Source organism: Mycoplasmopsis mucosicanis, assembly GCF_006546935.1.
GTDB lineage: Bacteria > Bacillota_I > Bacilli_A > Mycoplasmatales > Metamycoplasmataceae > Mycoplasmopsis > Mycoplasmopsis mucosicanis.
Genome location: NZ_SMDN01000002.1, coordinates 1 through 57671, shown reverse-complemented (window position 1 = coordinate 57671; position 57671 = coordinate 1). Strand labels below are relative to the sequence as shown.

Annotated in this window: 46 protein-coding genes and 2 pseudogenes; 14 read left to right on the top strand and 34 right to left on the bottom strand. The window is 29.4% G+C overall.

Translation table 4 applies throughout. The annotated features are described in order from the left end of the window. Positions 1–90: 90 nt before the first annotated feature. Both E1I18_RS00715 and E1I18_RS00710 read right to left on the bottom strand, forming a co-directional pair. Positions 91–1164: a hypothetical protein gene (locus tag E1I18_RS00715; protein WP_141483694.1), complete on the bottom strand. Its 1074-nt coding sequence runs from the start codon at positions 1162–1164 to the stop codon at positions 91–93. A gap of 582 nt (positions 1165–1746) precedes the next feature. Further along, positions 1747–1932, bottom strand: coding sequence for a hypothetical protein (locus E1I18_RS00710; RefSeq protein WP_141483693.1), 186 nt, complete (start codon positions 1930–1932; stop codon positions 1747–1749). Positions 1933–2239: 307 nt separating this feature from the next. On the opposite strand from E1I18_RS00710, the gene E1I18_RS00705 reads away from it, so the two are divergent. Then, a complete protein-coding gene (locus E1I18_RS00705; RefSeq protein ID WP_141483692.1) occupies positions 2240–3133 on the top strand; it encodes a hypothetical protein in 894 nt (297 codons plus the stop codon). Positions 3134–3242: 109 nt separating this feature from the next. Here the strand turns inward: E1I18_RS00705 and E1I18_RS00700 are convergent, their stop codons facing one another. Both E1I18_RS00700 and E1I18_RS00695 read right to left on the bottom strand, forming a co-directional pair. Continuing rightward, complete coding sequence (locus tag E1I18_RS00700; RefSeq protein ID WP_141483691.1) at positions 3243–5903, bottom strand: hypothetical protein; 2661 nt, start codon at positions 5901–5903, stop codon at positions 3243–3245. 394 nt (positions 5904–6297) lie between these two features. Further along, a complete protein-coding gene (locus E1I18_RS00695) occupies positions 6298–6579 on the bottom strand; it encodes a hypothetical protein (protein WP_141483690.1) in 282 nt (93 codons plus the stop codon). On the opposite strand from E1I18_RS00695, the gene E1I18_RS03820 reads away from it, so the two are divergent. The 3 genes from E1I18_RS03820 (at position 6565) to E1I18_RS00680 (ending at position 10430) form a co-directional block, all read left to right on the top strand. Beyond that, a complete protein-coding gene (locus tag E1I18_RS03820) occupies positions 6565–6975 on the top strand; it encodes an ATP-binding cassette domain-containing protein (protein WP_141483689.1) in 411 nt (136 codons plus the stop codon). The genes E1I18_RS00695 and E1I18_RS03820 overlap by 15 nt on opposite strands. 214 nt (positions 6976–7189) lie before the next feature. Then, positions 7190–8089, top strand: coding sequence for an MAG4940 family membrane protein (locus E1I18_RS00685; RefSeq protein WP_141483688.1), 900 nt, complete (start codon positions 7190–7192; stop codon positions 8087–8089). A 1-nt stretch (position 8090) separates the two neighbouring features. Beyond that, positions 8091–10430: an MSC_0775 family lipoprotein gene (locus tag E1I18_RS00680; RefSeq protein ID WP_141483687.1), complete on the top strand. Its 2340-nt coding sequence runs from the start codon at positions 8091–8093 to the stop codon at positions 10428–10430. Positions 10431–10523: 93 nt separating this feature from the next. Here the strand turns inward: E1I18_RS00680 and hisS are convergent, their stop codons facing one another. From hisS to recO, 7 genes and pseudogenes are all read right to left on the bottom strand, one after another. Next, entirely contained in the window at positions 10524–11840 is a 1317-nt protein-coding gene (gene hisS, locus E1I18_RS00675) for a histidine--tRNA ligase (protein ID WP_141483686.1), read from the bottom strand. A 287-nt stretch (positions 11841–12127) separates the two neighbouring features. Further along, on the bottom strand, positions 12128–12556 hold the full coding sequence (gene msrB / locus E1I18_RS03840; RefSeq protein ID WP_408634124.1) for a peptide-methionine (R)-S-oxide reductase MsrB: 429 nt from the start codon (positions 12554–12556) through the stop codon (positions 12128–12130). A gap of 60 nt (positions 12557–12616) precedes the next feature. Next, positions 12617–13057, bottom strand: a pseudogene (msrA, locus tag E1I18_RS03835) (peptide-methionine (S)-S-oxide reductase MsrA); the annotation flags it as partial. A 277-nt stretch (positions 13058–13334) separates the two neighbouring features. Then, a complete protein-coding gene (locus E1I18_RS00665) occupies positions 13335–14531 on the bottom strand; it encodes a phosphopentomutase (protein WP_141483684.1) in 1197 nt (398 codons plus the stop codon). 2 nt (positions 14532–14533) lie between these two features. Further along, positions 14534–15520, bottom strand: a complete 987-nt coding sequence (locus tag E1I18_RS00660; RefSeq protein ID WP_318024677.1) for a DHH family phosphoesterase — start codon at positions 15518–15520, stop codon at positions 14534–14536. After that, positions 15520–16488: a DHH family phosphoesterase gene (locus E1I18_RS00655; RefSeq protein ID WP_141483683.1), complete on the bottom strand. Its 969-nt coding sequence runs from the start codon at positions 16486–16488 to the stop codon at positions 15520–15522. The genes E1I18_RS00660 and E1I18_RS00655 overlap by 1 nt, the downstream gene beginning before the upstream one ends. A 142-nt stretch (positions 16489–16630) precedes the next feature. Next, on the bottom strand, positions 16631–17314 hold the full coding sequence (gene recO, locus E1I18_RS00650; protein WP_170218482.1) for a DNA repair protein RecO: 684 nt from the start codon (positions 17312–17314) through the stop codon (positions 16631–16633). Between the two features lie 75 nt (positions 17315–17389). Between recO and E1I18_RS00645 the strand changes: the two genes are divergently transcribed. The 5 genes from E1I18_RS00645 to E1I18_RS00625 are packed head-to-tail and all read left to right on the top strand — an operon-like array spanning position 17390 to position 24028. Then, positions 17390–17686 carry a hypothetical protein gene (locus tag E1I18_RS00645; RefSeq protein ID WP_141483681.1) on the top strand — a complete coding sequence of 99 codons (297 nt, stop codon included), beginning with the start codon at positions 17390–17392 and terminating at the stop codon, positions 17684–17686. Further along, positions 17679–19304, top strand: coding sequence for a DAK2 domain-containing protein (locus tag E1I18_RS00640; RefSeq protein ID WP_141483680.1), 1626 nt, complete (start codon positions 17679–17681; stop codon positions 19302–19304). The genes E1I18_RS00645 and E1I18_RS00640 overlap by 8 nt, the downstream gene beginning before the upstream one ends. After that, the gene (plsX, locus tag E1I18_RS00635; protein WP_141483679.1) at positions 19304–20317 is read left to right on the top strand and encodes a phosphate acyltransferase PlsX; all 1014 of its coding nucleotides are present in this window, start codon (positions 19304–19306) and stop codon (positions 20315–20317) included. The genes E1I18_RS00640 and plsX overlap by 1 nt, the downstream gene beginning before the upstream one ends. Beyond that, complete coding sequence (rnc, locus tag E1I18_RS00630) at positions 20310–21029, top strand: ribonuclease III (protein ID WP_141483678.1); 720 nt, start codon at positions 20310–20312, stop codon at positions 21027–21029. Before plsX ends, rnc begins: the two co-directional genes overlap by 8 nt. After that, positions 21029–24028 carry an AAA family ATPase gene (locus E1I18_RS00625; RefSeq protein ID WP_141483677.1) on the top strand — a complete coding sequence of 1000 codons (3000 nt, stop codon included), beginning with the start codon at positions 21029–21031 and terminating at the stop codon, positions 24026–24028. The genes rnc and E1I18_RS00625 overlap by 1 nt, the downstream gene beginning before the upstream one ends. A gap of 79 nt (positions 24029–24107) precedes the next feature. On the opposite strand, the gene E1I18_RS00620 is transcribed toward E1I18_RS00625, so the two are convergent. From E1I18_RS00620 to gyrA, 18 genes are all read right to left on the bottom strand, one after another. Continuing rightward, complete coding sequence (locus E1I18_RS00620; protein WP_141483676.1) at positions 24108–25322, bottom strand: YitT family protein; 1215 nt, start codon at positions 25320–25322, stop codon at positions 24108–24110. A gap of 94 nt (positions 25323–25416) precedes the next feature. Next, positions 25417–29799 carry an Mbov_0399 family ICE element protein gene (locus E1I18_RS00615; RefSeq protein ID WP_141483675.1) on the bottom strand — a complete coding sequence of 1461 codons (4383 nt, stop codon included), beginning with the start codon at positions 29797–29799 and terminating at the stop codon, positions 25417–25419. A gap of 110 nt (positions 29800–29909) precedes the next feature. Next, on the bottom strand, positions 29910–32642 hold the full coding sequence (locus E1I18_RS00610; RefSeq protein WP_141483674.1) for an Mbov_0397 family ICE element conjugal transfer ATPase: 2733 nt from the start codon (positions 32640–32642) through the stop codon (positions 29910–29912). 41 nt (positions 32643–32683) lie between these two features. Next, entirely contained in the window at positions 32684–33760 is a 1077-nt protein-coding gene (locus E1I18_RS00605) for an Mbov_0396 family ICE element transmembrane protein (protein ID WP_141483673.1), read from the bottom strand. A gap of 2 nt (positions 33761–33762) precedes the next feature. Next, complete coding sequence (locus E1I18_RS00600) at positions 33763–34101, bottom strand: Mbov_0395 family pilin-like conjugal transfer protein (RefSeq protein ID WP_141483672.1); 339 nt, start codon at positions 34099–34101, stop codon at positions 33763–33765. Then, on the bottom strand, positions 34101–34424 hold the full coding sequence (locus tag E1I18_RS00595; RefSeq protein WP_141483671.1) for a hypothetical protein: 324 nt from the start codon (positions 34422–34424) through the stop codon (positions 34101–34103). Before E1I18_RS00595 ends, E1I18_RS00600 begins: the two co-directional genes overlap by 1 nt. Next, positions 34424–35155 (bottom strand): DNA-processing protein DprA, encoded by a 732-nt coding sequence (locus tag E1I18_RS00590; protein ID WP_141483670.1) that lies wholly within the window; start codon positions 35153–35155, stop codon positions 34424–34426. The genes E1I18_RS00595 and E1I18_RS00590 overlap by 1 nt, the downstream gene beginning before the upstream one ends. Positions 35156–35275: 120 nt before the next feature. Then, positions 35276–35551 (bottom strand): 50S ribosomal protein L27, encoded by a 276-nt coding sequence (gene rpmA, locus E1I18_RS00585; RefSeq protein WP_141483669.1) that lies wholly within the window; start codon positions 35549–35551, stop codon positions 35276–35278. Between the two features lie 4 nt (positions 35552–35555). After that, a complete protein-coding gene (rplU, locus tag E1I18_RS00580) occupies positions 35556–35855 on the bottom strand; it encodes a 50S ribosomal protein L21 (protein WP_141483668.1) in 300 nt (99 codons plus the stop codon). 363 nt (positions 35856–36218) lie between these two features. Then, positions 36219–37484 (bottom strand): IS30 family transposase, encoded by a 1266-nt coding sequence (locus tag E1I18_RS00575; RefSeq protein WP_141483667.1) that lies wholly within the window; start codon positions 37482–37484, stop codon positions 36219–36221. 123 nt (positions 37485–37607) lie between these two features. Next, on the bottom strand, positions 37608–37871 hold the full coding sequence (locus E1I18_RS00570; RefSeq protein ID WP_141483666.1) for a hypothetical protein: 264 nt from the start codon (positions 37869–37871) through the stop codon (positions 37608–37610). 153 nt (positions 37872–38024) lie between these two features. Further along, positions 38025–38531 carry a large conductance mechanosensitive channel protein MscL gene (locus tag E1I18_RS00565; RefSeq protein ID WP_141483665.1) on the bottom strand — a complete coding sequence of 169 codons (507 nt, stop codon included), beginning with the start codon at positions 38529–38531 and terminating at the stop codon, positions 38025–38027. Between the two features lie 9 nt (positions 38532–38540). Beyond that, positions 38541–39359: a nucleotide exchange factor GrpE gene (locus E1I18_RS00560; protein ID WP_141483664.1), complete on the bottom strand. Its 819-nt coding sequence runs from the start codon at positions 39357–39359 to the stop codon at positions 38541–38543. Positions 39360–39362: 3 nt separating this feature from the next. Beyond that, the gene (hrcA, locus tag E1I18_RS00555; protein ID WP_141483663.1) at positions 39363–40370 is read right to left on the bottom strand and encodes a heat-inducible transcriptional repressor HrcA; all 1008 of its coding nucleotides are present in this window, start codon (positions 40368–40370) and stop codon (positions 39363–39365) included. A 238-nt stretch (positions 40371–40608) separates the two neighbouring features. Further along, entirely contained in the window at positions 40609–40821 is a 213-nt protein-coding gene (gene rpmE / locus E1I18_RS00550) for a 50S ribosomal protein L31 (RefSeq protein ID WP_141483662.1), read from the bottom strand. Between the two features lie 20 nt (positions 40822–40841). Then, on the bottom strand, positions 40842–41441 hold the full coding sequence (gene rpsD, locus E1I18_RS00545; RefSeq protein ID WP_141483720.1) for a 30S ribosomal protein S4: 600 nt from the start codon (positions 41439–41441) through the stop codon (positions 40842–40844). Positions 41442–41631: 190 nt separating this feature from the next. Beyond that, complete coding sequence (locus E1I18_RS00540; RefSeq protein WP_141483661.1) at positions 41632–43167, bottom strand: MAG5620 family putative phospho-sugar mutase; 1536 nt, start codon at positions 43165–43167, stop codon at positions 41632–41634. 8 nt (positions 43168–43175) lie between these two features. Continuing rightward, on the bottom strand, positions 43176–45938 hold the full coding sequence (gene gyrA, locus E1I18_RS00535) for a DNA gyrase subunit A (RefSeq protein ID WP_141483660.1): 2763 nt from the start codon (positions 45936–45938) through the stop codon (positions 43176–43178). 274 nt (positions 45939–46212) lie between these two features. Between gyrA and cypl the strand changes: the two genes are divergently transcribed. From cypl to E1I18_RS00510, 5 genes are all read left to right on the top strand, one after another. Next, positions 46213–47565: an ABC transporter thiamine pyrophosphate-binding lipoprotein p37/Cypl gene (gene cypl / locus E1I18_RS00530; protein ID WP_141483659.1), complete on the top strand. Its 1353-nt coding sequence runs from the start codon at positions 46213–46215 to the stop codon at positions 47563–47565. A gap of 6 nt (positions 47566–47571) precedes the next feature. Beyond that, entirely contained in the window at positions 47572–48321 is a 750-nt protein-coding gene (locus E1I18_RS00525) for a phosphonate ABC transporter ATP-binding protein (RefSeq protein ID WP_141483658.1), read from the top strand. Then, complete coding sequence (locus tag E1I18_RS00520; RefSeq protein ID WP_141483657.1) at positions 48285–50051, top strand: ABC transporter permease subunit; 1767 nt, start codon at positions 48285–48287, stop codon at positions 50049–50051. Before E1I18_RS00525 ends, E1I18_RS00520 begins: the two co-directional genes overlap by 37 nt. A 72-nt stretch (positions 50052–50123) precedes the next feature. Beyond that, on the top strand, positions 50124–51527 hold the full coding sequence (gltX, locus tag E1I18_RS00515; protein WP_141483656.1) for a glutamate--tRNA ligase: 1404 nt from the start codon (positions 50124–50126) through the stop codon (positions 51525–51527). Beyond that, on the top strand, positions 51518–51922 hold the full coding sequence (locus E1I18_RS00510; protein WP_141483655.1) for a hypothetical protein: 405 nt from the start codon (positions 51518–51520) through the stop codon (positions 51920–51922). Before gltX ends, E1I18_RS00510 begins: the two co-directional genes overlap by 10 nt. 224 nt (positions 51923–52146) lie before the next feature. On the opposite strand, the gene metK is transcribed toward E1I18_RS00510, so the two are convergent. From metK to E1I18_RS00485, 5 genes and pseudogenes are all read right to left on the bottom strand, one after another. Then, on the bottom strand, positions 52147–53289 hold the full coding sequence (metK, locus tag E1I18_RS00505) for a methionine adenosyltransferase (protein WP_141483654.1): 1143 nt from the start codon (positions 53287–53289) through the stop codon (positions 52147–52149). 236 nt (positions 53290–53525) lie between these two features. After that, complete coding sequence (locus E1I18_RS00500) at positions 53526–55088, bottom strand: IdeS/Mac family cysteine endopeptidase (RefSeq protein WP_141483653.1); 1563 nt, start codon at positions 55086–55088, stop codon at positions 53526–53528. A 165-nt stretch (positions 55089–55253) separates the two neighbouring features. Next, positions 55254–55739 (bottom strand): hypothetical protein, encoded by a 486-nt coding sequence (locus E1I18_RS00495; protein WP_141483652.1) that lies wholly within the window; start codon positions 55737–55739, stop codon positions 55254–55256. 90 nt (positions 55740–55829) lie between these two features. Continuing rightward, positions 55830–56243: a hypothetical protein gene (locus tag E1I18_RS00490; RefSeq protein WP_141483651.1), complete on the bottom strand. Its 414-nt coding sequence runs from the start codon at positions 56241–56243 to the stop codon at positions 55830–55832. Between the two features lie 358 nt (positions 56244–56601). Beyond that, positions 56602–57671 (bottom strand): annotated as a pseudogene (locus tag E1I18_RS00485) (hypothetical protein); the annotation flags it as partial.

The window sequence follows — 57671 nt, the reverse complement described above, 5'->3', positions numbered from 1 at the left end:
AATTGTGTTGCATGATGTAAAACAAAACATCCTAATCAAGGATGTTTTGTGATTTTTAATCTTATTTATAAACTTAAAAATAGTAGCATTTTAAAAAATGAAGTCACTTTTTGTAGGCATTAGCAATCTAACAATTTTTCCAAGTAATGAGATTGCTAGGTTAGGATTAACCCCTTGATTGTCTAATGGTATTAATTGATCTACAATTTTAATAGCTTCATCTATTGACTTTTCGTTATATGAGTTGCCACCAAGTCCATATTTTTTAAATAGCATATTGCTTTTAATATATTCAGTTTTGTAATCTTCAAGCATTTTTTTAATAGCTTCTAATTGATTTTTATTTTTTAATTCAGGACTTATTTTTTTAGTTTGTTCTACTATTGAATTAACTTTTTCGTTTAATTTTTCTTGAATTGTTTGTTTATCAATTTTTTTGTGTTCTGATTTTGGAAAAAGTAAGTCAATTGATCTTAAGGTAACTAATTTTGAGATCTCGTCTAATATTTGTATTCTAGCATTCAAAAGTTGTGGATTTTCTTTTGATTTTTCGCTTAGTTCAATGAGTAAATTAGTTTTTTTGACCACATCTTCAAGAATTTCGTTTGAATAAAAGATATTTTTAATCCCAAATTCATTAAATACTTCATTTAATTTTTGATGTTTTTGAACTTCTTTTAGAAATGATTCAATTGTATTTTTATCTGAATTTACATTAAGATTGCCTAATTGATTACTTAAACTTTTAACTTGTTGTTCAACAGGTACTTCAGTCAATAAATCTGCTGAAGATCTAGGGAAAACACTATAGAATATTGTGCTAGCTTCGTCAAATAATTGTAGACCAAGGTTAAAATCATTGATTTTGGTAATCTCATATACTAACTTAATTACTTTAACTAGCTTATTAATTGTTTTAGGATTGTGTGATGATTCTATTTCTTTTTTAGCAATTTCAATAGTATTAATTATATCTTTGTCAATTTTGTCGTTTTCGGTTTCTGTTAATTCTGGAGTTTTTGGTTTTTGTGGTTTTTTAGGGGCCAAGGGATCTGTTCCACTCTCTTGTTTTTGATTTTTAGTATTTGCACAACTTACTGCAGCAATAGGAAGTGAAGTTATTGATGCAAAACCAAGTGAAATTAAAACATTTTTGACTTTCATATGTATTCCTCCGAACTAATTATAAAAAAAGAACAAAGCAAATACCAAAATTAAGTTGGTTTTATGTACAGCTTATCAAAGAAAATATATGGCTTTTAATAAGTTATATTAACTTTTGTGAAATATCAAACAAATTGAACGTCTTGAGACAGTTTAAAGTAATTGTGAATGTCATATCATGCTTGTTATTTAAATCACCATGAGAGATTTTGATTTTGAAACTTTCTCAACTGTTTTCGCTATCTTTTTATAGTTGAAATTGAGACATCCAATGCTATTGATAATTGTTTATTTGTTCAATTACTATGCCTTGTAATTTGTCTGTAAATTAAATCATTTTTTGCTGCATATCTCTGATTTTTTATAACAAAATTGTATTCCTTAGTTGAATTCTAACTAAGAGGTTCATTTTGTTTAATGTTCGAAATGTGAAATATTAAACAAAATGAACCCCTTGAGTTAGTTAGTTTAATTGTAAATGTATATCATGATTGTTAAAAATAACGACTGAGATTTTGTTTTTAATACCGTTATTTGATAGTTTTTTTGATCAAAGCAACATTTAGTCGCAAAACAAGAACATTAAACATATTTCAATGTTCTTGTTTTTTTGAAATGTATTGAAACAACTTTATTTGTACCAACAACCACTGCAAGCAACATTGTGAATTTATTTTGACTATTGAGTCAGCAATAACTTCAACCATCAATTTCAACAATATCGTGCTCCTGTTTTTTTGAAACTCTCTCAACTGTTTTCACTTTCATTTTATAGTTGAAATTGAGACATCTAAAACTAGTGATAATTGTTTATTTGTTCAATCGCGTTACCTTGTAAATTGTCTATAAATTAAATCATTTTTTGCTGCATATCTCTGATTTTCCATTACCAAATTGTATTCCTTATTTGAATTCTAATTAAATGGTTATTTTGTTTATTATTTGAAAAATATTTACATTTTATGAGCAAAAAAGCAATAGTTTTATTAATTTATAATATAATTCAGAATATTAATTTATATTCATTGTGATTTAATTAGACATTATTAAATTAAATGTGTTAAAGGAGATTGAAATGAAAAAGAAACTATTATTTTTAACTAGTCCATTATTAGCGGTTGCACCAATTAGTGTAGTTAGTGCTTCAGTTAGTTCCACAGATAATCAAAAATCAACTCAAGATACTAAATATGAATTTTACAAAGCTGAAGCACAAAAAATTAAAGAATATGGTGATAAATTAATAACAAAATTCAGTGAAGAAAAAACTGCTTATTTAATTAATAAATTGATTGAGTTATATAATGCTGAGCTTACAAAATTAGAGAGTTCTGAAGCAAGAAGTAAAGGTATTTATGATTTAATTAATCATCACGATATTATTTTAGAAATCTTTAACTCATTAAATAAATATGAAAATTTAGGACTAGGTAGTTTGTCTACTTTGAATAAAGGTAATACGCCTGAACATTCTTCACCTAAAGATCCAGATAAATTCAAAAGACTTGAGGCTGAAATCAAAGCTACATTAGAAAAAGCTAAAACTACAGAAGGTTTAGATCCTCGTTTTGGAGTACTTGGCGAGTATAAAAACGATCGTCTTATTATTCATGATGAAAAAGACTTGGACATAGATAAAATCAATTTATTGATGTCTTATTCGCTTCATAATGCTACCAAAACTTATACAGATAAATTATTTAACCTATATTATGAACAATTAGAACTAAATCGAAAAACAACAGAAAAAGCATTAGACGACAATAAATTACTACAAGATAGAACAAAAGAGTTAGGCGATGCTAATGTAAAAAATGAAATACTTAAAGCACGTATTGAACGTGGTAACAAAATTTGATTTATTATTAATGGTCTACAAGCATTCTCAATAATCTTATTATTAGTTGTAGTCTTAATCCTTTCTAAACACGATAAGCCCAAAGCAACTACAGAACAAAAAACCAAATAATTTCAATCTCTTTAATATGCTTATTAACAGCATTAAAGCAAACAAATAATGATCCTTTAATATAGGATCATTATTTTTTAAAACAAAAAATAAGCCTATTACATAAGGCTTATTTGTTGTTTTTGTTTCGATGTCTTCTAACTAGTGCTCAACTTAATACTCCACCACCAACAAGCGCTAAAGGAACTATAACTAAAGGAGCGACGATAGCTGCTACATTAGTTTTCTTTTTAGCTTTCTTCATTGTCTTTGTGGAAGAATCTTGTTTTTCTTGTTGTTTTTTCTTTTGTTCTTGTTCTTTTTGCTTATCTGCTTTTTGTTTTTCTTGTGCTTGGTATGCGTTTAGGGCTTGAAGTTTTAACTTTCTTAATGAACCAACATTTTGTGCATCCTTAAGCTTTTGAGCAATTTGTTGTTTTTGAGCATTATTATCATCTAATTTATCTATCTCTTTTTGAACCTCATTAGATTCTTTTTCAAATTCTTCTTTTGCTTGCTTTGTAAGCTCTTTTAAACGATCAAGGTCATCTGGATTATTATTCAACTGTTGTTTAAGATTGTCATATTGCTCAGAACCTTGCAGTTTTTCTACTGAGTCTTTAGCTTCTTGCTTAATATGAGCATTTTGCTGCTCAAAGTTTTCTTTAGTAATAATAGGGAGTAAATTATCAAGCATTTCAATATTTGTTGCATTATCTATTCTTGCTCTAAAGTCCTTTTTGTCAAAAAGTTGTTTATAAATATCTTCAACTTTTTGTTTATGGTTGTCATAAAGTTGTTCTGCTTTTTGGGCTAATACATTAAGTTTATCTGCATCTTGATTAGACTCTTGAAGCATTTTGCTAAATTCTGCATATTCATCTGAACCTAATGTACTTTGGACTGCTTTTGAAGCTCTTTTTTGTGCCTTGGCCAAGGTTTGTGCTTTTCTTTCAGCACTAATCATTAGATTTAGTTCATCAAGTTTTTGAATATTGTCTGCTGCTTCAAATAACTTATCAAAATCTTTTTTATCATCTAAACCTTTTAGATTTTCTTCAACTTCTTTTCTCTTGTTGTTATATTCACCACTTGCTAAAGTAATTAACTCATTAAGTTTGCTAATGTCATCTTTAGCATCCGTAAGTTTTTGTTTATATTCATCGTGTTTTTGCGAACCAACAGTACTTTCCACTGCTTTTTGTGCATCTTGTTTAGCTTTTGCCAAGTCTTCTGCATCTTTTATTTTTTTAGCTTCTAGTGCTATTTTTTTAAGTGCTTCGATGTCTTTAGCGTTTTTAAATTCCTCAAGTTTTTTAGTTTTTTCAGTTTCTGAATTAATTGCTTCAATTGCTTGTTGAGTTAATTTAGTTTCTTCATCATAAAGATTTTCTGCTTCTTGTTTAATTGTCTCGAGTTGGACAAGTGTTAATTCTTGCTCTTTAAGTTGAGCATCTAATTTTGCTCGTTGAGAGTCTTTTTCATCTTTAATGTTGATTTTGACACCGCTTTTATTAGCACCAAAATCTCTTCATTTTTGCTCAAACGCGTCTTTATAAGCTTTCTTTTGATTAACAGTCTTGTCGTTTTTTTCTTTTATCGCAGCAAATCTAGAATTAAAATCATTATAATCGTTAGAACCTTTTGTCTTATCAATAGAAATTTTTACTTCTTCTTGAACCTGTTTAATTTTTTCAGTAACTAAATCTGCATATACATCTCTTAAAAGTCCTACATTTCGAGCATTGTCTATTCTTTCTTTAAACTTTTTCTCTTTATCGCTATCTTTTAACTCTTCAAAAACTGCATTGACTTTTTGTTTCTCTCCAAGATAAATAGAATCAGCTTTTTCCTTTAAACTTTTCAAAAACTCATCATCGCTTGTTTCAAAAACCTGTTTAACTAATGGCTTAATTTTTTCATTATATTCAGTTGAGCCAAATGCTCTACGAGCAGAAAGCAATGCATCATGCATTAGTTTATCATGTCTATATTCTTGTTCAACCTGTTTAGCTATATCACTAACTAAATCTTCACCAGCTTTCTCTCTTATTTTTTCAAGAATTGGTAGTGAATCATCTAACGTATTTTTATATGCAGGATCAGCAGTATTAGCACCTCTTTCAACTTTAAATAACTGTAATATTAAAGCTTTTATATCCGGATTATTTTTATGTTTAATGAATAAATTAATTGCTTCAAAATGAGCTACCATCGTTCGTACTTGAAAAATGTCATTAGATTTTGAAATAAATATACCATATGTTGTACTATTTTTTAAATCATCTGTGATTTTGTCATTCGAATCGTTATGTTTGCTTTTATATTGCTCTTTTAAATAAGAACCATAATTAAAATTTACTTCTTCTCATAGTTTTATGAATAACTTTCAAAGTTCATTGTGTGTTGCAAATAAATATGAAGAATATATATTTTCAAACTCTGAACCAAGTGTCGGGATTAAATTTTCTAATTTTTCTTTATAAGGTAATTTTTCGAGTTTTTGATCATTAACCCCTATTAATTTTTTCAAAATTCTATATGCAAATGTCATATCATAATGAGTTTTAAAAGCTTCGGTGTCTCAATATAGTCCATAGCTATCTACATCATCATAATCATCATAGTTAGGACGTTCTAATGGTTTTGCACTATAAACATCACTATCATGAGCCAATATCTCCTGAGTAGTTTTTGACTGTTTGGTCTCGCTTTTACCTTGTGCACTCACAACTAATGGTGCACTAGCAATAATAGATGCATTTAATAATAGACTTAGCCTAAGCTTCATATTTTCTCCTAATTAATATATGTATTAGCATATATGTATAAATTGTGTAAGTTTGCATATTATATATTCAATGCAAATGTATATATTTTGTTTAATAATTAAGTAGACTAATAATACACAAAAAAGTAAAAAATGCAAATTTATTTCATAATTTGGCTTATTTTGCATTTTTTAAGTTCTTATGCTTTAATCTATATTAAATAATTGCTTATCTAAATCTTAATCATTTTAAACTAATCAGGATTTAGACAACTTAAAAGCGACTTCTTTGCTTTAATGAGTACTTCATGATCTAAATTCGTATATTAGACACATATATAAAAAACACGCAATATACATACGTTTGCATATTGCTTGTTTTTGAATATTTTTACTAATTAAATATATAGAATAATTATGAATCAAGATTGCTTGGTCAATAGGGTCGTCACTTATCCTTTTTGAGTTTAATTTGTTCAAAATACTGCTCAATAGATTTTGATGATATAAATCTCAATTTAAGATATCAATATAATTCATTTTTTGAGTTTATTCAGTTTTTTGGAGTTTCACCGCTGAAATTTTTGTAATAATTTTTTGTGTCAAGTTCAATATTGTCATTAATTTTAAATTCATCAGTCTTAATATCAAGAACCTTGCTCAACTCATCTAGGTCAAAAATATAATTTCTAACCACAATATTGCGAACAATATTGTAAAAACTCTGCTTATTGTATTCAAAAAGTCTCAGACAAATATCAATCTTTTTGAACCTTCAAACAATATTGAATCATCTCTAAAATTTACACAGCTTTATGATAAAGTTTTAGATAAACTTGAAGACAAAAATTTTGAGGCAGATAATCAACTTTCGCTAGGTCAAAAGCAAAGACTTTGCTTAGCCAGAACATTACACTTCAACAAAGACATTTTAATTATGGATGAAACCATTTCCAATTTAGATAAGCTTCTAGCAACAAACATCATCAATAATCTAATTAAATCTTCAATCACTTTGATTTATATTACACACCATTTTGATGAAGAATTAATGAGTAAATTTGACCAAACTATTCATATTTTGAGTAAATAAGGCAAATTTTATCTACTAAAATTCAGTCTAAAAACTGAATTTTTTTAATATATATTTCACTGCAAAAAGCACATTTGTTCATTAAAAAAACTACAAAATGGAATAAATTCCATAACTTAAATTTTTTTTATTTTTTGCAATTTAAAAAAAATCTATATAATAAAATATTTTTGGTATTAATTCACATTAATTATTACCATGAAGGAAAGGAAAAATGAGAGAAGGAACTATACTCACAAAATGATTTAATAGTCAAGTTTTTGTCACTGAATTTTCAATTGTTTTAGGCCTAGTCTTATTCGTATTTTTATGAGCCTTAACAGTAAAAATATATCAATACAAACGAGCGGCATTAATCAATTCAATAGGATTTGCACTAGCATTTTTAATTGCTACAGTGATTCCATGAGGTACTTCGCGTTTAATATATCGTGAAGGACTAGTATTTTTTATAAATCCTATTAATGTTTTAGCACAATCTATATTGCGTGCTTCAACACATATACCTAAATTCAAAATTGGTTTTGCATACCAAGGCATTTTTTTCATTATTGGTGCACAAATATTAGGTGCTCTAGTTGGTTACATATTCTTTAGCGGTCTTTTTTACATGCTAAAATCAACCAAAAAATATGAAGCACTCAATAATGCAAGTGTTATGGATTTAATAAAACTCCATGAACCTTTGCCAATTTGAAAAAATGCAATTAAAGAAGTATTCTTCATTGGTTTATTTGTAAGCACAATTACTTGACTTCCGTTTGCAAATGCTGCACAATTTGCAACTAATCCATTTTGAGTAGTATTATTTTCAACCATTATTGCATTTGCGATTATATTTATGTCAGCTCCTTTTAACGGATTTGCATTCCACTTAGCTTTTCCATTCGTCTATGTAATAGACGTCTTAGTAGAAATGATTAAAGAGCATATAAAAGCGCAAAAAAATAAAGAAGTTTTAGACATTCAAGTATGCAATCAACACAGATACAAAATTATCTATGCAACCACAAACTTATCAATAACAACCGCAATTACAATAATATTTAGTTTGGTAATCCCTATATTTATGGTTTTAATAGGGCACCACAACAAAGTCTCACATAATTTATAAAATGAGAAGAAAATTTTGAAGATTATCACTTGCTGCTACTTCAATATCATCAATAATACCTTTAGTAGTTGCAACAGCATGTAACAATAATCCAACAGATAACAAGCGTAAAGATGACCCGTCTACAGACATTAGACAAGATATTACACAAATAAATAAGGCTAAAGACTCAAATTTAATGTCAAGATTAGCCTTAGAAGCTCAAAATTTAGTGAATAATAATTACTTTGTTTACAGCGATAAAGTTGACCAAGACAACACAGATAAAGCTCAAAAATACGCCAAAACTAAAGTTGACTTCACAAAAATAGAAGATTTTGATAAATTTACAAGTAATGACTACGTTTATGACTACATCAACTTTGATAACGAAGCATTCAAAAAAGATTTAATTGAAAGCATTAAAGACCCATACTTTAAAGAAAAAATTAAGTCACAAGCTTATACTACTCAAATTGTTTATCACTCAATACGACGAAGCGATGTTGACTTTTCTAAAGTTATAATTCCAATTCGTTTCACACGTATAGTTGATGCAGAGAAAAAACTTAAAGAAGCTAGAGATGTTGAATTCCTTGTAAGTGGAATTAAAAACAGTTCAAAAGAAAACAAATATGTTGATGTTGTAAATTTAAGCAATGAAATTAAGCCAAAAATAACTAATTCTGACTTTAAAATAGATATCAACAAAGAAAAACTTTCGTATTTAGAACAATATGAACCAAATGACTTATCAATCAAAATGCTTAATGAGTTATTCAGTGTAAAACTTTCTGAAGAAAAAGAAAATGAAATTAAAGCATTAATTGAAAAATATAATCACCCTGCAACAGCCACTGCAGCTAAAGCAGGCACACAAAAAACTACACCAAAAACAACACAAAAAGCCAAACCTAAACCAAACGAATATGAATATAAATACTTTGTTGAAGGTATTAAATTCATCCCGGGAAGCCATCTAAAATATGAATTAAATATTCGTGTAGGTGTTGCTGAAAATGCTAAAGATCCTAAAAAAATAGCTGACACTGCTTTTGATACAAAAATTGCTTTTACAATTGAAGATGAAAGAGACCAACAAATTAAAGATCAACTTGTTAAGAGTGCTTTAAGAGAAGATTTGGTTATTCAACCAATTAAAAATTCAATTTACAATCTTATTTGAGAAAAATTGAATGATTATGAGATTTTTAACTACAGTAGAGGCGGTTTTGAAGTAAGCAATTTTAGTTTAACTCAAAAAACTAACAGTCGTCGTAATGCTGATGCTAAATGAAAAGTTAAATACAACGACAAAGATTATGAACTAAACAAAAACTTTGGTGTTGGAGAATTTGTTGACCTTTATGACACTGAATTTATGCTTAAAAATCAAAACCTTGTGCAATTTGTTGTTAATAAGCTAACAGAAACAGACTTACCAAAAATTAATGCAAGTATGTACAGTTTCTATGGAAATAACTTATTTACTGGTGGTTATGATGAATTAAGAGGTTTCTATGAGAAAAGCAATGATTCGCCTAGATGGTTGCATGTTGGTGAAGATTATTTAGCACCAGAAAACACAGCAATTGTTGCTCCATTCGATGGTGAACTAGTTGGTGCATATTTTGTAAAAGGTGGTGAAACATTACACGAGGGAATAGGTACAAATGTTGTTACAAGATACAAATTAGAAAACCTAAAAATAAGTCCTAGATTAAAAGAAAAATGGTTCTCAAACACAGATCATTTTTACATTGGTTATATGCACCAAAATGCGAATTTAGTATTTAATAACCCCGAATTAGTAATTGAATCAAAAGAGGTGGTTGCTGATAAAGAAAAAAGAAAAAAAACTATTGACGTTGCTAAAGGAATAACTCCTAAAACTCCAATAGCATTTAAAAAAGGACAAAAAATATCATTTGTAGGAACAACAAATAATAATGGTGGTTGAATGCCACACACTCACGTTACAATTTATAATCCAATAAATAAATATCGATTCGCAACAGGTTTCGATCATGAAAACGGTCAAAATTACGATAAACGAATTGAAAAATACAGTCCAGATGTTGATGGTTCAACGTATAAAGCATTGAGAGTTGATGGTGTTTTTAGTGTTCTAGGTAGCGACAAAAAATACAAACTAAATCCTCTTACTGCCAGTGAACTTAAAAATGGTAAAAACAAAATAATAAACGGTTCAAGACAAAGTCTTATACTGCCAATTCAACGATATGAAACAGGAGATCGAGCACGTGGTGTTGTTAACCCTAACCTTATATTCAAACTACGTGGTGAAGAATCATACTTCTTTAATGTTGAAGATTACTACGAAGTTGGTGGAATAAAATAATTTTCCCTATATACTCATAAATGAGTATATTTGGTAAATACAAACACATTAAAATAATTAAAAATCAAAAGGATTTATTCCTTTTGATTTTTGTTAATCCTCATCAATAACCTCAAGATCCTCTATTGCTTTAAGCTTATTGTCTGCTAGAAACTCAAGCAAATCAATAAAACCTTCTTCGGTTAAATTAAAATACATTTTGTCATTATTTAGTGTGTTTTTAACTAAATAAAGATCATTTTTTTGTTCAACAAGATCATCAAATATAACAAACTTAGCTGAAAGTTTTTTAGCTTTATCAAAGATCTTTTTACTTTTTGAAATATCTTTAAGAAACTCTATTTTAACTCCATAATAACGCAATTCATTGCTTAAATTAAATAAAGGTAGCAAATGAGTTTCGTTTGTTGAAGCTACTAAAATATCAACAACTTCAACATCATCATTAGTTATTTCTACATTTTCATCCATCATAATTTCAGCTATGCGGTCAATTCCAAAACCTCAACCTGAAGAACTTAATAAAGGACCACCAAGTTCATTTATTAATTTAGAATATCTGCCACCACCTATAAGCGTTGATTGAGACCCTGATTTTTGAGAATTTGAAACAAATTCATAAACAACTTCATCATAGTAATCAAGACCACGTACAAGTGAATAATCAATCTGATATTTGATATCAGATTGGTCTAATATTTTGAGTAATTGCTCAAAATATTGTTGACTTGAAACTGATAAAAACTTGTTAATTTTAGGTGCTTTTTTAACAAATTCTTTTTGTGAATCAACTTTGTCATCTAGTATGCGTAGCACATTATTTTCAAGTCTTGATTGCGAATCTTCGCTTAATTGATCTTTATATTGTGCAAAATATCTTTTAAGTTCATCTTGATATTTTGCACGCGATTCATTGTCGCCAATAGAATTAATTTTAAGAGTGGTTTTAACACCTAGAACTTCAAGGATATTATGAGCAAGAATGATTAGTTCTGCATCAGCAAAAACGTTTGCTTCACCAATCGATTCAACACCTGCTTGATAAAATTGTCTTTGACGACCTTTTTGTGGTTGCTCATATCGAAACATTTGACCAAAATAAGCAAATTTAGGTGTTTTTAGGGTTGCGTATCATTTATTCTCGATTAATGCACGTACAAAACCTGCAGTGCCTTCAGGTCTTAAAGCAATATCTCTTTGTCCCTTATCCTTGAATTCATACATTTCTTTTTTGACAATATCACTACCAGCTACAGATCTTTTATATAGTTGAGATTGCTCAATAATTGGTGTGTCTATTAGGCTAAAATTATAGTTTTTGGTGAATTTAACAAATACACTGCGAATGTATTCGTGCAAATTCATTTCAGCAGGGCCTAAATCTCTTGTTCCTTTAATTCTATTTATCATTATGACTCCTTATAATTTTAATATTATACATTAATTTTTGGTTGGTTTATGAACACTACCAGACACACATTTTTGACTTAAAGTACTCAAAAATGTGTATATTGGTAAAAAACTACTCAAAATACACAAGACAATTTTGTCTGTCGTTTAGTAAATAAGATTTCTAAACGATGTATATCTGATAAACCTAATATATTTAGATAAATTTGTATTAAAAAATACACATTTTTGACCAAAAGTACTCAAAAATGTGCGTAAACAAAAACTCGCTGATGCGAGTATTTGTATTATTTAACTAATTTTTTGTATTCAGAATAACCTTTTTCGTCCATCTCTTCAAAAGGTATAAATTCTAATGCAGCTCCGTTGATGCAATATCTTAGGCCACCTTTATCTTTAGGTCCATCATTAAACACATGACCTAAGTGATGATCACCTTGTCCTGAACGAACTTCGATTCTATACATATTGTGTGAGTGATCGTCTTCATATCTAATGCTTTTTTTCTCGATTGGTGAAGAAAATGAAGGTCATCCACAGCCTGCATCAAATTTTGTGTCAGAAGTGAATAATGGTTCACCAGTTATTTTTTCCACATAAATACCTTTGCGATATTCCTTATTTAGTTGAGATGTGTGAGGTCTTTCAGTGGCTGAATTTTTAAGAACATTAAAGCTTAATTCATCTAAATTTGCTTCTGCTCGAACTTGTTTAATAAGTTGTTTTTCCTTTGAATCTAATTCATAGTCAACATTTAAGTTTATATGACAATAGCCACCAGGATTTTTATCTAAATAGTCTTGATGATATTCTTCAGCGGGAATAAAATGTTTTAACTCTTCTAATTCAACACAAAATCTTGGATATACTTTTTTATAGTGAGTAAAAAGTCTTTCAATTATTGCTTTATCTTCTTTACTTGTGTAATAAACTCCACTACGATATTGAGTTCCTGTATCATTCCCTTGCTTGTTTAGTGATTCTGGATCAATAAGTCTAAATAAATGTACAACCAATTCTTCAACACTAATTAAATCTGAATCATATTCAACTTTGACTGTTTCAGCATGATTGGTGTATTTTAATTCACGATAGTTTGCTTGATCGCTAATTCCATTTGCATAACCTGATTGAGAATCTTTAACACCTTTAACTCTAGCAAAATATGCTTCAACACCTCAAAAACACCCGCCGGCTAAATAAATATTTTTAATCATTTGTCCCCCTAATGAATAGATAATTATGCAATTATTATCACATAAAAACAATAATTTTTCACACGGAGTGCAAAAAAATATAAATAGTCAAAAAGGTCTAATTTTGTATGTTTATACACTTAAAATTGGCCTCTTTGCTAAAAAACACATATTTGCATAGTTTAGAAAAAATAAATTTTTATTGATAAAAATAACACAAAAATACATTTTTTGCATTTTGAAGCACATTTAAGATACTTAAAGAAATAAAAAAACACAGCATTTTGCTGTGTAAAAATTAAACTAATTTATCAAAAATATCTTCACCTGTTTCATTTACGATTTCAACACCTCAGTTACGTGCTACAATGTTTCCAGTTGTTCCAAGTCCTTCAACATCCGCAAGAACTTTTGGTGATTTAAACGATTTTGAAAAAATTGTTAAAGGAAGCATTTCTCTTGTGTGGTTAAAACCAGGATAAAGTGGATCATTTCCGTGGTCTGAAGTCATAATTAATAAGTCATCTTCACGCATTACATTCATTAAAACACCGATTTTTGTATCTAAAAGTGCAATGTTAGCTGCATAACCATCAACATCACGGCGGTGACCATAATGCGAGTCGAATTGAACTAGGTTAGTAAATACAAATGTGTTTGTTGTGTCTTTTAGTGCTTCATCAATTGTGATGTCCATTGCATGTGCATCACCATCTGAGTGAATTGCTCTTGAAACACCTTGGCCAACAAAAATATCATTAATTTTACCAACTGCAACAACTTCAACACCTGCTTTTTGTAATTCGTTTAAAATCATTTCACGTGGTTGGTTTGCATAATCATGTCTATTAAATGTACGTTTGTATTTTCCATTTTCATCTGTTATGAAAGGACGAACTATAATTCTACCAACATTTCATTCAGGTTTTGAAGAACAAATTTCACGAGCTGCCTTACCATATCTATAAAGATTTTCTAATCCAATTCACTCTTCGTGTGCTGCAATTTGTAGCACTGAGTCCATTGATGTATAAACAATAATAGCTCCTGTTTCTTTTTGTTCTTGAGCAAATTCATCAATTATTTCAGTACCTGAACCACTTCTGTTACATACAATTTTACGTCCATCAAATGCTTTAGAAAGCGCTTCGATTAAGTCAGCAGGAAAACCATTTTCAGTGAATGTAGGGAATGGAACTAATGTTTTAATACCCATCATTTCTCAGTGTCCTGCAAGTGTGTCTTTAGCATTCGAAACTTCTTGAATTCTACTCATGTATGCAAGTGGATTTTTTACATGATAATTTGCACCACCATCAAGAGTAGTTACATTACCAATACCTAATTTTTTTCAGTTATCTATAAAGAAATTAGCACTTTTTGAAGCCGAAAGAATTGTGTTTGCACCTTTGTCTCCAAAAGCTTTTTGATCGCGGTCAGGTCCTATACCTAAACCATCAGTTACGATCATAAAAATACGATTAAATTTTGCCATTATTACTCCTTAATTTCTTTTTGTCATCTAATTACTTCTTCGTTGCAATCTGCAACGATTTTTTCTACATCATCAAAGGTTGAAATCATGCAGCCAGATGCTCGATCGTGGCCACCGCCACCTCATTTAAGAGCTACGTTTCTTACAATAGGGCCATTTGAGCGAAATTCAACTCTAATTTTGCCACTTTGCTCTTCATTGAATGAAAGTCAAATTGGATAACCTTTAATATTTCCAATCATATTTGGTCGAGCCATATCATTAGGTTGCTTACCTAATGCAATTGTTGATTTATAATCAATTTGAATATATGCAACTTGACCATTGGTTTTAAGTGAAGACATTAGTGCTGATTGAGCTTTAAGATCTTCAAGTGATGTTTGTGCTAGACCTAAATAAACTTTTTCAGGATTTAAGTTATTTTTGTATAGATAACTTGCTAATTCATGAGTACGTGCTGATGTATCTGAAAATTGAAAGCGTCCTGAATCAGTAACAATTCCTAAAAATACATAATTTGCTGCTTTTTCAGTAATTTTTCAATCTTTTTGGAATGCTAATTCAGCAATCATTTCAGCCGCAGCAATACGTTGTTCTTCTAACCAAACACTGACTTTGTCTAAATCATCTTCGTTTGGATGGTGGTCAATTCTCAATGTTTCTGCAAAAAGATTCTTATCGAGTACTTCACGCATAAAAATTCTATCTTTTTGGTTAGCATCAACAACAACACCAAGCGATTTTTTCAATACTTCATCGCTAGGTACTTCATCAAAATCAAATTCTAAAAAGTTGCTAAACAAACCACAATTATCGCCAATTGCATAAACTTTTTTATGTGGATAATTAACTCTTAAAAGTTCTCTCAAACCAAATTGAGAACCTAAGCAATCTCCATCTGGTCTAACATGATGAAAAATTACAATCGAATCATATTGATCTAGTTTTTGAGCAGCTAATTCTCATGAACCTGTGTTGGCCATTTTCATTATTTTGCCTCCCATTTAGCAATTGCTTCATTTAATTCATCTAAAATTTGATCAACTTGATCTAGTGAATCAATCTCACAACCAGCAGCATTAGCATGACCACCACCATTGTGAAGAGCACTCACTTCATTAACCAAAGGACCATTTGAACGCAATCTACATCTTATTTTTCCATTTGATTGCTCAATAAAGAATGCTCAACAAGAATTATCTTCAATGTTTGCTAACTCATTAACAAATATTGCTGCAGTTAATTCAGTAAATCCAAATTGTTCTTGAATTTGTTTGGTTGCAATGAAATAAAGTGTTCTACCTTTTCGTTGAAAATTAGACAAAATATGACCAATGTATTTGATATCTTTCAATGATTTTTTGCCTAATTCACGATGTAGTTTTCATGCTTCAACATTTCCTTGTTCTTCGAGAAAAGCAGCCAATTTATAAGTTCGAGCAGATGTATCAGGGTACATAAAGCGTCCACTATCAGTAACAATACCTAAAAATGTGTGTCTTGCGGCTTCATGAGTCACTTTTCAATTTGCATCGTATGCAATTTGTGCTACTTGTTCAGCAGCTGCTACATAATGTTCATCAACAAACTCATAATCATATTCAATATCACTACCATTAGGGTGATGATCAATACGTAATTTTGCACTGAATTTATTGTCTAAAAGCAATTCACCATAGACAATACGTGGTGAACTTGAAGCATCCACAACAATACCAAGCGAATCAGTAAAATCTATTGATTCAACAGGGTCAAAATGATAGTTCATAAAGTCATAATTGCCTACATTATCACCAATTGTTCAAACTTTTTTGTTTGGAAAATTATCACGAATCATTTGAGCTAAACCATGTTGAGAACCTAAACAGTCACCATCTGGTCTAGTGTGATGAAAAATAACAATATTATTATATTTTTTTATTGCATCTATTGCAACTTGTGTATTACCAATTTTCAATATTCCTCCTATATTTTTACCATAATGTTAATTATACTCTTATATTTTTTAGCAATATAAATAATATTAAAATGTGAATAAAAATAAATCGCTATTTTTACCAATATACACATTTTTGAGTACTATTGGTAAAAATAGCAATTTATAAATCAAGTATTATTCCATTAGAATTATAGTGATCAAGTAGTTCAAATAAAACATTATCAACAATAGCATCATTGGCCATTAATAAATATTTTTCAAAGTCATTAAACATAAAGTAAATTGCTTTAAGTTCTTTGTTTCAACGTACGTTTTTTGTGTGTTCAGCACACAAAAAACCACCTTTATAAAAACTAAAATCACACAAATTATTACTTCTAGAACACTCACAACATCTATCTTTTATTGGTTGAATTCCATAAGAATCGAGACATTGAGCCAATAAAAATAAGAACAATTTTTTATTTATTCCTTCGCCTAGTCTTTTCAGTACTTGTTCGTAAGCATTGAAAACTTTGAATGTTTTTGATCTTATTTTTAGCAATAAATTTATTGCTTTTTGAGTAAATTTTAAGTTAAAACGATTGCTAAAATCAATACCTTCAAGTAAATGAGCCTTCTTTAATTTACCAATTGAATTGTAGCCTCGCGCTTTAAAATATTCAATTTCTACAATTGCACCAATTTGTAAATTAGCCCTATTTTTAGATTGAGGAGTATTAATACCTTTAGCAAGCAATCTAAATTGTCTTTTTTGAGTAAAAAAATCAACAAATGAGTCATTTGCGCCAGTATTTGAATCAATAATTTGCAAAACAATAGCTTTTTCAATAGTTTCGGCCATAATTAAAATATACATTAAATTTAGTATTAATATAAATATAATTTGGTAAAATTTGTAATTATTTAGGAGGCAAAAATGGAAAAGAAAGAAGCTTTAGACATTTTTACAAATATTCTTGAGTCAACGCCTGGAGTTTATAGCATTCAATGCTTCCAAGATCACAGTACCACACCATGTCAGGACTGTGTAGTAGTTAAATATAATGAAATGACACAAAGTTGAGACTTTATGGCTGCAATAACTATATTAAAAAACAGCAATCTAAAAAATATTGTCTCATCAATTGGTTCGCTTTTGAAATTCGAATTGCGAAACAAGAATCAAAAAATTGGAAAATTGAATATTTTAGTAGGAGGTCTAAACAATGATTAAAAAGCTTGATGGATACACATTTTATGATTTATGCCTTTCAGGAGCCAACAATTTAATTAATCAAAAAAACAAAATAGATGCATTAAACGTATTCCCTGTTCCTGATGGTGACACTGGTACAAATATGTCTTCAACAGTGAAATCAGCTATTGATGGACTAAAAAGAGATAACAATCATCTAGGTGAAGTAGCTAAAAAACTTTCAAAAGCAATGCTTTTTGGTGCTCGCGGAAACTCTGGTGTAATTTTAAGCCAAATTTTTAAAGGTTTTTCACTTGCATTTGAAAATGAAAGCAGTGTGGATGTTCAAGGTCTTTTAGATGCATTCAAAAAAGCTACTGAAAAAGCTTATTCATCAGTATTAAAACCAATTGAAGGAACAATTCTTACAGTAATTAGAGAAACTACTGAAGAATTGGAAAAAATTGTTGATTCATCAACTTCATTTAGTGTATTTTTTGAACTTGCTCAAAAATTTGCACGTAAAGCTTGCGACAACACACCTAATAAATTGAAAATTCTTAGAGAAGTTGGAGTAACTGACTCAGGTGGAGAAGGATTTTATTCAATTATTGTTGGTATGAACTCTTTTATGAATGGCGAGCCTGTCGCTATTAAAGAAGACAATGATTCAGCTGACACATTCATTCAACAAGGCGAAGTTTATGATGGTGAGTTTGGATACTGTACAGAATTCATTATCGAAATTAAAGATGTTGCATCATTTAGCAAAGTTGCATTCGAAAAAGGTTTACGCAAACAAGCAACAAGTTTAGTTGTTGTACAGGACAATGAAATTTTAAAAGTTCATGGACACACAATACAACCAGGCAACATGTTGAATTTTGGTCAAAAATTTGGTGAATTTATCAAAATTAAATCTGAAAATATGAACCTCCAAGCTAAAGAAAGCAGAAACAAAAACGTTGCTTTAAATTCAAACTCTTCAAGCGAGGATGAAAAAGAATGCGCAATAATTTCATGCAATTTAGGAACTGGTATTATCAATAGAATTAAAGAGTTAGGTTGTGATGCAATTGTAGAAAGCGGTCAAACTCAGAACCCTTCTGCTCAAGACATTGTTGATGCTATTCGTTCAGTAAATTCAAAAAATGTTTTTGTTTTACCAAACAACTCAAACATTTTTCTAGCTGCAGAACAAGCTGCTCAAATTATTGATGATAAAAACGTTTATATCATTAAATCAAAAACTCAACTTCAAGGTGTTGTTGCAATGATGAACTTTGCAGCAGATGCATCAGCTGAAGAAAATTTTGAAATGCTTAATGAAGCAATAAAAACAATTAAAACTGGTGAAGTTACAACTGCTATTCGCAGCACAAAAATGAATAATGTGCGTATCAAAGAAGGTCAATTTATTGGAATTCTTGACCACGAAATCATTACATGTGAACCAAGTTATATTGAATCTGCAAAAGAATTAATTAAATCTGCAATCAGTCATGACAATGAATTAATTACAATTTATTATGGAAATGACATCAGCGAAAATGATGCAAACGAAGTAAAAAGTTTCATTGAGGGACGTTATGATGTTGAAGTTGAAGTTGTTAATGGTGCTCAACCAAATTATCACTTTATTATAGGATTTGAATAATGGAAAAACAATTTACAATCGCTTTTGATATAAACGGTAATGACAACGGAATTAATGCTGCTGTTGAGTCTTCATTTGAATTTGTCTCATTAAACAAAAATTTTCACATTATTCTAGTTGGTCCTCAAGATTTAATCAAGCAAACAAAAATAAAAAAATTTGACCAAATACCCTTAAATATCAGTATTATCGACAATCCAAACATTTCACAAAACCCTGAAAACATTCGTGCTTCACTACACGAAGATACATCAATGAATACTGCTATCAATCTTGTTAAAGAAGGCAAGGCACACGCAGTACTTAGTTCTGGCAACAGTGGACTTTATTTAGCAACCAACACTTTTAAACTTAAACGTCTAGAAGGTGTTTCAAGAGCCGCATTTATGCCTATTATGCCTTCAATTGTTGGTAAAAAATGACTTCTTTTGGATGTTGGAGCCAATATTGATACTCAAAGCGAATATTTAGTTGAATGAGCAAAAATTGCAAACATTTTTGCTCAGTCACTATTCAAAAACCGCTCTCCAAAAGTCGCACTTATTAACATTGGTACTGAAGATAATAAAGGAATTCAAATTATTCGTGAAGCTCATCAAGTGTTAAAAGAACAAAAAGAAATTGATTATGTTGGATTTAAAGAACCACGTGAACTACTTAATTATGCATGCGATGTTGCAGTAATTGATGGTTATGGTGGCAACCTTGTACTTAAAAGTCTTGAAGGAGCAATATTAAGCTTTAAAGATCTATTAAAAAGTAAAATTATGCTTACACCAATTCGAAAACTAGGTTATTTATTGAGCAAAAAAGCTTATGTTGATGTGGCCGAAACACTTGATTATCGCAATGTAGGTGCTGCATGAGTAGTTGGTGTCAATGGAGTTGCTATAAAATCTCATGGAAGTAGCGATACAAAAGCTTATCTAGGGGCACTTAATCAAATTAAACTTGCTTTAGAAAATGATATTTTAAACAAAGTCAAAAAATCATTAGGACAACAAAATGAATAAACAAAATCTCGATTCTTTTTATTCATTTTTACAAAAATACCAAATTAGTCCTAAAAAACTTAGTGACTATATTGCTGCATTCACTCACCCTTCTTTCACTCGAGCATATAAAAAAATGACCAGTGAAACAGATTATCAGTCTTTAGAATTTTTAGGTGACTCAATTTTGCAATTTTTAAGTTCAAAATATCTCTATGAAAAATATAAAGGAGTTTCTGCTGGTCAATTAACTTTAATGCGTGCAAAACTTGTTTCAACAAAAAACCTATGTGATTTAAGTAAAAAAATGGATCTTTATAGTTTTTTACGTACAGGTCCAGGACTTACCAAAAATGACGTCTTAAAATCAACAAAAGTAGGCGCCGATATTTATGAATCGTTCATTGCTGCTTTATTTTTAGACCAAGGCGTGCAAAAAGTTTACATGTTTTTGTGTCAAACTCTTTTTAAAACAGAGTTTGACACAGAATCTTTAAAAGATGCAAAAACAGCATTTCAAGAATATGTTCAATCATTCTCACGCAGTTCAGTCACATACCAAACGCAGCAACACGAAAATTATTTTATTGCAAAAGCATTGCATGATAATAAGTTATTTGGCCAAGGCAAAGGCAAAAATAAACTTGAAGCCGAGGAAAATGCTGCTAAAGTTGCTTTAGAAAAACTTGCAGTCAATCAAAAACAAAATTCTAATTCCATTGAGGAGGAATAATGAAATTAATTAGAGTACAAGCACATGGTTTTAAATCATTCGCCGATCCAGTATCCTTAACCTTTGATGGTGGTGTTGCTGGTATTGTAGGACCTAATGGTTCAGGTAAATCAAACATCAACGATGCTATTCGTTGAGTTTTAGGTGAAAGAAGTGCTAAAGAGCTTCGTGGTGACAAAATGGATGATGTTATTTTCCAAGGTTCTCAAACTGCTAAAGCAATGGATAGAGCTGAAGTTACTTTAACATTTGATAACAAAGAGGGTAATAACTCAATACCACACGAAATTTTTACAATTTCGCGTGTTCTTGAAAGAGGTTCAGGTAATAATAAATACTATCTAAACGGCGAAGAATGTCGACAAAAAGACATCCTCGAAATTGCGATGGAATCTGGAATTGGTAAATCAAGTTTGGCTATCATTTCACAAGGAACTGTAGCAGACATTGCTCAGTCAACTCCAGAACAACGTAAAGCAATCTTCGAAGAAGCTGCTGGAGTTTCAAAATACAAATACAAGAAAAAAGAAGCTCTTTCAAAACTTACCAAAACACAAGAAGGCTTAGAAAAAATTGAAATTACAATTAAAGAAATCGAAAGAAAGTTAATTCCATTAAGAAAACAAGCCGAAAAAGCTCGTATTTATGTTGAAAAGAGTGAAGAATTAAAACAAGTTGAGATTGGTTTGCTTGTTGATAACATTGATACATATGGTAAAAAATTTGAGTCATTAAGCGAAGAACTTGAAGGTGTTCAGGAAACAAAAGCGAGCTTAGAATTACAAATTAAAGAATTAGAAGGCAAAATTGCTCAAAACATTTCATTTAAAAACGTTGAAAGCGCAAAAATCCGAGAATTAGATGACGAACTTAAAGAATTAAATGAAAGAATTCATAACATCGAAATTGTTTTAACAAGAGAAACTGCTCGCGAAAAACTTATTGCTGAAGGCGATATTGAAACAAATAAAGAGCAAAGAATAGCTGCATTTCAAAAAATAGCAAGCACTATTACATCAAACATCTCAAGTATCGATAGTCAAAACGAAGTATTAGAAATCAGAAATAAGGAAAACAAATTAAATCTTTCTAAAGCTGACACAGAAATGAGTGAATTAAACATTCAAAAAACTCGTTTTGAAACAAATTTAACCAAAGTGCTTACTCACCTTCAATTGTTAGAGCAACAAAAAGAAGGCTCTTCAACCTACTTCAAGGGTACTAGAAACATTCTAGAAAACAAAGCATTCTTCGGAAAACCTTTGAAAGGAATTGTTGCTGACTTAATTAAAGTTGATCCTGAATATTTACGTGCTATTGAAACAGTTTTAGCCAATGCTGCTCAACATATAGTTGTTGATAAATCAGAAACAGCAGTCAAAGCAGTTAATTTCTTAAAGGCAAACGATGGTGGACGAGCTACATTTATTCCACTCAATACAATTAATGCAAAATCAATTCGTGATGATCATCTTTTAGGTATTCAAGGACACCCTGGTTTTGTTGATGTTGCTGCAAATCTAGTGCGAACAGAACCTGAATATGACATTTTGAAAAAATTCTTGTTAGGAAACATAATAGTAGCTTCTGATATTGATCAAGCTAACAAAATTTCAAGCATTTTAGAACGCAGATACATGATTGTTACCTTGGATGGCGACACAATCCGTAGCGGTGGTGTTATTGTTGGTGGTGCAAAAGAAAAAGTTACACAATCACTTATTGGAATTGATGACAAAATAACTGAATTAAAAAATATTGTGCCAGGTATACAAGCACAAATTCAGTTAATTAACACCAAGATTAACGAAGCAAAAAATACTAAAAAGGTTTGTTGAGATCTTGATAACAGTATTCAAAGTCAAATTTCTTCATTGCGTTTAAAAAGAAACAATGAAGTACAGCAACTTGATGAAATAAAAATTAAATTAGCTAATCTCAATGCTGAAATTAAAGAATTTGATAGCTCTCAAGAAGACAAACAAATTCAAGAGCAAAAACATTCATTACAAGACTTAAACGTTAAAAAAGTTTCAATTATCTCTGAACTTGAAGCTAAGAAAAACAGAGTTAACAGTCTAAATGCAGAAATTGATCAAGCAACTCTATCAAAAAATGATTATTCATCAACATTAGGAAGATTGATCGAATCATTTGCAAATAAATTAACAACTAGAGATAGATCAAAATTGCTTCTTGATCAATCAAGAGATCGTCTAGCTTCACAATATAAGTTGACTTATGAAACAGCTTCACAATCATATAAACTTGAATTAAATCGTGAAGTTGCAGAAGAAATTGTTCGTGAACTTAGAGAAGAAATTGAAAAACTTGGTTCTGTTAATATTGAATCACTTGAAACATTAGTTGAAGAAGAACAAAGATTCAATAAATATGATCAAGGATTTAAAGAACTTTCAGAAGCAAAACAAACATTAGAAAAAGCAATTGCAGATATTGATAAAGTCATAACAACAAGATTACAAAACATAGTTAATGATGTTAATCCTGCATTTAATGATGTCTTTGCAACTATGCTAGGTGGTGGAAAAGCTGAACTATATTGAAGCGATCCAAATGATATTCTTGAATCAGGTGTAGAAATTAAGGCTCAACCTCCAGGTAAAAATATTGGTAATCTTAAACTATTTTCAGGTGGTGAAAAATCGCTTATTGCAATCTCATTATTGTTTGGTATTCTAAAAGCGCGTCCTCTTCCATTATGTATTCTTGATGAAGTTGAAGCGGCACTTGATGAGGCAAACGTTGTTAGATATGCAGAATATCTTCAAGAACTAAAAGCCAAAACTCAGTTTTTAGTTATTACACACAGACATGGAACAATGTCTCGTGTTGATGCACTATTTGGTGCAACCATGCAAAATAGAGGTGTTACTACATTCTTTAGTCTTGAACTAGCAGAGGCTAAAAAACTCGTTAAAGATGAGCAAAAAGACTCAATTTTAGATGAAGATAACCAACTCAATACTGAAGAATAATTTTGACGAAAATACACAAAATACAGTAGTTTTGTGTATTTTTTGTTTAAAAAAATAAGCCTAATATTGGCTTATTAAATTAGTTGCTATCGACATAGTGTGTATTAAATCTACCTAATGTACTATTGACCGGATTTACACTGATTCAAACACTTGGATTAAGATTTCTTAAATCCTTAATGATATTTTTTGCTTCCAAAAACAACATAATCGTTTGAATTTTATAAACAGTTTCTCCTGTATAACCTGATGTTGCTTCTGATATTTGATATGCATGTCAATATCGAATATCTTTAAAGTATTTCAATATAACGTCAAAACCGCTTGAACAAACAATCTCTAATCTTACTTTTTTGTATTTAGGATATAACATCGTAATCATTCCAGTTACAACCACTATGTATAAAAACGATGTAACTTCACGCATACCAATCCAAACTTTTTGTCCCGAGTCTGAATAGACATTATATACTTTTCCATCAGCATATTTAATTACTTCAACAAGTGCAGAATTATGATGCGGTCTAGCAAAAGCGAAAATAACTAAAAATACAACTGATGTAATAACCGCAATTATTGATAAAACAACTCCAACATTTTTTTGTTTTCTTGTTGAAAAGTAATATCCAATTAAATCAGAACCGCCAGATGAACCACCAAATTTTCAAGCGATTGCAATGGCTGTTCCAATAAATACTGAACCTATTAAACCATTGGCTAAAATAGGTCATGTTGTAGGATTTTCTAACAATGTTTTTTGGCCATTTTGAGAAATTATTACAATATCACGAGATCAACCAGGTGCTACATTAAAAACTTCATTGAATAAATCAGATATTGATTTATTATCATGTAAAAATTCAAATGTTAGCGAGAAGTTAATAATAATTTGGAAAACCATAAATTCAAGTGTGTGCAATAGAAATGTTCTTCTCAGCTTTCTAGCGAATATAATGAACAAAGGAACGTTAAAACCAAGATACATCAAGGCAAAATAAGGTCTAGTCGGCTCTCAAATCAATGTTATTAAAAGAGGAAGCCCTGATAAACCGGAAGGAATTGTTTCTGCTTGGTGTAAAAACACGACAACACCAAAGTTAAAAACGAATGCAGAAACAAACATAAAAAATGTTTTGATAAAGTATTGTTTTATTCTTCTATTTTTTATGTCATCTTGATGAGGATTTCTATAATCGTATGCATATGAACCCATTTTATATTCTTTAATTTTATTGTCCATTACATTGTCAGCAAGATGACTGTTATTGCTATTAGGATTTGGTATGTTTTGCATATTAATTTATTATATTACTATTACAGATGATGTTATATTTTTGTAATATTATTTTTTTATTTTTTTTGTAGCCTATTGTTGTGTATTAAAGTTGCTATTTATTGCTTTTTTTCTTGTTTTTTTGTCGTTTTTTAACTCTTTTGCCATATGTTCAAGCATATTTTTTGGCTAGATAACGTATAAGAAACACCGATCCTAGCACACCACCAAAAATACTTCAAAACACGATTAATATTTTTCATCAATTTTTCTTAACTAAGTGAACAAAATTATTAAACTTTTTAGATGAAGTATCGACAGAAATGCTGTGTGGTTCTTTAATTAATTCAGATATTTTTTTCTCATTAATTATGCCTTCTTCATCATCTATTCCTCAGCCATCAAAGTCATCCTCAATTTTGTTTTTTATTGATTTATCTGTATTTTTTGTGTTATTTTTTGTGTTTTCATTGTTATTAAAATTATAATTTTTGCTAGCTTTATTAATGATGAAACCATGTCCAAAACCAATTGTATTTTTTGTAGGCATTACTATCACTAACTTACTGAAAACATCAAAATTTACACCTTTATTTGCTTCTTCTCTCTTGACATTATTTTGTATTTGCGCAAGTTGATTAAAAAATAATGTTTTTGTAGCTATATTTTCAGGTCCACTCTTAGGAATTAAAAGTTTTTTACCTTCAACATCTATATATTTTAAATCATTTAAATAATCGATTTCTCGCAACAAAATTTTGTGCAGACCTTTCTTATTCAATATTCGTTTGTCATTAAGTTTCATAATTAATTCAAATCAGTATGCCTTTACATTCAATGCATAAATTTGATAATCTTGGTCCGCTTTTAAGTCTACTTTTGACGCAGCTCGTTTGACAAGTTCTACAACTGCAGCTCTTATGTCTTCATAATTTGTTTTTTGTACAACAACGTCTTTATCCTTAATTAATAGATGCGTAAGATTGTTTAAATTGTATTTTCCACCTTCGCCTGTATTTTTTACATTAAACTCTTTAAAATTCAATAAATTAGCATTGATTCCAACTAGTTTAAGACTTTCTCCATCATTTCTTTTTCCAGCCATTAATGCAGAAACTACTTCATCTAAATTTTCAAATTTTACATCTTTGCCTAACTCAATCTCTTGACCGTCATGCTCATAATTATAGGTTTTCAATGAATTTTGTACATAATTTATAACTTTTGCTTTTATAGCATTGCGATATAGCAAGTCTATTTGATTTTCATTTCTATAGCTTGCTTCAAAATCTTTTTTATTTATGTTGATACTCAAATCATTAATATTGAGTGTCTTTAAATCAACAGGAGGCTCATAATAGTGTCAAGCTTCATTACGAAAATACACAGTTTTGTGTGATTTTGAATAATCAAACTTTTGACCATCGTTTTGAATTCTGACTAAACCTTTAAAATTTAATGCAATACCTTTATATCTTTTATTTTCTTCTGTTCCATAAATACTAACATTAGCAAGTTTATTAAACCAGTTTTCCTTTGTCTTTGCATCATTAAATTCTTCTATTATGTAATCAATGCCTAATTTTAGTCCTTTAAGTTGCTTGTTTTCACTAAGAACTTTTTGTACTCATTCATTGACTTCACTTTCAATTTGCTTACGTTGATTTTTACCTAAACCACGCAAATTGAGTGTTTTTGGTCAAATGTAGTCGTTGAAAATGTCTTTTTCAATACCCTTAAGTTGAATTTTTGGATCATAGTCTTGCCAAGTTTTCAAAAGTCAGTTTTGATAATGATTCCAAACTTGTTCATAACTCAACTGCTCAACTTGTTCATTACTTAGTCCTTCATTATAAATTAATTGATCCTTAAGTAGTTTACCGACTTGACTTTCTCAAAAAAGAACAAAACTTTTTTGTAAAGAGACGTTATTTTCATCATTTTTATCTTTAATTTCATCAAAAAAGTAATTATTTGGCTTGTTGTCTTTGTCTATTAATATCAACTTTGCGTTTGTTATTCCTTTAGATGTTGTAGCAAAAACTAATCATAAACCTTGCTCAGACATGTATGAGTTTTCGCCCGAACCATCATTTGGATTGAGTGGTTGTAATTTTATATCTGCATTGCTTACTCATTTTTGACTAGCATCAAACAAATTGACACGTCAGTACTTAACATCACTATCATTAAGGTTTTTATCTTTAAAAATATTGCGCAATGCACCTTTTCCAAGCACACTTGCTTCAGCAAACAAACCAAAATCAGTAATTTTTACTTGCGCTTGACCACTTGAATTAGTTGTATCTTTTGGATAAACAAATTTAAGTTGTTCCATAACCTTATCTTGGAGAGTTGTGCTTGGTATTCAAATAATTTGTTTTTTTATTCCATTTTCTGGATCAATTGCTTTATCAAATTTAGGATTCAATTTAGGCAAACCTGTTTTATTATCAATAATAGGCTCACCATCTTTATTTAATAAATGCTCGCTTATGAGTTCTTTTTGTTTTGGATTATTTTGCGGATCTCATGCGTATCACTTAAAATTTTGCACGACACTTTGAGTATTAATAACATAAACAACCTTATATCTGCCTATCGGTTCACCAGTGTTGTTTGACCCTTTTTTAAATTTTAAAAGCTCAATAACATACTCGTTTTTGTAATGTGAGTTTTCCTCATCTAATTTTTGATTTTTATCTTTGTTTTTCTCATCAAAAGGTATTCTTTCATCATCGCGTGCTGATGATCTTAGATCTCTAAGATCATATTCAAAGAGATGGTTATAAACATCAATGCGTTTTTTATTAACCAAGACAATTTCATCTTCATCTTTTCCAACACTAAAACTCATTCTCACAGGTGCATTAACTAAAAATTTACCACCAAAATTGCCTGAATTATCGCGCGGATCGCTAAGTCGGATCGCTTGATCCTTATGATATAAGCTATAAACATTGAAATTTCTATCTTTTTTGATATCGAACAACGTTTTACCATCAACAACATAGCCTAATTCTATGTTTAATCTAGAAGGCATGTTATTCTCACCATAATTAAAAAATATACTGCTTGGTTTAAAATAAACACTGCGTTTGTCGACTGTATCAATTCCTAAAAATGAATTATTTATTGCATTTAAGATCGCTCGTACAACACTGCGATCATTTTGATGCACAAAATTGTTAACAAATTGATACTCGCTTTCAATCTCTTTTCTTACACCTTGTATTATATTTTGAGTAAAATCAACGCCATCATACTCAATTTTGTCAATATTTCAATGCAAAATAAACTCACTATTGTTGACCACTTTTGGTCTATATGAAACATTTATTTTAAATTTGTTGAAAACAAATTCTCTTTGTTTTACTCCTGAATTCTTATCTCCAAAGTACGCGTTTAATTTTTGCAAATTAGTTTGGCCTATATTTTTAATATTTTCAGGTAAAGCAGTATTTAGACCCCCAAGTGTGTCTGATTCAATTTTTCAAGGTTTAGAAGTATCTAAACCTATTTGTTGTGAAAGTCACACAAAATGATCATCATTGTTAATTGTGCGTAAATTGTTTACTAAATCAATAAATATTTGAGTATTTAGTCCAAAAACTTTTGTTAAATTTGCCCGTGCACTTACGTCTTCTCAACCCCAAAAATACTTATATTTAATTAATTCACCATGCCCATTAACATGTCAAGAAGGTTTATTGAAAACAACAAAATTATCATCGGCAAAATCTATGTCAGTTTTGCTTTCATACGAATTTGTTTCAATTTCAAAGCCATTTTGCTTCATTTTATCAAGCAATTCTTTATAGACCTTTGGATAAGCGAGTGTATATTTAAATTCATTTGGTGTAATAACTAATTCTTTTTTTCAGTTGTAATAATTATCATAATGGTCAGGTTTGTCATAAGGGTCTCAATCTGGTTCATAAACTGTACGAGTTTCAACATCATAAGGTTCTAACCATATCGAATCATTTTTGTATCATTCTAGCAGCCTATCTTTATTGGTGTTATCAAAATCCGTTTCACCAGGTGAATCATTAACACTATCAAATATTTCTGGATCAGATTCTCGAATAAATAAATGTTTATCAGGCTTAAATTCAATAGGAATATTATTATTCTCAAAATAATTAATTTGTTTATAGTAAGCTTCGTGCTCATCATTTGTAAATTGATAAGTCATAGCATTATTTATCTGCTCTTTTAAGTATATATCATCAATATGTTTAATGAATAATCCCTTGTTTCTAAAATTTCCATACTTTTCTGGGTCATAAATCCATGCTTTTTCGTTCCAAAATCTATGTTTTTCATGAGTCAAGTTGCTAAAAATATTATTCAGTCTTTCATCATCGATTTCTTTATCCGCATCACCATAAAAAACTCTATTTTTTTGAGCTGAAACGAAAAATAGTGGAGCAATTAGTGAACTAACACCACCTAATAATACTGAACTAAAAATAAATCTTTTTTTGATTCTCATTTTTCTCCTATATACACAAAATTCAATACTTTTGGTAAATTTTAAACACAAATTTTACAAGTAAAAAACACACATTTTTATATGTTTGTTTTTTTTGACAAATACCTATTTTAGACATATTTAAAAAATAATTTTTTCTCAATATCTGAGTAATAAAGGTTTAGTCTAACTCGTTGATTAGAACTTATGTTCAACAAGCATTTTCCATATTTAGCATTAACTAAAAATCTCACTTCAGACTTAAGTAATTGATTAGAATTTTTAAAAAGTAATTTAGCAGCTTCAATATCTTGATCTTTGAGTCCAAAAAACATTGAATATTGACAGTTTTCAACAATTTTTATTGCATCTTCACCACTAAAATCTCCTGGATTTTGAGTTGTGAAGATGTTTCCGGCATAGAACTTCCTGAATGTTTTAGTGTTTTCACGCATTGCTTCAAGTACGCTTGGATTATTCTTATCTACGTATAAGTGAGCTTCATCAATAACTAGCGCACAATATTTCACCATTGATTCAAGTTTAGTGGCTTCAATAACATCTTTATTATTGTTTTTGATAAATGAAAGTCTATTTTGTTCATTTTTTTGTGCATTTGCATACACAATTTCATTGATAAAGTTTAATAAACACAATGTTCCGACTTTAGCACTTGTTGTGCTTGATTTTGAGTCTAAATTAGATGTATTAAAGACTACAAAGTCATTATTTAGTTTTATATTGGTATATCCATTAAAAAGTTTTTCATATTTACCATTATCAGTAAAGAGAAATTCAAGTTGTTCAACAAGACGTTTTAAAGCGATGGATTTTATGCGTGGAGCATTTAATGAACTAACATCATAACTTTTCATATAAGCAATCAAATCACTAATCAAAGGCCAACTTTGATTGTCTCATTCATTGACGTTTTTGAGTCTCAAAACACCTCGAGCTCTATAAAAATTCTTCAATACATATTGAAACAATATTCAATCATCAACATTAAAGTTAATCACTAATTTAAAAAAACTTTCTAATCAATTTAAATGAGCATTCAATACACTATCAATATCATTTTCGCTATCTTTTAAACTATATCTAATTTGCAATGGATTGATTACAGTATTCTTACCGACACCTAAATCAATAACTTGACCATTTAATTTTTGCGCAAGATCAATATATTCGGCTTGCGGATCGACTACAATAACTTTATTATTTGCACTCAAAAGAGACACAATCATTTTCTTTGTAAATGTTGTTTTTCCTTTTCCACTTGTTCCTAAGATAAACATATTGAAGTTTGTTCTTGCTCCATCACCTAATTTAAAGAGTTTAAAACTCAGTGGAGATTGAGTGAGTTCGCTTTTACCTAGTAACATGTTTGCGCTATCATTCAAAATATCATTTTCAAACGGCCAACCTAACGCAAGATTATAAGAAGTTATTCAATAATTTTCTTTTTCTAGTTTACTAAATGGAAACTGACAAAATTCCATTAGACCAAAAAATTGTCTGTATTTTAGTCTATTCATAGTAATGTTTGCTTTAGAAATTGTGTTTTTAATTATTCTATTCTCATTGTTTAACTCTCTTAAATTTTCTGCTTCGCAGAGTATAAAAACATTAGAACTAAATAGTCTTTGACCATCTTTTTGAATTTGATAAATGGTGTCAAATGTAGCTTTTTCATCTAGCGAACCAGCTACGTTACTTGTTGCAGATCTATTTACAGTACTGTTGTCAATAGATGCTAAAATAGAACGGTCAAGATGTTTATAAACAATGCTGTCTGGTAAGCAAAAGTTATTTCATATTACTGTTCCTTTTGCATCAAAAATTACTTTTATTCACTTATGGCTCAATTCAAAAGGTAATTTATTTATACATAAAGCTCGATAAAATTTATCATTTAGTTCAAAATGGTCACCTTTAAAACTTATGTTGTCATAGACAAATAACTCATCAAGCGAACCTTCCTCACCATATTTTTGAATTTCCATGAAATGTTCAATACTAGGAGCATCAACATTAAATAAATTTAGTTGCGAAAGAAAATTTATCAGTGTTTTATTCTCCAAAATATGCATTAATATATTGCATTCACTGAATTTTTGTTCAATAGTTTCAATAAACGAGGTAAGCGATTCTAATGAGTTTGCATTAACAATCAAGTAGTAATTATTCACTAATTCATTGTTTTTCAAGTTATTAAAGTCTTCAATGTTGCTTTCATAATACTTTTCTCATATATCATTCTTACTTTCTTTTTTCTTTGCAATATGTTTTATATACTTTAAATTCTTGCTAAAATCAATCTTTTCTTCAAGCTTAACAAAACTAATTTTTGTTTCGACGCTTGCAAGAGCGTTGGCAAAATTCTCCACAAATGCTTGTTGAGTGTCTGCATCTTCTTGTCAAATGTTGATACCATTCAATCTAAAGACACTAAAGTAATTATTAATGTTATTTTTACCAAAAATATGAGAGCTGGATGACTTATTTTTAACTATACTTTCTGAAATTAAACAACTATAAGGGTTCAAATCACTTGATGAACGTTTTGCATTCTTTCCGTATTTTTTTGGAAGGCATCAATAAAGCATCATTCTTCACAAAAGTACATACATTTTGCAATTATTTGTTTTTGAGGGTATTATTAAAAGCAGACCAACTACACAAAAAAATGTTCAAAGAACTAATCATAAATATTTTCAAACATTCAATGCTTTTGATATGCTAAATGCAAGTAGAAATCCTAAAGTAACAACAATCACTAACTCATACATATCTCTAACACTCAAAAACCGCATTATCTTGCTTTGTCTGTTTTTAATTCTTGATGGCTGAAGTACAGTCATAATTTCCTTTCTTTTTTTGCTCTATTATCAGTGTATTTTTTTTACCTAACATACTCATATTTGTGTATATTGGGCAAAATTATTCGATAGTCCTTTTGTTCAATAAAACTAGATGCAATAGTCGATAATTTCTTAAATGCAAGCATAGAACCAGCAACCAAGAAAGCAACTGCAAATGCATTTAAAACAAAACTGATTTCATCAAATACAGACTGAATAAGTTCGCTACCTTGGTGAATAAATTTATTGAGCAATGAAAAAGCTATATAAAATACTGAAATTACAGTTAAATTGGTAATATAACGATTCTTTCATTTGTTTAAAAGTGAGTTGTCATTGAGGCTAAATGCTGGAATGATCGGAAAAATTACAAACAAAATATAATTTATAAACACTCTACTTGCTACATCGTAGATTATTTTGATTGCTGGTGAAACAATGATTATGCTTGCAACTAGCAGGATAAGTGCTGTGCTAAATATTTTGGATGAACTATCTCCAAATCCACCATGAAATACAGTTGTCCATGTTTGTCAACTTCAACCAAAATTAGGTGCATTAAATCCGAATTTGTTTTTTTGCTCAATAAATATTGACGGAACTTTGCTTCTTAATTCTCTTGGAAATAAATTCTTAACAATATTGTCTGCAACTTTGCCAAAACCATTGTCATCTCCAAATAAAGCACTCGTAATTTCGCTAAATAAAATATTTAAAAATAGAATTAATATGTGAAACATAATCAACAGCATAACACCCTTGAATGTTCCTAAAAATGCATTCTTAAATATTTGACTAGCGCGTGCACCATCCATTTCCTTGGAATATTTATAGATAAAAATAAAGAAATTAAGCACTCAAAGTATTGATGAAACAATTAAAAAATGTCAATATATTTGTGGTGTTGAAAACTGTTCATAAGATTGAGTTGGCCTGATCCCAAAAATTGCGAAATTCAATAAATCAAATGCAAATAGTTTAAAAATTACAATCACCAGTGCAAATAAACCAAGACAAATTAAAGCAATATTTGTAAAACTCATTCATATTGCTAGCCTAATTGGAGATAGTAATCCATCAACAAAAGGCTTAACTAAACCCTGAAAAAATTTTGTCATATCTATCTATAAATTTGTAATTGTGGTATGAAAAAAAACTTATTTTTAATAGAATGTACTGCAGAACTTATGTTTTGCGGCTGCTTAACATTACTTTTTATCAACTCTATTAGTGGTCAAAGTACAATAAGTACAATTAATACAATAATTGCTGTATAAAGTTTGCGATTGTTCAACTTTCTTTTATGAGGATCATCTTCAGTCGCATTCTGTGCCTTAGCTATCAATGCACAAACAATTAAAATAATAATAGCGACACCAATTAAAGCACCAAACACGCTTCGCAGTACTGTTTCACTAAAGTTTCCTAAAAACGAAAAAGTTTTATCATCTATTTTCATTATTCTCCTTTGAAATTATTTTTCGACCTATAAGTCTCATTTTGATTGTCTAATTTAATTTTTTTTATTGTTTTTTTTCGCTTGAATGCTCAAAATATTGGATATATAAAAGAAATAACCACAAGAGCATACAAAACTTGAATAGTTATATAGCTCACATTTTGATCTCAAAAATAGTTTTCGTGCGATTTTTGAGTTATTGATATTCCATAAGCATAGAACATCATCAACAAATCAAGCAAAATTATTGGAACTAAATAAAATAAAAATTTATTTCATTTTAAATATGGTGGTAATAAACCCCGTGCTTGTTTATTAGTCATTAATACATCACAATATCTGTTATGTGAGTAATTAAATTAGCACCGTGTTTAAGTAAAAAATTATTTCCATCATTCAAGTCAGTACTTGGATAGCAATAGACTTCTTTATTCATATCTGCAAAATTTGAGGCTAAATTTATGATTCCTGAACCAGATTTAGAACCAAATATAACTAAATAACGACCAATTCCTGCTAGCAATGTGTTTCTTTCTTTGAATCTTTGCATTTTTGGATTTACAAGAGGTGGATATTGAGAAATATACAACTCATTTTCATTGATACTCTCTTTATTTAAATATCCATGACCATTGGCCAACACATGAATAACAGGCTGATTTTTTTGTCGAAAATGAGCAACTATTTTTCTATCAACCTCGCTAAAATCAGTTGTCACAAGACAAAATTGATTGCTATATTGATTAAGTGACTTTTCTATGTATGCTGATACATTTTCAGTAATTACATCAGCAGTAATACAAAGTGATCTAGACTTCAATAAATCTAAATTTCCTTTGTAATAAAGAACATAAGGCGCGTATTTTAAGTCTTTAAGACACTTTGGATATTCCTTATCAAACACAGTTATATACTTAACATCTTGACTTTTAAGTACGCTTAAAACTTGTTTAATATGCGATTCTCCAACCTTTTTCTTTTTTACCAAGTCTTTAAAAACCTCATAACTATTTCCTTTGTTTGTATATGAAAAATATAATAGTAATTCGTTCATTTTACTCCTTCCGTTTTATATTATTTTTTTGTGTTGTATGTTTTATAAAAAGGAAAAAATTATCATTTTTGATTGAAAAAGAATAAAAAAAAGCCAGCAACGCTGACTTTTGTTTATTAGCTAGTTGTTTTTTGAAACAACAATTCTTTGTTCATATACTGAGGCATATGTACGATTTCTTCGTTTTTCAAATTTTACATATCCATTAATTAAAGCATACAATGTATCGTCTTTACCAATTCCAACATTTGTGCCAGGAAAAATTTTTGTTCCTCTTTGACGGAAGATAATTGAACCTGCTGTACAGAATTGTCCATCACCTAATTTAATGCCAAGTCTTTGGCCGCGACTATCACGACCGTTTCTGGTAGATCCACCGGCTTTCGTGTGTGCCATTCTATTAACCTACTATTTTTTGGACTTCAACACGTGTATAAGGTTGACGGTGTCCAAGTTTTCTTTTGTGAGTTGATTTAGCATTGTGACGGTATACAATAATTTTTTTGCTTTTGCCTTGTTTTTGGATTAAACCTTCAACATAAGCTTTTTCTAGATATGGTTTACCAATTTTTTCTCCAACTAGTAAAACTTTGTCAAATTTAACCTTTGAACCTTCTTCACCTTCAATTTTTTCAATGAAGATTGTTTGGCCTTCTTTGACTAAAATTTGTTTGCCTCCAGTTTCAATAATAGCGAACATGTCTATTAATCTCCTGTATTTTGTGGCTCATCTTTAAGGCGGCATTTTGCTCTTAGTTGCCTGTTCAGAATGGTTACAAAAAGTAACGAACTAATTATAAATCAAAACAATAAATACAATAATATTTTGCAAAATATTGTTTATAAAATGGAAAAGTGCATCTCCAGTAAATTTAATTTGAATAATTTTAAGTAAAAAAATGCAAAAGCATTCCTAAAAAATGTGAATTTTTAATAAAAACCAATAACAAAATAATCAATTTGCATTGATTTTTAATGTCTAATGGTTTGGAGCGGTATCTGTATCTATTGCTTTTTGTCTATATAAACAACTAATCTTTCTTACGTTTTGTTCATTAAACTTTTAATTATTTTGAAAGAAATTTTGAGCTGCATTAGCTGACATAGGGAATGGAAATTGGTTAATATTATGTCGAACTATGTTATTAATTTTGTCCATCATAGATCAGATTTCATCATCGCTATAACAGTCAAATGATTTTCCTTTTGGAACATACTCCCGAATCAGTTTATGCATATTCTCAATCGAACCTTTTTGAGACGATGCAAATGCATCAGTGTGAAAAATTTGCTTTATACATTTTATCTTGTCTAACATATAGTTTTCGGAGCCATTATCTATTGTTAGTGTGTCAATCTTAAGGTTAAATCTAGCAATCAATTTTTCAAGAGCTCTTTTTATTGCTCTAGCATTGAGGCTTGAGATGATTGCATACGATTTTCTTGTTAAACGATTTATCAGAGTTAGTATGACTTTTTTCGATTTTATATTTCCGTGTACTGTATCCATTTCATAGTCATTCAATGTTAATCTATCATTGATTTCTTTAGGTCGTTCATGTATTGTTTTTCCAACAGTTTTTTTCTTAGGTTTATGACGCTTAGATTTTGACCTAAGCGACTTTCCTATAGACTTATAAGTAAAAATATCATAAGGGATAATAAACTCATTTCTTTTCATAAATTTGTATAGTGTAGAAGGTGTTGGAATAAAAACATCTTCGTTAGATATTCTCTTAAATTCATCAATTAGTTGCTGTGCAGATTTTTTAGGAACTCTTAGACTAAGATTTTTTGCGTTTTTATACTTGTTGTATTGTTTTGTTTCTTGAGTTATAAAATGAAGAAATGGTTGTCATTTTTTTTGAATTTTAGCACTGTGTTTATATTGTCGTGGTCGTCCATAATTATTGATATTTTCTAAGTAACGATTTGGCGATAATGCTTTATATCGGACAACATTTTTACCACAAACTTGACACTTAAATGTGTGTTTTTTATCAAAAGCTGCAGTCTCAATTCAACACAGTTTAAGTATTTCTTTAAGAGTTTTAACCTCCATTTTGTACTCTCGAGCAATATGTTCAAAAGTTTTAAAATTTTTAAGATTTTCTAAAAAACTAACTGCTTCAGAAGGTTGTAATGCATGGTTTTTAAATGATTTTCTACTCGCGTAAATCTCATGAAGCAACTCATTAGTGTCATCGGCAAATCTTTTACTTACAAAGTAGTGTTCATGGACTATTTTTTTAGAATAACTCATATGAAAACTTAAGCAAAAAACTTGTCCTTTTTTTGGTTTTTCGGTAATTAATGTATTAGATAGCATATAATGTATTAGTCTCCCTTTTTTTTGTTTTATTTATTATATTTTATTGGAGACAAACTAAAAGTCGAGCGTTTTTTTACGTTCGACTTTTCCATTTTTCATGCAAAATATTGTTACATATGATTAATAGCTATAGTAAATAATAGTTTTCTTGCTTTCAGATGATGGCTCGGATGTTTTAGGTTTTTCACCTTCATCTTTTCATTTCACTCCAGTTGTTCCAACTTTTGCTTCACCTGATTTAGCAGTGAACATTTTAATAACGTTAGCAATTACTTGTATACCTTGGAATACAAAAGGCACAAATTTTGCAGCTATCGTTAAAAACGTACCACCATAAATCTTACATTGTTCCTCACGAGGAACGGGTTGAAAATTATACTTCATAATACCTCCTGCTTAGATTTTGTGCATTTTGAATTTTTTTTATTTAAAAAGGAAAAAATTATCATTTTTAGCGCTAAAAAACAAGTAATTAAATTTACCTATACACACATTTATGAGTAGTTTACATAAAAAAATATACCTAATAAAGGTATATTAATTAATATTTTTTTTATTATCAGATTTAGCTAAATCATCATTTTGATTTGCTTCTTGTTCTTGTAAATGTTCAACACATTCAGTATCTTTGCTCTCATCAACTTTTTCAAATTTTTCATTTAATTTGCGTAATTCGATTAAAATGAGTTGTTCAGTTGTAGGTTCAGGTTCTTTTGGTGTTTCTTGTTTGAGTTTTAAAATTTTTCGAAAATCGATCTTTGTTCTTATTAAAAATACTATCATCAAAATTACATAAATTACAGCAGACACTAATATAAATGATAGCAATGCTGCAAGAAATTTACCAATCAAAACAGGTCCTCAAGCTCATTTTTCAAGAGATTCTGCTCCAGTTAATTTAGCTATAGGTGGCAAAATAATATCATATGCTAATGACTTAACAACTGAATTAAACGAAGCTCCAATCAAAAGTCCAATTGCTAGCATAAACATATTGCTCTTTTTAACAACAGATCATGCTTCTTTACTTGCTTTTTTAAACATATTTTTCCTTTAATTTGATTTTTTACTTAGAATAACTAATGCTGGTTTTATTACTCTGTCATGTAATAAAAATGCTTCAGAATTAACTTTTACAATTGTATTTTCATCTTTAGAATCATCTATAACAAATTCTAGTGCTTTTTGTGTTGAAGGATCAAAAGGAGTTCCAATTTGAGGCATTACAATTTTTAGTCCATGAGAACTAAATACATTCTCAAGCATGCCTAAAACCATATTAAAACCTCCAACATAAGTTTTAACACTGCTTTCAGGAGAATTTAGTCCAGACTGCACAGCAACTTTAAATGTAGAATAAGGGTTGCTAAAGTCTTCGAAAAATTTTTGCAAAGCGTATTGTTTAATACGTTTAATTTCTTCTTCAGGTACTGTAATACGTGTATTTTGGTCAATTTTATGACTTAGTTCACGCACCTTTTGTTTGAGTGTTTCATTAATTTGTTCGAGTGCTAAAAATTTCTCACCTAGCATCTTAAATTCAGCGCTTGCATCAGAGTTTAACTTCTCTAATTCTTTTATTTTTTCTACATTCGATTCAAAATTTTGATGAAGAAAGTCTCAGTTAATAATAACATATCTTAATGTTGAACCAGCAAATTCCTTGCTATCATTTTCAGATAATGTTATTTCAAATTCGTACTTATCAACTCAGCCTTTTTTTACTATTTCATCTTGAACGCTTTTATAAAGTCGATTTTTACCAATCTCAATTAAAGTAAAATCATTAGACAATGATTTGATACGTTTTTTCTTCTTATATACATCAATTTTTGCATGAAATTTCATTTTTTTAGTCATATCTTGTTCCATTTATTACTCCTTCTCCTTGTCTTTATCAACAATTAAATCTTCTAAAAGTTTTATTGCAGCGAGCGAACGATGATAATTCATTCTATTAGCGCCGACTAGGCTTATCTCTTTAATTTTATTTGAACCTTCAATTTTCTTGGTTATTATTGAACTATTATCTCCACGAACTGAAATTTTAAGTTTAGATTCTTCATCAATTTCAGCCTCAATAGTTTGTCAAATTGACTGATTTTCAATTAAATACAATATTTTTGATAAATCGATACGCGAAATGTCATCAGCTAAAATTATTTTATCTTTTCCATATACAACATTTTTATTTTGTAATTGAAAATCAAAAACATTATTGACCATTCTTTCTAATATTGACTCATAATTTTTGATTTGAATAGACAATATTGGCGCTAAACTATCGGCAGTTTCTTTCAACTTCAATATAGGTATATCAATAAGTCTTTCTTTAAAAATACGAATTGCAATTCTTAAATCATTCATATCTGAACGATTTAAATCCAAAGACACAGTTCGGTGAGATACCTCACCAAAAGATGTAACTAAAACAATTGTCGCATCTTTTTCGCTTAATGGTACTAATTGAATACTTTTTAGAGTGCTTGACTCATTTGTTTCACTTGTAACTAGAGTTATACCAACTGTATCAGAAATTACTTGACACGCTTCCTTGATTGTCTCATCAATATTTGTTCTTCTGTGTGCAAAAATGTCTTTAATTTTTTCTCGCAGTGTTTGAGAATCTTGCGATACTAAGTGAGTTGCATAATATTGGTAGCCTTTTATTGAAGGTACACGACCACTTGATGTGTGTATTTTGTCTAAATAACCTTGCTTTTCTAAATTTTGCATTAGGTATCTAACCTTTGCACTTGAGCAATTTAAGTTAAATTTTTCTAATAAATTCTTTGAACCAATCGGCTGACCATCCTCAATATATAAGTCAATTATGTATTTTAATATTAACTTTTCCTCATCTTTTAAATCAAAACTATTCATAAAAAAATTATAGCATAAATTAGCAAATTAATAATTAGAGTGCTAATGTGTTTATTTGAGTGTTTCATTTTACCGATACACACAAATATGAGTAGTTTTAGTAAAATTTTAGTCTTGTGTTTTAGTTATATATTAGTTAAAATTGTTGAACAATTAAACTACAGTGCTAAATTTTTGAAGTTGATTAATTGTAAAGTGTTGCAATAAAAAAAGCACATTCATGTGCTTTTTTGAAACATTATTTTTTACCTGATTTTGCTAAACGTTGGTTGAATTTATCAATCATACCTGTTGCTTTTGTAACGGTTCTATCACCTGTGTATGCAACATGGCATCCTGAACATACATCGACTGAAATTGCTGATTTTGTACTACCGAATGTGAATTTTTTATTGCAAGTTGAACAAGTAACTTCAACTTTATTGTATTTTGGATGAATATCTTTTTTCATATTTTTCTCCTATAAACTAATTATTTAGAGTAGAACTCAACAACTAAGTTTTCTTTAATTTCTGGTAATACTTCACTTCTTTCAGGTAATCTATCAAGTGTTGCTTCAAAACCTTTTAAAGTAATTCAAGCTGATGTTGTTTTAGCTTCAATGTTAGCAATAATTTGTGTATTTTTTTGTGATTTTTCTTTAAGAGCAATTTTTTGTCCAACTTTAATTGTCATTGATGGAATATTTGCTTTTTTACCATCTACTGTAAAGTGGTTGTGTGCAACAAGTTGACGTGCTTGTCTTCTTGTGTTAGCAAAACCTGCACGAAATACAAGGTTGTCTAAACGTGTTTCAAGTAATTGAATTAGGTTTGTGCCTAAAATACCTTTAATTTTTGTTGCTCTTTCAAAGAATTTACGTAATTGTTTTTCACTCATTCCATAAACATATCTAACTTTTTGTTTTTCATATAAGTGAAGACCATAGTCAGATAATTTAACACGTTTGTTTCCGTGTTGTCCTGGTGCATAAGTTCTTTTTTTACCTTTTGCAAATTCTTTTCCTGATTCAAGAATTGAAAAACCATAACGACGTGATTTTTTAAAAACTGGTCCAGTATATCTCATAATTTCCTCTTTCTGCATAAAACATCAAAAGGAGTATTCTCTATTTAACTATTAACATTTTAATGATTTCAGTTTTCAGCTGACTTACTTTCAAATCAAAGGAAATATTAAATCAATAAATATGAATACTTGCTGTAATATGCTTTTCAATTATATAAAAAAAACAATTTTTGCAAACTGTTTTTTTAAAGTCCTAATTTTGTTTTGAAACGTGTTTATTTGAAGCAATTTTACACATTTTTTTGAAGTTTTTTGCTATTTTTAAAGTAAGAAATAAATTTTTAATATGTTCAGAAAGTGAGTAAACTGACTTATGTTCATACACAATATAGAAGTTCAAAGATATATTTAATTTTTGATTAATAAAGTCATAAAACACTGAAAATTGAGTATTTTTATGAGTATAAATGTTTGCTAAATAGAAATTATTATCATTTCATTTATTGATAATTTCAATCTCTTTTATTCGTCTTGATTTCAGTATTCTATTAAGTTGGTTTGTAAATTGAATGAGTTTATCAGATTGATCAACACTTACACTAAATTGAAATCTATTGGTCTTTATCTTACCGAAACTTTCTTGCACTTTTTTATATTTGTATGCTAATAAATTATTACGATTTGTGTAACTATTTAGCATCCAAATTAGGCAGGCAAAAAAGTAGTAATTATTGAGCAGCGAGCTAAATTTAGGGTTGCCGTTAAACTTATTTTTATCGTATGCGAAAATATATGATTTGTCGTTAAGTACTGAATTTTGTGTATTTTCGTCAAAATATTCATAATGAACATTGTACTGCTTGAGCATATTTTTGAGTAATAGTGTTGAATCATAAGGCAAAAGAACCTTAAACTTGCTTATGTCGAATTTTGCTCGTAAGTACTCTTCAAAATAGAAATCAAGATACAACAAGGCCAACTCATGATTGCTAAAGAACTTAAATTTGTTTTTTATATTCAATCCTACGTGCATCTGAGAATTTTGGTCAAAATAAAACAAATTAAAGATCTCTTTGCGTAAAAATAAGCGGCGTAAAAATGTTGCTTTAAATTTAAGTCAAAATAAAGTGCTTTTTTTATTGTTGAACCTATAGTCATTTTTTAGGTTATCTAGAAGAGTTTTAGCAATTTCTAAAGCATTAAAATTATTGTGTGCAAGGTAAAAAAGCGATTTATATCGTTGTTTTATATTCACAAATGCCTTGAGAATTTTATTGTTAGAACAAAGTTCGTCTTGATAACTTTTGAGATTTATATATTCATTGTTTTGATGAGCAATTGATTGATCTAAAAGTGGATTAAGTTCATAGTTTGTGTGTATTTTTTCAATAATTTCACTGCTAAAATGATGTAAATTTGCATCATAAAGATTTATTTGTACATTGTTTAATTTACCAACTATTGAGATTTTTATCAAATAGTCAATATTGTTTTGTTTCATTACATACTCATCAAGTGTTAATGCAACACTTTGAGCAATATCGTATTCAAAAATTTGATGATTTTGTTGGCGTAATAAACGCGAAATTTTTGAAATATATTGACCTTCTGTATAGCCTTCTAGTGAGATTAAAATCTTTGAGTTTGGTTTAATATGCATATTAATCATTGATGCTAAAAGCATCAATGATTGCTGATTGATGCTTTCTTTTTTACTAGATGGCTTAAATACAAGATTAATGTTATATTTGTATAATTTTGCCTTTAAATTAGTGTAAGTAACACTCATAATGGACCTTAATCATTAGTTAAATTGAACTCGTCATCAGCTTCAATTTCTTCGTCAACATCGAGACTGCTCAATGCTTTAAGTTCACGAGTTTTTTCTTTTAATTCACTAACAAATTTGGCATTTTTTGCTTCAATATCTTCATCAATTTTATTGTTGACTTTTATAACTTCGACAGCTTGTATTTGTTCTTTATTTTTTAGATTTATTAATTTTACACCTTTAGCAGAACGACCTAAACTTGATATTTGTGAGATTGCTACACGAATTGTAAAACCGCTTGTTGTGATAATTAACAACTCGTCTTGAGAGCTTACAAAACGACTGAATACAATATTTCCAGCAGATTTTGCATTAATGCCTTTTACACCTTTTCCACCACGTTTAATCAATCTAAATTCATCATGATGAGTAAGTTTTCCATAACCTAGAGCACCAATTGTGAGTATTAATTCACCTTCAATACTTGAAGAAACTGATACAACTTCTTGATTGTTTTCAAGATTAATTCCTTTAACTCCAGTAGCAATACGCGACATTGGACGCACGTCATTTGATTCAAATTTAATTACTCGATCATCATTGTTTGCAAGCATTATTAAACAACTATCATCAACAACAATTGCTCTAACTAACTCATCGCCTTCACGTAGGTTAAATGCATATTTTCCATTTGAATTAATTGTTTTGTATTGATTAATTGGTGTTTTTTTAATAACTCCAAATTTTGTTGCAGTGAATAAAAATTCATTTTCTGAATATTCTTGAATAGGAAGAATTGAAATAATTTTTTCATTTTCTTTAACATTAAGATTGGCAACTAAATTAACAAAAGGAACTCCTTTTGACTGTCTTGAAAGTTCAGGAACTTCATGTGCTCTAATACGATACACTTTTGCATGATTTGAAAAGAGCAATAAGTCAGTGTGAGTTGAACAAGTAATCAATGATGCAACATCATCGTCATCATATGTTTTCATTGTTGTAATACCTACTCCACCACGACGTTGAGTTTTGTATTCTTCTAAATCGATTCTTTTTACATAACCATTTGCAGAGGTAGTAATAACAATTTCACGTTGAGGTATTAAATCTTCATCAGTAATTTTTCCACCTGCTTCAAAATCAATTGCTGTTCTTCGCGTATCTGAATATTTTTCTTTAACAACGCTTAATTCATCAATAATTAATTGAATAAGTTTATTGTGGTCGGCTAAAATTTCTTCAATTTTATTGATTTCAGCAATCAATTGAGCCATTTCTTCAAGCATATTCTCAATAGCAAGGTTGGTTAGACGACCTAAACGCATATCAACAATTGCTTTAGTTTGACGCTCACTCAAATTAAATCGTTGAGCAAGTCTAAGTTGTGCATCAGCATCATTTTTAGATTTTTTTATGATTGCTATTACTTCATCAATATTTTCAACAGCAATTTTAAGGCCTTCCAAAATATGCAATCTATCTTTAGCTTTCTCTAAATCAAATTTGAGACGTCGTGTAACTACGTCTTCTTGGTGTAAAAGATAAACATCAATAGCTTGCTTAATGTTTAATAATTTTGGTTCACCATTAACTAATGCAACAAAATTCACGTTGTAATTAACTTGTAAATTTGTCTGACGGAATAACTTGTTCAATAAAATGTGTGGATTTACATTTCTTTTCAGATCAATAACAATTCTAATTCCTTCTCTGTTTGATTCATCACGAAGGTCTGAAATTCCTTCAATTGACTTATCTTTAACAAGTTCAGCAATTTTTTCAGTAATTGCAGTTTTTTTAATCTCATAAGGAATTTCAGTAACTATTATTCTGCTTCTACCGTTTTTGAACTCTTCAATTTTGCATACTGAACGAATTGTGACACATCCTTTACCTGTTGTGTATGCGTCTCTAATTCCTTGATTTCCGAGTATTGTTGCACCTGTTGGAAAGTCAGGACCAGGTAAATATTTCATTATTTCATCAATAGAGATGTTTGGATTTTTAGCAACAGCAATAGTTGCGTCTATTGCTTCACCAAGATTGTGTGGTGGAATATTTGTCGCCATACCAACAGCAATACCTGAACCACCAGTAACTAAAAGATTTGGAAAGCGCGCAGGTAAAACTACTGGTTCTTTTTCGCTTGCATCATAGTTATCAACAAAATCTACAGTATTTTTTTTGATACCATCAAGCATTTCTGAAGCAACTTTACTCATTCTAGCTTCTGTATAACGCATCGCTGCAGCACCATCACCATCTATAGAACCAAAGTTACCATGACCATCAACAAGAGGATAACGCATAGAAAATTCTTGAGCCATCCGAACCATTGCTTCATAAACACTAGAGTCACCATGAGGGTGATATTTCCCTAAAACATCACCAACAATCCGAGCACTTTTACGATGTTGAGAAGAATAAGTAATGCCTAATTCACTCATATCATAAAGAATACGTCGATGTACAGGTTTTAAACCATCACGAGCATCAGGCAATGCACGCGAAACAATAACACTCATAGCATATTCTAAGAATGAATTTTTCATTTCCTTATCAATTTCAATTGGATGTAAGCCATCAATAGGTTCATCAATTAATTGACTTTTAACTACATAATCTTCTTTATTTTGCGGAACAACCTCTTCTTCTTCATCTTCGGGTTCGTTAGTTTTTTCCTCTTTAAAGGCTACAAATAACTCTTCATCAGGTATAAAATCTTGTTCTACTTTTTCTTTTTCATTTGAATCATTATCAAAATTTTCTTTATCTCAGGCAGTCATATTCCTCCTATATATATTAATTTTAATATTATATATTAAATTTGGTTTTTTATGCATAATTTGTCATTTTAAAGACTCAAAAAATATTAAAAACACACAAAATTCAGTATAAATTTATCTAAAAATGCATTTTTTGTTATTTTTCAATATAACTAATTTATAATTAAAAAGACAAGGGTGCTGCATAATGCGGCTGAGAATATACCTATTAGCAGATCATGGTAATTCATGCGTGGCTAGTTCTTCCATATATTTCCTTGTCAGAAGGATAAAAATGAAGTTTCAAAAAATAATCAAATTTTTAACACCGCTGACTGTTGCATCAACATCTGCAACGCTTGTTGGATGTGCTAATAACACAACTAATAATGACAATATTAACGATGCATGAGACAATTTAATTACAATTAATAACGGTTATATTAATTCTGGTTTTCATGCAAAAAAAGGTGAAAAACAACTTGAAATTGAGCAAAAATTTCTCAATTTATTATCGCAAAGATTTAACGAATTAAAAAATAAAGACCCTTTAACAAAAGATTTAGCAGATGTAAAATTCAATATCAATGTTGTTGGTAAAAAAGATACATATATCAGTAAACTTAAGGGAGATAACAAAGACAATGACCTTTTTATAGCTAACTATACTGTTTATGATTCTGAGTTTTTAGATGAAAATAATGAGTTTAAAAATGAAGAAGGTATAAAACTTGTCGCACAAACTGCAACATTGAAATTCAATTGGCAATCTGACGATAATGATTTTTACACAACTGGTTTAAAAGACGATAAATTAAGACAAGCCGCTGAAAAAAACAACATAAAATGAGTAAAAGACACAGGTTTTGAGTACCCAGATTGAGAAAATGCAATGATAAAATGAAAAGAAAATAATCAAGAAGACAAACTAAAATGAGATGGTTCTAAATTTGCTGCATTCTATGAAAAAAATGCATTGACTTATGTGTATCATGGCGCAATTTTAATAGCAGGCGATAAAGCAAAACGTGATCAAATTATCAAGGATTGAGAAGAAAAAGATTGAGATAAATTTGTTCAACATGGTATTGCATACAAAGAAATAGAATCTGCTGGAAGATATAAATATCAAATTGCATTATTAGCAAGACACTTCAATAAATCAATTGAAGAAATCAAAACAGACCTTGAAGGCAAGTATGCAAGATATGTTGTAGTTGGTAATAGTGCAAAAGCTCAATTAGGTAAAGCTTCAACAAACATTACTCCTGCAATAGGTTTTGATGATGAAGGTGTTTATAATTGAACAAGAGATTTAAAAAACGAAATGTTCTTTAAACCTGCAGAATTTCAAAGTTATAAAGCTTTTGATGACGCAGACAACAAAGTTGTTAGAACACTGACTTTAACAAATCCTGCTGCTTATGATGTGGTTTTAGGACGTAAAGGACTTTCTGACAAGCAAGTTGAATTAATTCAAAAAGCCTTAAATTCACTTTCGCTTGAGGAAAATACATATGGAATTTTTACTGGATACAATAAATTCTTACCTATTGATAAAGAATTATTCATCAAATTTCTAAAATTACAAAGACAAGCTCAATCAAAAATTGACCTTGTTACTGATATACCTAAAATTATTAACTAGATAAATATGAACAAAATTATAGAAATAAAAAATGTTGATTTAACATACTCACAGAATTCTGAAACAATTCTAAAAAATATAAATTTCAGTATTAATAAAGGCGAAATGGTTGCAATTATAGGTCCTAGCGGTGCAGGTAAAAGTACTCTTTTTAAAGCACTTGTTGATGCAATCAAGCCTATTACTGGTGAGGTATGTATTTTTGACCAAAAGTACTCAAAAATGAGTAAAAAAGAAAGAAAAAACACAATCACAAAGATTGGTTTTTTAACACAAAAACCTAACCTAATATTGACTGATAACGTCTATGAAAATGTTCAGCGATCATTTATAAATTACAAGAATATTATTATGAAATTTTTATCAATTTTGACTAAAAGTCAAAAATATAAAATATTTAAAACTTTGGATGATTTAAACATTTTGGATAAAGCTTTTTATCGTGTTTCTGATTTAAGTGGCGGACAGCAACAAAGAGTTGAAATTGCAAAATTGCTAGTGCGTGATGTTGAATTAGTTTTAGCAGATGAGCCAACATCTAGTCTTGATGCTCATACAGCTCAAGAAGTTATAGATTTACTTAAAGAATTAAAGCAAAAAGGCAAGACAATATTAGTTAATATTCATGATTTAAACTTGATTAAAAAGAATTTTGATAGAGTAATAGCGATAAATAATCACTCAATTGTTTTGGACAAAAAAACTAGGGAAACAACTTTATGAGAAATGAGCAAAAAAATACTGAAAAATCAGTAGTTTTGGAAAAAAAATGATGATCATTTCGCTATAAAAATTACTCAAAAAACACTCACACAAACTGAAAAATTAAACCAATTTTTAGACACATTTTATTATTTCTAATAATCATTTTAATAGCATATTTGTTTTATGAGCAATCCTCTAAAATTCAAACAAAAAACTTTGGAATATTTTTAAAAAGAATAGCAAATATATTTCAATTTAACAGCAATAGTACAAGAATAACAGGCAAGGGTACAGGCGAATACACAAATCTATGATCTGATTCGTTGATTGCGCTATGAACAACGATAAAAGTTGGTGTTGTAGGTACATTTACTGGTTTTATTTTAGCCTTAATTTCTACATACGTTTCTTTTGACAAAGCAACAAATAAATACAGTTCATTCATTTTTAAGTGTTTACTATTGTTGTTTCGTTCAATGCCTGAACTTGTACTTATTGGACTTGTGACTAAAACATTTCAAGGTGAATTCAGTCTTTTAATAGTTTATGCATTATTTACATGGCTTTGATTACATAGATATTATTTAGATATGCTTGAATCAATTGATTTAAAAGCCTATTGAACTTCAATAAATCAAGGTAATTCAAAAACCGTTGCATTTTTTAAAGAAGTTTGACCGCGTGCAAAGCACAGAATCAATGCACTTTTCATCTTTTCCTTTGAGTCAAATATGCGTTGAGCCTCAATTCTAGGAGCTTTATCGCTTCCAGGGATTGGACTTTGAATAAGATATGGAAGTACAAGCACAAATTTCTTTACTGAACTTGGAATTCCTTTGAGCATTCTAATGGTCTTTATTTTGCTGCTAGAAATTATAAATATTGTTTTAAAAAGATATCTTTTTGAAGCAAAAACTAAAAAAATCATTATCAATAAAGATAATAAATCAACTCAAATGCTTAAATTGTCAAATCATATTCAATGACGCAGAATAATTTATGGAATAATTGTTGCATTTTTCTTAATTACAACCATTGCTTATTTTATAAATGTTAATAAATGACTTTTTGATTTGTCTTCAACAAAACAATTTCTTAAAGCATTCATAAAACCTGATTTTTCAAAGTTTTCATTCAGTTCTTTAACTCCTTCAATTAATCCAATTTTAATGATTTGAGAATCATTAAAATTCTCTATAGTTGCACTAAGTATTTGCATAGTTTTAACGATTTTGAGTATTCGAGTGCAAAATTCAAAAATCAATAAGCTTTGATTTGCATTTTTAATGCGTTGCATTAACATTTTTATACGTCTGATACCTACAGTTGTGTACTTTTATACGCTAGATATTCTTTTTGCATCTCCTTTATTTTTAGTTATATTGATTATAGGTGTTCATGAAATGTCTTCGAAATCAAAACAACTTACTGAAGCAATTGATAATCTTGATGAAGAAATAATAGCCAATATGAGACTTCAAGGTTACACAAACAATCAAATATTTTTTAAATTCATTTTACCTAGCATCAAAAAAGACTTTGTCTCACTTTCATTGTTCTACTTTGAGTTAATTTTTAGAGCTTCAATAACGTATTCAATTTTTGTGAATGGAAGCAAAAATTCATTAAGTATAGGTGATGGAATTTGACAAAATTTGATTGAAAAAGGGTCATCATACCAACCAAATATTGCAATGGCTTATGCATGAATTGGAACATTTAGCATTTTGACAATCAATATATTTTCATCAATAATTAAAAAGAAAATATACCGCTTTTAAGCGCAAAAAAGCTAGCTCATTGAGCTACTTTTTTAATATAATTATTATTATATTTTATAGAAAAGAGTAAAAATGACACAAAAAGTTAGAACAAGATATGCTCCAAGTCCAACAGGTTATTTACATATTGGCGGAGCCCGAACTGCTTTATTTTGCTATCTATTTGCTAAACATTTTGATGGCGATTTTATTTTTAGACTTGAAGATACTGATATCAAAAGAAATGTAGTTGATGGAGAAAGAAGTCAATTAGAAAATTTGGCTTGATTAGGTATTGAACCTGATGAAAGTCCACTTAAACCTAATCTAAATTGTGGTAAATATAGACAAAGCGAAAAACTAGAACGATATAGAGAAGTAGCAGAATATCTATTGCAACTTGGACTAGCTTACAAAGCTTATGACAATGCTCAAGAACTTGAAGCTCAACATGCAGAATCAGATGCAAAAGGCATTCCATCATTTAAATACGATAGAAATTGACTAAAAATTGATGCTCATGAAATCAAAAGACGTGATGAAGCTAAAGAATATTCAATACGTTTAGCAATGCCTAAAGACATTAATCTTGCATGAGATGATCTTGTAAGAGGTCCTATTTCATTCAATTCTTCAGACATAGGCGACTGAGTAATTTTTAAATCAGATGGATATCCTACATATAATTTTGCTGTCGTAATTGATGATCATGATATGCAAATTACACACGTTTTACGTGGCGAAGAACACATAACAAATACTCCAAAACAACTTGTTATTTACAATGCATTACAATGAGAAGCTCCACAATTTGGTCATCTAACTGTTATCACAAATATGGAGGGTAAAAAACTTTCTAAACGTGATACATCATTAAAACAATTTATTGAGGATTATCGAAATGAAGGTTATGTTGCTCATGGTGTTTTTAACTTTTTATCACTTTTAGGTTGAACTGCTGAAGATGCTTCTGAATTAATGAGCAAAGAGGAAATTATTCGTAAATTTGATCCAGCAAGATTGTCTAAATCACCTTCAAAATTTGATGTTGTAAAAATGCATTGATTTTCTAAACAATATTTCAAAAATACACAAAATTCAGTACTTGCGGGAAAATTAGGCATAGATATTAATAATGAATGAAACGAACTTTTCATCAATACTTATAAAGAATCATGTGCAACACTTAATGAGTTAAAAAATCATTATCAAGTGTATCTAGATAAAGAAAATATGACACAAAATTTTGCACTAAACACTGAAGAAATCAATGTTGCTAAAGCATTTTTAAGCAAATTAGAAACAGTAGAATTTACTATTGAAAATATTCAGCAAGCAATAAATTTTGTTAAGTCTTCACTTGGTTTAAATGGTAAAAAACTATTTATGCCTATTAGAAAAGCAACCACTTTTGCTGAACATGGACCTGAATTAGCTAAGGCAATCTATCTATTTGGTGCTCAAACAGTTCTCAAAAGACTAAAATCATGAAAATAAAATTTAAATCAATTTCTATTCAAAACGGTCAAGAAAACACAGTCGAATTTGTTGCTGAATGCGAAAAAGAGCAAAGCAAATTTAAAGACGTTTTTGACACGGAAGCTATTGAATATAATGTGTATAGATTTAAAGATCCACAAAATCACCAACCAGTACGCATTGAAATAAATCCAACACACGTTAATATTTTGAATGTTAATGCGTGTCTTGAATTAAGACACAAAAAAATGCATTCAGGTTCATATATCAATGTTGAAAAGAACAAATTTCAAATCAAAACATTCACTGATACAATAAAAATTATTGATAATTACTGTGTAATTGAGTATGAATTGTTTAATTTTGAGGGTCATTCACTTGGTGCATTTAAAATAAAAATCGAACAATTATAGTTCGATTTTTTTGGTTAAAAACCTTTTGATGGATTAGTACGCTAAAATAAATCAATAATTAATCTTGTGCTTTTTGAGCTCTGCGAGCATCTCTAGCTTGTTCTTTTTGTAATTTATGCATTCTTTTTAGTGCACGTTCTTTATTTTTTTGTCTTACTATTTTTCTCATTTTAGATCCTTTAAATATTGATTTTACTGATTTATTTTACCACAAAAGGCTAAATTTATAGTCTTTCACGAATAAAATCTTTGATTTTTTCAACCTTGTCAAGACGCTCTCAAGGCAAGTCTAAATCATCACGACCAAAATGACCAAAATAACTTGTTTGCGCATAAATAGGTCGTCTAAGTCCTAACTCTTTAATTATTGATGCTGGACGAAGATCAAATATTTCTCGTACTGCTTCTATAATTAATTCGCGGTCAATTTTTTCTGTACCGAATGTATAGACGCTAATCGAAACAGGTTCTGCTACGCCAATTGCGTATGAAACCTGAATTTCAACACGATCAGCCACTCGTGCAGCTACTAAATTTTTAGCAATTCATCGACATGCATAAGCAGCTGAACGATCAACTTTTGTACAGTCTTTACCACTAAATGCACCTCCACCGTGTCTTGAAGCACCGCCATATGTATCAACAATAATTTTACGGCCAGTTAAACCTGTATCACCAATTGGTCCACCAATAACAAATCTACCTGTTGGATTAATTAAAATATTTTTTGCTTGCTCAAAACCATATTTCGCAAGCACAACTTTAATAATTTTGTTTTTGATAAAGTCTTTGAATTCTGCTTCATCAAATTCTTGGGCATGTTGAATAGATAATAAAACTGTGTCAACTTTTGTTTGGTCAGGATCGCTATAATCAAGAGTTACTTGACTTTTCATATCTGCTTTAGCTCATTTAAATTCTCCGCATTGACGTAATTTATCAGCTAACTTCACTAATTCATGAGCCAATGTTATTGCTAAAGGCATAAATGATGGTGTTTCTGAAGTAGCATAACCAAACATAATTCCTTGATCACCTGCACCAATATTATCATTTGCCAAATCAACACCTTGAGCAATATCACTACTTTGTTGTTTAATGTCTGTGATTAAATTTATTGAACCATTTCAATAACCTAATTTCTCAAGAATGTTTTTTGCAATTTTTCGTGCATCCACGGATGCAGCAGAACTAACTTCACCACCAACTAAAACAATATTTCCTGAAGCCATTGTTTCAATTGCTACTTTTGATTTAGGATCTTGACTTAAATATGCATCCAAAATTGAATCTGAAATTTGATCACAAACTTTATCAGGGTGACCTTGGCCTACAGATTCAGATGTAAATAACTTTTTGTATTTCATAAAAAAACTCCTTTGCTTAATAAAACAAAAGAGTTAATTAGCAAAACATGTTGGACTTTTAAAAGTCCCTGACTTTCCACCTTACAAGTTAATGCAGGTTGGCTTGCTTCAATGCTGTCATGCTAAGCAACTCTGTATGTTTTTTATCTTTATCTTATGCATATTATGATATCAAAAGGAATCAAAAACTCGCTCAAAAAAACTTAAATTTTTGAGCGAGTATGAAAATGTGTTAGTTAGTTTGCTGTGTTTTTATGATTTTTAAAATAGGCTTCAAAGTATTCTTGACCTAAATCCACTGAATAAAGGTCTCAAAGATTAGCACCTGTATTTTCTTCATCTTTACCACCAACATTAATTAAACCAGTACGCTGGTTATATCACACATTATAATAAATAACATTTGCGAGTTTTGGTGTACCATTATCATCTACTGTATTGTAAGGGTCATCAGAATTGGTGATATAAAGGCCAACAACATTGTAATTTTCATCAAAATCTGCACCTCAAACATTAATTATGTGGCCTGTTGTCTTTCCGAGAGTATTATGTGAAATACCTAAAGGGTTATTTCGCACAAGATTTTCTAATAATGCTTTTGAAAATGATTGTTTGCGTGAAATATATCTTGAATCTAGTTTTCTAGTAAGAATGTGTTTTCCAAACACATCAGCAAAAAATGATTTATTTGGTTCTGGTTTTTTATATTTATATTCATAATTTTCACCACCAAATCTGTCTTTTGCAGCATTGTATGAATAACCGTTAATATAGTGATCAATTAACATATTAGGATTTACAAAGGTTCCTGAATATCTTTCCTTAAAAAAATCGAAAAATTTAGACTTTCATACCTTATGATTTACTTGTTTCTGACTATCTTCATAAATTTTCATCAATTCACGTAAATCTAGAGTTTTTACTATGTTTTTTAGTGTAGCAGTGTAAAAACCTTTAGAACTATCCTTTAAATACTCATCAACATATTTTTTATTTTGACGAAGTCAATAGTGAAGTCAGTTAGTTGCTGTGATAGCAGCACAAAGTGCATTATCTCTTATATCAAAATCTTTATTAGTGTCATATCACCAATCATTTTCTTGACGTTCTTTTATATACTTCAAACCTTCATCAGGTACATTTTTAAAACCATCAGGATCAAGTTTAACGCCACCTAAAAATACTGAATATTTTGCACGAGTTTTTTGACTTAATAATGCTGGATGTTTATCTCAAAACTCTTGTGTAATTTCAGGCATTTTAATTTTTGGAATTGTTTGTGTATCTGCGTCTTGAGGTTTATGTTCAGGTGCTGAAGAATCGGGTTGTTTAGGTTCTGAGTGATCTGGATTTTGTTTTGGCACTGAAGAATCAGGTTGTTTAGGTTGGCTAGGTGTTGAGTGATCCGGATTTTGTTTTGGTACAGAAGATTCAGGTTGTTTAGGTTCAAGATGTTGTGAATTGTCATCTTTTTTTCTTGAATCATCATTTGTTTTATTATTGCGTTTTTCGGGATTTTGAATTAATGGAGGACGTGTGTTATCAGAAATAGGTGGAGTCTTCTGTTGATTATTCAAACCTCTATCCTCAACTTTTGGTGGTTGCGGACTAGGAGTAGGAATGGTTAAATTATCATCACCTGCACCAGGTTTTTGAGGCATTTTAGGTAATGTGTTAGGGTTATTAATTTCACTATCTAAAGAATCATTTGTACTATTTGGACTCTTAGCACATTGTGTAGATAAAAAAGTTATTGAAAAAGGTGCTAATGATCATAAAAATTTAAATTTTCTTTTCATTCAACTCCACTATTGAAACATTGATTTCTTTTGTAATAATTATATATAAAAGTTAACAATTGGCATAGTAGGATGAAATGTTTCAAAATGAATTAGAACAAAAAAGACTCAAATTGTATAAAGATTTGAGTCTTTTTTTGTCCTTGTATATTGTATAAATGAGTTTTAAGCACTTGGGCTAGTGGTATTTAGTTCTTTTAATAATTGACTTATAACAACTATTGATAATATTCAGCCAACTAAAGCTACTAACATAAAAACAAATCCTAAAAATGGAATTCATGAAAGCACTTGGCCGCCTAAAAGCAATGAAGGTCCAGTAATTAATAAAACTTCGTGTTTTTTGTATCTTTGTGCTAACGAAATGCAAATAACTAGTGATGTAATCGAAAGACCAAGAATAACAAAATTTAAAATAACGGCAAGTGGTATCAATATATATGTAGAACCTATTATTCCAAATCATAGAGCTGTACTATCAGTGTCTAATATTCGATTATCTGCTAATCGATAAAAGCCATAAATTAAAGATAAAAATGCAAATATTGAAATAAATAATAAAATAAATCCAATAGCACCAATAGCAATTATTAATGCTGAACTTTTTTTGGCTGATGCAATATCTTTTTCTTTTTGAGTTTGTTCGTTCATATTTCTATTATATCAATTGTGGTTCAAAAACACAAAAATCAATAAATATAATAAAAAAGTTAAGCATTATTGCTTAACTTCAACCTTTTTTTAAACTTGTTTGCTTTTAATTTCTTTTAGTACTAGTGATAGTGCAACTATTGTAATAATTCAACCTGCAAAACTTACCATTGAGAATAATCAACCTATTAGCGGAATGATCGATAATATTTGTCCACCTAAAAGTAATGAAGGTCCAGTAATTAATATCACTCTTTGATTTGCATATCTTTTTGATAACAATACTGAAAGTACCAATACCACAATATTAATTGCAACATCTAATAATGATAATAATACTTTTGCAGTTATAGAAGATACAGCAGAAAGAGTTAATAACCCTGAAAACAATGTTCCGACTAGAACAACTGCTAACACAATTCCAAAAATTAAAGAAGCAATCATTAGTCCTAACGAAGCTCAAGCAAAAGTTTTATCTTGTTTTAATTGATCTTTTTCATTCATATGTTCATTATACAATATAAAAAATATATGCATTTTAATTCAAGAATTATGATGTTATTTTTTTAAATTTTTTTATTTATGTATTCATAAATTTGCTTTTATTTTTTGTGAAATCTAAAACATAATGAACCGCTTGAGATAGGTTAGTTTAATTGTAAATGTTATATCATGTTTGTTAAAAATAACTAACAAGATTTTGATTTTAATACCGTTATTTGATAGTTTTTTTGGTTAAACCAACATTTCGTTGCAAAACAAGAACATTAAATAAATTTCAATGTTCTTGTTTTGTTCTTCTTTTGCAAACAAAAGAAGCAAAATTTCTTCTTCTTTTGAAAAAGAAGAAGCAAGAAAACTTTTAAAAATTAAGAATATTTGATAAGTATTTTTGAGTTTCTTGTAATGCTTCAAAAATTTCTTTAATTAGAATTTTTTCTTCATCACTTACTATTTCTTTGTTGCTGATTTTATAGATTAATTCAATTTTTTTGCTTAGATATGTATTGAACGTGTAACCTGTTGCATTAAGTCTTGCTAACTTGATTGCTTCAGGAATTGGGATTAGGTGTTTTCGTTTTAAATAATCATTAACAAAAAGTTCATTCTTGTCTTCGATTTTTAAAGCTCTAAATCTTTGTGTCTCGTTTCTAAAGTAAAACATTTTATCCGTACCGATGAAAAATTTCAAATCTCGAGTTTTGTTATGCGGTACAGGTTTATTGTCTTTATCAAAAGGTGCAAATCAACTGCCTTCATAGAAAACTGAATTGTTATTTACATTTCTATACACTGGTAAATCGAAAAATTGTTCATTATATTGTTGATTTACTGCACGAAAAACACTTATTTTTTCTTTTGTTTTGCAAGAAGAATTGATAAAGTCGATAATAATTTCTTTGTTTTTGTTTATTTCTTCTATTGAATTGATCTTGTTAAGTTGTAAAAAGAGGGGTAATCTTTTTTGAATTGTCTCATTTTTACGCTCAACATGTGGCTTAAATGTTGGATTTGAACTGGTTATAAACTCGATTCCACGTGATTTTACTGCTTGATAGGTTCGAGCATTGCTATCAGCATTATTTCTAAAGTTAGATCTATTATCGGCTAAAAGAGTTCTAGGATACCCGTAATTATTAAAAAGTTCTTCTAATAAAATCTGATAACCATTGAGAGTTTCTGTTTGTTCTTCGAAGTGAATTGAAACAACTTTATTTGTACCAACATCGACTGCAAGCAGCATTGTGAATTTATTATGACCATTAAGTCAGTAATGGCTACAGCCATCAATTTCAACGATATCGCCAAACTTATATACGTTTTTGTAATTTAAACGACGCTTTGTTTTTTCTTTGGATTCGTAATATTTAAATTGCGATATAAAGAATAAATCTTTATTAGTTATAACTTTATTTCTGTTTCGTTTAGCAA